The organism is Candidatus Thiodiazotropha sp. AKAK3, from assembly GCF_058244645.1.
Window position 1 is genome coordinate 1 of sequence record NZ_JBSYOQ010000052.1, and the last position, 57,671, is coordinate 57,671.

Annotated in this window: 46 protein-coding genes and 1 tRNA gene (1 of these 47 running past the window's edge); 38 read left to right on the forward strand and 9 right to left on the reverse strand. The window is 49.9% G+C overall.

The window, feature by feature from the left end:
* Positions 1–701: 701 nt before the first annotated feature.
* The 7 genes from AC4IE7_RS11910 to dnaE all read left to right on the forward strand — a co-directional run bounded on the left by AC4IE7_RS11910 (position 702) and on the right by dnaE (position 17,333).
* Positions 702–1,871 carry a phosphate/phosphite/phosphonate ABC transporter substrate-binding protein gene (locus tag AC4IE7_RS11910; RefSeq protein WP_490777069.1) on the forward strand — a complete coding sequence of 390 codons (1,170 nt, stop codon included), beginning with the start codon at positions 702–704 and terminating at the stop codon, positions 1,869–1,871.
* Positions 1,868–4,117 carry an ATP-binding protein gene (locus tag AC4IE7_RS11915; protein WP_490777070.1) on the forward strand — a complete coding sequence of 750 codons (2,250 nt, stop codon included), beginning with the start codon at positions 1,868–1,870 and terminating at the stop codon, positions 4,115–4,117. Before AC4IE7_RS11910 ends, AC4IE7_RS11915 begins: the two co-directional genes overlap by 4 nt.
* Entirely contained in the window at positions 4,107–7,340 is a 3,234-nt protein-coding gene (locus AC4IE7_RS11920; protein WP_490777071.1) for a response regulator, read from the forward strand. Before AC4IE7_RS11915 ends, AC4IE7_RS11920 begins: the two co-directional genes overlap by 11 nt.
* 671 nt (positions 7,341–8,011) lie before the next feature.
* Positions 8,012–9,631, forward strand: a complete 1,620-nt coding sequence (locus AC4IE7_RS11925) for a glutamate synthase-related protein (protein WP_490777072.1) — start codon at positions 8,012–8,014, stop codon at positions 9,629–9,631.
* 251 nt (positions 9,632–9,882) lie between these two features.
* Positions 9,883–11,535 carry a diguanylate cyclase gene (locus tag AC4IE7_RS11930; protein WP_490777073.1) on the forward strand — a complete coding sequence of 551 codons (1,653 nt, stop codon included), beginning with the start codon at positions 9,883–9,885 and terminating at the stop codon, positions 11,533–11,535.
* Positions 11,536–12,347: 812 nt separating this feature from the next.
* On the forward strand, positions 12,348–13,502 hold the full coding sequence (locus AC4IE7_RS11935) for a GGDEF domain-containing protein (protein ID WP_490777074.1): 1,155 nt from the start codon (positions 12,348–12,350) through the stop codon (positions 13,500–13,502).
* Positions 13,503–13,778: 276 nt separating this feature from the next.
* Entirely contained in the window at positions 13,779–17,333 is a 3,555-nt protein-coding gene (gene dnaE, locus AC4IE7_RS11940; RefSeq protein ID WP_490777075.1) for a DNA polymerase III subunit alpha, read from the forward strand.
* Positions 17,334–17,841: 508 nt separating this feature from the next.
* Here dnaE and AC4IE7_RS11945 read toward each other — a convergent pair.
* Both AC4IE7_RS11945 and AC4IE7_RS11950 read right to left on the reverse strand, forming a co-directional pair.
* Positions 17,842–18,447, reverse strand: coding sequence for a DUF8082 domain-containing protein (locus AC4IE7_RS11945; RefSeq protein ID WP_490777076.1), 606 nt, complete (start codon positions 18,445–18,447; stop codon positions 17,842–17,844).
* A gap of 30 nt (positions 18,448–18,477) precedes the next feature.
* Positions 18,478–19,554 carry a cache domain-containing protein gene (locus tag AC4IE7_RS11950; protein ID WP_490777077.1) on the reverse strand — a complete coding sequence of 359 codons (1,077 nt, stop codon included), beginning with the start codon at positions 19,552–19,554 and terminating at the stop codon, positions 18,478–18,480.
* A gap of 659 nt (positions 19,555–20,213) precedes the next feature.
* Here AC4IE7_RS11950 and AC4IE7_RS11955 point away from each other — a divergent pair.
* Complete coding sequence (locus AC4IE7_RS11955) at positions 20,214–20,951, forward strand: carbonic anhydrase (protein ID WP_490777078.1); 738 nt, start codon at positions 20,214–20,216, stop codon at positions 20,949–20,951.
* A gap of 89 nt (positions 20,952–21,040) precedes the next feature.
* Here AC4IE7_RS11955 and AC4IE7_RS11960 read toward each other — a convergent pair whose 3' ends face one another.
* The 5 genes from AC4IE7_RS11960 to dctP all read right to left on the reverse strand — a co-directional run bounded on the left by AC4IE7_RS11960 (position 21,041) and on the right by dctP (position 26,438).
* Positions 21,041–21,829: a sulfite exporter TauE/SafE family protein gene (locus AC4IE7_RS11960; RefSeq protein WP_490777079.1), complete on the reverse strand. Its 789-nt coding sequence runs from the start codon at positions 21,827–21,829 to the stop codon at positions 21,041–21,043.
* Positions 21,830–22,098: 269 nt separating this feature from the next.
* Positions 22,099–23,493, reverse strand: coding sequence for a malonyl-CoA decarboxylase domain-containing protein (locus AC4IE7_RS11965; RefSeq protein ID WP_490777080.1), 1,395 nt, complete (start codon positions 23,491–23,493; stop codon positions 22,099–22,101).
* Positions 23,490–24,806, reverse strand: coding sequence for a TRAP transporter large permease (locus AC4IE7_RS11970; protein ID WP_490777081.1), 1,317 nt, complete (start codon positions 24,804–24,806; stop codon positions 23,490–23,492). The genes AC4IE7_RS11965 and AC4IE7_RS11970 overlap by 4 nt, the downstream gene beginning before the upstream one ends.
* The gene (locus AC4IE7_RS11975; RefSeq protein WP_490777082.1) at positions 24,806–25,333 is read right to left on the reverse strand and encodes a TRAP transporter small permease; all 528 of its coding nucleotides are present in this window, start codon (positions 25,331–25,333) and stop codon (positions 24,806–24,808) included. The genes AC4IE7_RS11970 and AC4IE7_RS11975 overlap by 1 nt, the downstream gene beginning before the upstream one ends.
* A 106-nt stretch (positions 25,334–25,439) precedes the next feature.
* Complete coding sequence (gene dctP, locus AC4IE7_RS11980) at positions 25,440–26,438, reverse strand: TRAP transporter substrate-binding protein DctP (RefSeq protein ID WP_490777083.1); 999 nt, start codon at positions 26,436–26,438, stop codon at positions 25,440–25,442.
* A 298-nt stretch (positions 26,439–26,736) separates the two neighbouring features.
* Between dctP and AC4IE7_RS11985 the strand changes: the two genes are divergently transcribed.
* From AC4IE7_RS11985 to tilS, 5 genes are all read left to right on the forward strand, one after another.
* Entirely contained in the window at positions 26,737–28,266 is a 1,530-nt protein-coding gene (locus AC4IE7_RS11985; protein WP_490777084.1) for a malonate--CoA ligase, read from the forward strand.
* Positions 28,263–28,697 (forward strand): YiiD C-terminal domain-containing protein, encoded by a 435-nt coding sequence (locus AC4IE7_RS11990; protein WP_490777085.1) that lies wholly within the window; start codon positions 28,263–28,265, stop codon positions 28,695–28,697. The genes AC4IE7_RS11985 and AC4IE7_RS11990 overlap by 4 nt, the downstream gene beginning before the upstream one ends.
* A gap of 83 nt (positions 28,698–28,780) precedes the next feature.
* Positions 28,781–29,032: a zinc ribbon domain-containing protein gene (locus AC4IE7_RS11995; protein ID WP_490777086.1), complete on the forward strand. Its 252-nt coding sequence runs from the start codon at positions 28,781–28,783 to the stop codon at positions 29,030–29,032.
* A gap of 85 nt (positions 29,033–29,117) precedes the next feature.
* Positions 29,118–30,077 carry an acetyl-CoA carboxylase carboxyl transferase subunit alpha gene (gene accA, locus AC4IE7_RS12000; RefSeq protein WP_490777087.1) on the forward strand — a complete coding sequence of 320 codons (960 nt, stop codon included), beginning with the start codon at positions 29,118–29,120 and terminating at the stop codon, positions 30,075–30,077.
* Positions 30,078–30,093: 16 nt separating this feature from the next.
* The gene (gene tilS, locus AC4IE7_RS12005) at positions 30,094–31,431 is read left to right on the forward strand and encodes a tRNA lysidine(34) synthetase TilS (RefSeq protein ID WP_490777088.1); all 1,338 of its coding nucleotides are present in this window, start codon (positions 30,094–30,096) and stop codon (positions 31,429–31,431) included.
* Positions 31,432–31,465: 34 nt separating this feature from the next.
* On the opposite strand, the gene trxA is transcribed toward tilS, so the two are convergent.
* On the reverse strand, positions 31,466–32,329 hold the full coding sequence (gene trxA, locus AC4IE7_RS12010) for a thioredoxin (RefSeq protein WP_490777089.1): 864 nt from the start codon (positions 32,327–32,329) through the stop codon (positions 31,466–31,468).
* Between the two features lie 209 nt (positions 32,330–32,538).
* Between trxA and trxC the strand changes: the two genes are divergently transcribed.
* The 4 genes from trxC to greA all read left to right on the forward strand — a co-directional run bounded on the left by trxC (position 32,539) and on the right by greA (position 38,380).
* Positions 32,539–32,982, forward strand: a complete 444-nt coding sequence (gene trxC / locus AC4IE7_RS12015) for a thioredoxin TrxC (RefSeq protein WP_490777090.1) — start codon at positions 32,539–32,541, stop codon at positions 32,980–32,982.
* Positions 32,983–33,201: 219 nt separating this feature from the next.
* Positions 33,202–34,344, forward strand: a complete 1,143-nt coding sequence (gene carA, locus AC4IE7_RS12020; RefSeq protein ID WP_490777091.1) for a glutamine-hydrolyzing carbamoyl-phosphate synthase small subunit — start codon at positions 33,202–33,204, stop codon at positions 34,342–34,344.
* Positions 34,345–34,665: 321 nt separating this feature from the next.
* Positions 34,666–37,872: a carbamoyl-phosphate synthase large subunit gene (gene carB, locus AC4IE7_RS12025; RefSeq protein ID WP_490777092.1), complete on the forward strand. Its 3,207-nt coding sequence runs from the start codon at positions 34,666–34,668 to the stop codon at positions 37,870–37,872.
* Between the two features lie 31 nt (positions 37,873–37,903).
* Complete coding sequence (gene greA / locus AC4IE7_RS12030; protein WP_490777093.1) at positions 37,904–38,380, forward strand: transcription elongation factor GreA; 477 nt, start codon at positions 37,904–37,906, stop codon at positions 38,378–38,380.
* Positions 38,381–38,461: 81 nt separating this feature from the next.
* Here greA and yhbY read toward each other — a convergent pair whose 3' ends face one another.
* Complete coding sequence (gene yhbY, locus AC4IE7_RS12035; RefSeq protein WP_490777094.1) at positions 38,462–38,761, reverse strand: ribosome assembly RNA-binding protein YhbY; 300 nt, start codon at positions 38,759–38,761, stop codon at positions 38,462–38,464.
* Between the two features lie 148 nt (positions 38,762–38,909).
* Between yhbY and rlmE the strand changes: the two genes are divergently transcribed.
* The 21 genes from rlmE to nuoL all read left to right on the forward strand — a co-directional run.
* On the forward strand, positions 38,910–39,530 hold the full coding sequence (gene rlmE / locus AC4IE7_RS12040) for a 23S rRNA (uridine(2552)-2'-O)-methyltransferase RlmE (RefSeq protein WP_490777095.1): 621 nt from the start codon (positions 38,910–38,912) through the stop codon (positions 39,528–39,530).
* Positions 39,531–39,722: 192 nt separating this feature from the next.
* Positions 39,723–41,645: an ATP-dependent zinc metalloprotease FtsH gene (ftsH, locus tag AC4IE7_RS12045; protein ID WP_490777096.1), complete on the forward strand. Its 1,923-nt coding sequence runs from the start codon at positions 39,723–39,725 to the stop codon at positions 41,643–41,645.
* Positions 41,646–41,843: 198 nt separating this feature from the next.
* Positions 41,844–41,975 (forward strand): hypothetical protein, encoded by a 132-nt coding sequence (locus AC4IE7_RS12050; RefSeq protein ID WP_490777097.1) that lies wholly within the window; start codon positions 41,844–41,846, stop codon positions 41,973–41,975.
* A gap of 47 nt (positions 41,976–42,022) precedes the next feature.
* Positions 42,023–42,391, forward strand: coding sequence for a hypothetical protein (locus AC4IE7_RS12055; protein ID WP_490777098.1), 369 nt, complete (start codon positions 42,023–42,025; stop codon positions 42,389–42,391).
* A gap of 129 nt (positions 42,392–42,520) precedes the next feature.
* Positions 42,521–43,366, forward strand: a complete 846-nt coding sequence (gene folP, locus AC4IE7_RS12060; RefSeq protein WP_490777099.1) for a dihydropteroate synthase — start codon at positions 42,521–42,523, stop codon at positions 43,364–43,366.
* Between the two features lie 17 nt (positions 43,367–43,383).
* Positions 43,384–44,727, forward strand: a complete 1,344-nt coding sequence (gene glmM, locus AC4IE7_RS12065) for a phosphoglucosamine mutase (protein WP_490777100.1) — start codon at positions 43,384–43,386, stop codon at positions 44,725–44,727.
* Between the two features lie 184 nt (positions 44,728–44,911).
* Positions 44,912–45,664, forward strand: a complete 753-nt coding sequence (tpiA, locus tag AC4IE7_RS12070) for a triose-phosphate isomerase (RefSeq protein WP_490777101.1) — start codon at positions 44,912–44,914, stop codon at positions 45,662–45,664.
* A 64-nt stretch (positions 45,665–45,728) separates the two neighbouring features.
* Positions 45,729–46,244, forward strand: coding sequence for a preprotein translocase subunit SecG (secG, locus tag AC4IE7_RS12075; RefSeq protein ID WP_490777102.1), 516 nt, complete (start codon positions 45,729–45,731; stop codon positions 46,242–46,244).
* Between the two features lie 14 nt (positions 46,245–46,258).
* Positions 46,259–46,343, forward strand: a tRNA-Leu gene (locus AC4IE7_RS12080).
* 200 nt (positions 46,344–46,543) lie between these two features.
* Complete coding sequence (locus AC4IE7_RS12085) at positions 46,544–46,900, forward strand: NADH-quinone oxidoreductase subunit A (protein WP_490777103.1); 357 nt, start codon at positions 46,544–46,546, stop codon at positions 46,898–46,900.
* A gap of 30 nt (positions 46,901–46,930) precedes the next feature.
* Positions 46,931–47,407: a NuoB/complex I 20 kDa subunit family protein gene (locus AC4IE7_RS12090; RefSeq protein ID WP_490777104.1), complete on the forward strand. Its 477-nt coding sequence runs from the start codon at positions 46,931–46,933 to the stop codon at positions 47,405–47,407.
* A gap of 39 nt (positions 47,408–47,446) precedes the next feature.
* A complete protein-coding gene (locus AC4IE7_RS12095) occupies positions 47,447–48,142 on the forward strand; it encodes an NADH-quinone oxidoreductase subunit C (RefSeq protein ID WP_490777146.1) in 696 nt (231 codons plus the stop codon).
* The gene (locus AC4IE7_RS12100) at positions 48,135–49,388 is read left to right on the forward strand and encodes an NADH-quinone oxidoreductase subunit D (protein ID WP_490777105.1); all 1,254 of its coding nucleotides are present in this window, start codon (positions 48,135–48,137) and stop codon (positions 49,386–49,388) included. The genes AC4IE7_RS12095 and AC4IE7_RS12100 overlap by 8 nt, the downstream gene beginning before the upstream one ends.
* 12 nt (positions 49,389–49,400) lie before the next feature.
* Complete coding sequence (gene nuoE, locus AC4IE7_RS12105) at positions 49,401–49,904, forward strand: NADH-quinone oxidoreductase subunit NuoE (protein WP_490777106.1); 504 nt, start codon at positions 49,401–49,403, stop codon at positions 49,902–49,904.
* A gap of 5 nt (positions 49,905–49,909) precedes the next feature.
* The gene (nuoF, locus tag AC4IE7_RS12110; protein ID WP_490777107.1) at positions 49,910–51,184 is read left to right on the forward strand and encodes an NADH-quinone oxidoreductase subunit NuoF; all 1,275 of its coding nucleotides are present in this window, start codon (positions 49,910–49,912) and stop codon (positions 51,182–51,184) included.
* 16 nt (positions 51,185–51,200) lie between these two features.
* The gene (gene nuoG / locus AC4IE7_RS12115) at positions 51,201–53,549 is read left to right on the forward strand and encodes an NADH-quinone oxidoreductase subunit NuoG (protein ID WP_490777108.1); all 2,349 of its coding nucleotides are present in this window, start codon (positions 51,201–51,203) and stop codon (positions 53,547–53,549) included.
* A gap of 3 nt (positions 53,550–53,552) precedes the next feature.
* A complete protein-coding gene (gene nuoH, locus AC4IE7_RS12120; protein WP_490777109.1) occupies positions 53,553–54,608 on the forward strand; it encodes an NADH-quinone oxidoreductase subunit NuoH in 1,056 nt (351 codons plus the stop codon).
* 8 nt (positions 54,609–54,616) lie between these two features.
* Positions 54,617–55,105 (forward strand): NADH-quinone oxidoreductase subunit NuoI, encoded by a 489-nt coding sequence (gene nuoI / locus AC4IE7_RS12125; RefSeq protein ID WP_490777110.1) that lies wholly within the window; start codon positions 54,617–54,619, stop codon positions 55,103–55,105.
* 36 nt (positions 55,106–55,141) lie between these two features.
* Complete coding sequence (locus AC4IE7_RS12130) at positions 55,142–55,744, forward strand: NADH-quinone oxidoreductase subunit J (protein ID WP_490777111.1); 603 nt, start codon at positions 55,142–55,144, stop codon at positions 55,742–55,744.
* 4 nt (positions 55,745–55,748) lie between these two features.
* Positions 55,749–56,054 carry an NADH-quinone oxidoreductase subunit NuoK gene (gene nuoK / locus AC4IE7_RS12135; RefSeq protein ID WP_490777112.1) on the forward strand — a complete coding sequence of 102 codons (306 nt, stop codon included), beginning with the start codon at positions 55,749–55,751 and terminating at the stop codon, positions 56,052–56,054.
* A 185-nt stretch (positions 56,055–56,239) separates the two neighbouring features.
* Positions 56,240–57,671, forward strand: partial view of an NADH-quinone oxidoreductase subunit L gene (nuoL, locus tag AC4IE7_RS12140; protein WP_490777113.1) — the 5' portion only. It continues 557 nt past the right edge of the window; the window shows 1,432 of its 1,989 coding nt (coding positions 1–1,432); the start codon lies at positions 56,240–56,242; its stop codon lies off the right edge, out of view.

Consider the following 57,671-nt stretch of genomic DNA (forward strand, 5'->3'; position numbering starts at 1 on the left):
ACTATGGCAAAAACTACAACACAGTGATAGGAACAAGGGAAGGGATTAAGCAGTTCACACAAGCCATAGGTAGAGGAAGAAAGTGGTTCTGTGCGAGTGGGTTTTCGTTGCAGATCTATCAGACATCACCCACCTGATATCTTTTAAACCCAACCTGGGTCATTTATGCCAATCAAAGCGCATTGGTAGGATGCTTCTCGATCCTTATTCGGGAAATTCAAATCTAGATCACTCAATTAGAAGATGATAAACGGCTGAACCTCCTGGTTCAGTCGATTGTGGTGATAATTTTATACCAATAGAAACAAATGGAAGCTGGGGATTCTGTTTTCTTCCTTCAAATGATGCCTGTCCTGATTAAACTGATGCCTGTCCTGATTAAACTGATTTGTCTAGGTTGGCAGCAAGGTGATGAGCTGGGAAAACAGGCTATAATTTAGTTAACTCGTCGGCACAAAATGATGAGCTGAAACGGCGGCAGTTCTTTTTTCCGTTTAAGGGGAGTCATCAGCGCGCCGCTCAATGCCAACAAAGCAGCCTGATGGGGCTGGGATGGGTATCTTCCTTCCCTTCGCCCATGACCTTCCAAAAAGCGGAAGGGGTTAGATCAAGGCGCTTTGCCATTGGTGATAACATCCCTGGAATCAGCAAGTAAGGATACTCACCTGACGTTGCCATGCGCAGCGTAAAGGAGCAATCCTATGAGGCTTTTAACAGGAGCAAAACCTGCAAAGCAGCTCCCATGGAGGGGACGATTCACCGGGGCAGACCTCGAGCGGGGTGTCCTGCATCCGTGTATTGATGGGCATGGAAATATCGACCTGGAAACTGGCCTGCATCCATTCGAGGGGATTTGTGCGCAAAGAGATAAAAACGAAACCCTCACTTCCCAACATCTCTGGCGACTTGGATATTTCCTCACACACCGGACACCATCAATTGGTTCGAGGTCAGGCATGAGAGTTCTATATTTAATTACGGCCCTACTGCTGGTGATGCTGACGGCTGTCGCATGTGACACTTCTGCACCACCTCCCTCCAGTCCGGAATATGGCGCTGGTCCTACTGATAACGCCAAACCTCTCTATCACCTCGCTATCCACCCACTGCACAACCCGAAGAAGTTGGCCGAGGCCTACCACCCTCTCATAGAATATCTGAATGCTGAGATTCCTGAAGCCGGTTTTGTTCTCGAGGCATCGCGTGATTACCAGGCCTATGAGCGGAAATTTCGTGCCCGTACCCCTGAGTTCCTCCTGCCCAATCCGTGGCAAACACTGGAGGCCATCAAGAAGGGGTATAAAGTGATCGCCATGGCAGGAGATGCCAATGACTTCAAGGGTATCTTCATCGTACGCAAGGATAGCGGCATCCAGTCTCCCTCCGAACTCAAGGGTAAAGTGGTCAGCTATCCCTCCCACACGGCGTTGGCGGCCTGCATCATGCCCCAATATTTTCTCTACCAGCAGGGGCTCGATATCAATCAGGAGATCACAAACGTCTACGTGGGCTCCCAGGAGTCGTCGATTATGAACGCCTACCTGGGGAAATCCGCCGCCGGCGCCACTTGGCCACCGCCGTGGCGCCTGTTCCAGAAAGACCACCCCGCTGAGGCCGCACAGCTTAAATTGATCTGGGAGACCCCCCCTCTGATGAACAATTCGATCATGGTGAGGGACGATATTCCCGCAGCACTGAGGGATAGGGTACAAGCCCTGTTGCTTGGTCTCGATGAAACCCCAGATGGAAGGGATATCCTCAATGCCATGGAGACTGCCCGCTTTCACGCAGCTGACGACGCCAGTTACAACAAGGTACGAGACTATGTTGCCGTTTTCGAGGAGAAGGTGCGTCCTGTGGAACAAAAATGAATCTGATCAAGCACTCCCTGGCGCAGGTTTTCAGCACTCTGCGCGGACAGCTTATCCTTGGCGTGGCGCTGTTCATATCGATCACTATGGCGCTGTTCGTCATCTATCTCACCGATCGGGAACAGCAGATGTTGCTCGATCGCCATACAGAGCACGCTACCGCCCTGGCCAATAATATTGCTACCACCTCCTCCGGTTGGCTGGCGGCGCGAGACTATTCGGGTCTGCAGGAGATCATCGACGCCCAGAGCCGCTATCCCGATCTCATGTTTGCCATGATCCTGGCTCCCCAGAGGCAAGTGCTGGCTCACAGCGACACCTCGCTGGTGGGTAAGTACCTGCAGGACTTCCAGGAGACGGGTGATAGTCTGTCGGGTGCCCGCATAATCAGCCATACAACGGAGTTGGTGGATGTCATCACTCCGGTGGTGCTTGCAGGTCGTGAAATCGGCTGGGTACGGGTCGGTCTTAGCGGAGAGACCACCATGAGGCGCCTGCAGGAGATTACCCAGAGCAGCATCCTTCATGGTGCAGTGGCCGTTGTTATCGGATCCCTGGCGGTTGCAATCATGGGTTGGCGGGTGACACGCCGCCTCTATGCAATTCAGACAGTGGCCGATGCCATCCAGGGAGGCGAGCGTGAGGTGAGGGTTCGCCTTGAAGGAGAGGATGAGGCGGCCAAGCTCGGCAATGCCTTCGACTCCATGCTGAATACCCTGGCACAACGGGAGAGTGAGCTGCAACAACATCGAGATCACCTCTCCGAGCTGGTTGAGGAGCGTACATCGGAGCTTATCAAAGCCCGTGATGTCGCCGAGGCCGCGAACAAGGCCAAGAGCGTATTTCTGGCCAATATGAGCCATGAGCTGCGTACCCCCCTGAACGCGGTGCTGGGCTTCTCTCAACTGATGAAGAACGCCCCGGACGTCAGCAGCGAGCAGCTGAAGAATCTGGATATCATCATCCACAGCGGTGAGCACCTTCTGGATCTGATCAACAATGTGTTGGATATCTCCAAGATCGAGAGCGGTAGAACGGTACTGGAGGAGTCTCATCTCGATCTGCATCAACTCTTGCTGGAACTGAAATCGTTAATGTATGTACGTGCTGCTGAGAAGAGTCTCGATTTTATTTTGCAGCAGTCTGCCGACCTTCCGCGCAACATTTCCGTCGATGGGGCTAAGCTGAGGCAGGTTTTAATCAACCTGATCGGCAATGCGATCAAATACACCAGTCGCGGCAGCGTCTCACTCAATGCCTTGCTGGTTAGCCAGGAGAGTGCGGAACAGGCGTTGCTTCGATTCGAGGTGGAGGATTCCGGTACCGGTATCAGGCCAGATGATCAGGAGCGCATATTCTCACCTTTCGTTCAGTTGGGGGACAGGCCACCGGCAGAGGCAGGAACCGGCTTGGGGCTGGCCATATGCAAACAGTATGTCGATCTGATGAAGGGAGAGATTAATATCGAGAGCGAATTGGGTAAGGGAGCGCTGTTTCATTTCGAGATACCGGTGACTGTGATTCCTTCCGCGACGACTCCAGCAGCAACGGCGCGTGGCCGGGTCCTGGGAGTTGCCGACGGGCAGCCTGTCTATCGCATCCTTATTGTCGAGGACCAGATGGAGAACCGATTACTGCTACGCCAATTGCTTGATCCTCTGGGTTTCGATTTGAGGGAAGCCGTTAATGGTCAGGAAGCGATTGAGTTGTTTCAGGAGTGGCATCCTCATCTAATCTTCATGGATATCCGTATGCCGGTGATGGATGGATTGCAAGCTACCCGAAATATCAAGGCAAGCGATAGCAGCGAGCAAACTTATATTGTTGCCCTCACGGCCCATGCGCTGGAGGAGGAGCGTAAGGAGATTCTTGCGGCAGGCTGTGATGATTTCATCCGCAAGCCTTATACCATTGCCGATATTCTTGACACCCTGAGCCATAACCTGGGCGTTAGATTCATCTATGCTGATGATAAAGCGCCCACAGCTGGTTTGCGATTGGATGCGAAACAGTTATCTACCTTGCCCAATGAACTGCTGAGCAGTTTTGAGCTGGGACTTTCAAGGATCGATCTGGATGCGGTAGACCGCTCGATTGAAGAGATACGCACGCTTAAGCCATCCCTCGCAGACGCTTTATCTCCAGTCGTCAAGGAACTTCAATTCAGCAGAATTTTACAGCTGATCCGCTCACTCAAGACAGAGCCACAGACGAAGAACAAGACAGGGAAAACCAATGAACCCTGATAAATTCAACAAGATATTAGCTGTTGATGACAGCAGTGCAAATCTTCGATTATTGATGAACCTGCTCGTCGAACATGGCTATGCGGTTTATCCTGCCTCCGACGGTGAGCTGGCTTTGGAGTTCGTCCAGTCGACGCTGCCCGATCTTATTTTGCTGGATATCAAGATGCCGGGGCTGGATGGTTACGAAGTCTGTCGTCGGCTCAAGGCCGATCAAAGAACCGCTTCTATACCCATAGTTTTCCTCAGCGCCCTGGAAGATCAGCGTGACAAAGTAAAAGGGTTTAAAGCAGGTGGGGTGGATTTCATCACCAAGCCATTTCAGCCAGAAGAGATGTTGGCCCGGGTCAGTATCCACCTGCGCGTGAAACAGCTGACTGAAGGTTTAGAGCAGGAGGTCAACGCGCGGACCGAAGAGCTGATGATGGCCAACAGGCAGCTACAGATGGAGGTGACCCAACGGGAACTGACAGAGGAAGCTCTAAAAAAAGAGCGTGAGTTATTCATCGCCGGACCAAACATGGCCTATCTGCTAAGTGCCGAAGAGGGATGGCCTCTGGAGTATGTCTCGCCAAACATACAGGATCAGCTGGGTTATGATCCTGTGAAAATAATGCGCGAGCGAGCGCTTGCCGTTGAGCTCATACATCCGGACGATATCGAGAAGGTCAAGCAGGAGGTTGAAGCTCACAGCAAAGCGGGTGAACCTCACTTCTCACTGGAGTTTAGAGTGCTTACCTCAAGCGGCGATAGCCGCTGGGTCTACGACTTTATTGTTGTGCGGCGTGATGCGCATGGAGAGGTCACGCACTACCAAGGCTATTTCAATGACATTACCGAACGTAAGTTGGCGGAAGTGGCCTTGCGCGAAAGCCAGCTGCGACTCGCAAATATCCTCGACAACAGTCCCGGCGCCATCTACCGATGCGCCAACGATCCTGACTGGACCATGGAGTTTATCAGTGCAGGAATCGAACGGATCACCGGCTATCCCGCCGATGATTTTCTGAATAATCGGGTTCGCACCTTCGCCAGCATCATTCATCCAGATGACCTCCAGCGTGTTGCAGATAGAATAACTCGTCGCCTGACTAAGCAGGGTCGCTACGAATTGGACTATCGCCTGATCGCACAGGACGGCGGCCTGCGATGGGTGCATGAACAGGGACGAGGTATTTTTTCCGATGATGGAAATTTACTCTACCTCGACGGTACCCTTTTCGATATCACCATACAGCGGGAGGCAGAGGAGACACTCAAGCTCAACGCAGAGCGGATGCAGGCACTACTTCACTTAAATCAGATGACCGATGCGAGTGAGGATGAGCTGATGCGATTTACCTACGAGGCGGCGATCCGTCTGACCCGCAGTAAGTTGGGTTATCTGGGTTTGATGAATGAAAATGAAACCATTCTTAACGTACAGTTCTGGTCTCAGGAGGCGATGGATGAGTGCAGTATACCGGACATGCCGATGATCTTTCCTGTAGAAACCTCCGGCTTATGGGGCGAAGCTGTACGCCAGCATCGCCCTATTATCACTAATGACTACGGCGGGCCAAATCCATGGAAGAGGGGTACGCCTGAAGGTCACATAAAACTGATTCGTCACATGAATCTGCCGGTGATCGTCGGCGATAAAATCGTTTTACTGGCTGGTGTCGGTAACAAGGATGAGGACTATAGCGCAAGTGATGAGCAACAGCTAAGTCTGCTGATGGAGGGTATGTGGCGACAGATCGAACGTCTGCGGGCAGAGGATGAGCTCAGGCGCTACCACGCTCAGCTGGAAGATACCGTCAAACAGCGCACAGAGGAGTTAAGTATTTCACGCGATGCAGCTGAGGCTGCAAACAAGGCTAAAAGCGCATTTCTGGCCAATATGAGTCATGAACTGCGCACGCCACTCAATGCCATACTTGGATTCTCCAGCATTATTCGTGAAGATCCCCAGCTGCCGGAGGGGCAGAGGAACAACGTCAATATCATCAATCGCAGTGGTGAGCATCTTCTGACACTGATAAATGATGTTCTGGAAATGGCCAAGATCGAGGCTGGTGGTATAAAGCTTGGCAATGCTCCTTTTGATCTGGGTGGCATGGTGCTCGATGTCATAGAACTTATGCAGATGCGCGCCAGGGATAAAGGACTGGAACTGGTTATCGATCAATCTTCTCAGTTTCCACGTTACATCGTCGGCGACGAGTCTCGACTGCGTCAAGTACTTATCAACTTGATAGGAAACGCTATCAAGTATACCGATCAAGGTGGTGTGAACTTAATACTTGGATCCAGGCAGAACAAACACTCACATCTGATAATCGTGGTTGAGGACTCGGGTCCAGGCATTGCAGTGGAGGATCAAAAACGTATCTTCGACCCCTTTGTGCAGATAGGTGAAAAAGGGGATCGTAAGGGGACAGGGCTGGGACTGACAATATCACGCCAATTTGTGCAGATGATGAATGGCAGCATCGAACTTCAGAGTACGCCAGGCAAAGGCTCGGTATTTACAATCGACCTGCCCCTGACCGATGCCATGGAGACAGATATCACCCAAGCTGAGCAACAAGTTGCTAATAGAGTTGTGGGTATTGCTCCCGGACAACCAGAATATCGTATCCTTATTGTCGAGGATCAGATTGATAACCAGCTACTGTTAAGTAGCCTGTTACATCACGCGGGGCTCCAGGACAAGGTCGCTGAAAACGGCAAACAGGCCGTGGAGCTATACCAAAGTTGGCAACCACACCTGATTTTTATGGACAGGCGCATGCCTGTGATGGATGGAGAGCAAGCAACTCGACAAATCCGCAGTCTGCCCAACGGTGATGAGGTTAAGATCATTGCTGTGACGGCTTCGGCTTTCAAGGAGCAGCGCGAACAGATGCTCGAAGCCGGCGTTGACGACTTTATCGGCAAACCTTACCATCCCGATGAAATTTACGCTCAACTGTCGAAGCATCTGGAGATACGCTTCCTGCATGATGAACTGGTCGAAGCCAAACAGCAGCGGCGTGCTTTAACTCCGGAGATGTTATCAAAACTGCCGGATGAGCTTCGCTTTGATTTACAAGAGGCAGTTGAGAGCCTGGAGATTCAACGTATCTACTATGTCATCAAACAGGTGGATGAATATGATCATGATCTCAATAAGAATCTGACTCAGTGCGTCGAAGATTATGATTATCCTGCCATCCTGCATGCGTTGAAAAAAGTCTAAGCGATAACCCCGCGAGAGACGATTCAATAAAGGTGCAGACAATTCATACGCCTTATGTTTAACAAATAGGCAGTATTCAACTCCTCCGCTAAAGAGCGAAAACCATCACCAGGCCATGAACTGGGAGCAGTGCTTGAAGCGTGTGTTCAACATCGACCGCTACTGAGCATCCATGCGCTCGCAGCATTAGTGAATCCCTTCACGTCAAGTATCTATCTGTCTGAAGTGTGGTGCGTCATATAAACCCTATATTTAGACAAGGCCAATCTCAGTTTGCGTTTAAATCACCTGCCTCGCGCTGCGGGAAGCCACTCAAGCCGCGATTGCGGCGTTGCACCCCTTGGTAAAGGAACAACCATTACCTGCGGGCTGCGCCTTGCACTCACGGCTTGAGCGGCTTTCTAAATACAGGGTTTATATGACGCACCACACTAGTCTATACACCACCAAGGAAGAGGGGCATTAGAGCTACTTCTGAAGCAAAGGAGGGTTAACCTGACAGCACCGGCATATCCATATTTGCTGAAGTGAACTGACTGATCTGATTTAAGCTAGTCTTTACATAATCTGCACTCAAAAAAAGATGTCCAAAATAACGACATAATGATCTTGTCGATGGTGGTGCATGCAATTTTTTCAACAACGGCAAAAAAAGAACTGAGGAAGACTCAATGAAAAAAAACGCCATTCTTTCCTGGTCAGAACTTGAACCGCATAAACCGACTTATGCACTTGTCGCAGATGTGGATCTGGTTGTTATTCGTTGGCCCGACCAGGAGCAGGTATCTGTTCTATATGGTCGTTGTGCTCATCGCGGGGCTCTGATGGCTGATGGTCGAATTCAGGGTGAGGATATTATCTGTGGCCTGCACGATTGGGATTATGGTTATAAAACTGGAGTCAGTTCCTACAATCCTGCAGAGAAGCTGCATCGCTTTCACGCCTGGGTTGAAGCAGGCCAGGTCTGGGTAGACGAAGATGAAATAAAGGCTTGGTCTGAACAAAACCCACAACCCTATAATCGATCCAAGTATCAGGGATTGTATAAGGATCTCCATGGTGGTGCAGAAGAGCCACACTATAAGTATATCCAGCATCTGGCTGAGCATGGCCTGTCAAAGGTGGGACACCACGGACGCGTCGGCGCCATGGGTGTACCTCGGGATGAGTTGCCGAAATGGGAGCAGATACAACTGCTGACTGGGCAGTTACATCGGCTGCCACTGCTAGACGATCATCCGGTAGGTACAGAGGTTGTGATCGGTCCAAAAGCTAAAAAACCGCTGCAATTGGATTGTCCCCTGTTTGTTTCTGATATGAGTTTCGGAGCGCTTTCAGAAGAGGCCAAGGTGGCCCTGGCCAAGGGAGCCGAGCTGGCTGGTACCGGCATCTGTTCAGGGGAAGGCGGGATGTTAGCTGATGAGCAGGCGGCCAACAGTCGTTATCTCTACGAATTGGCATCGGCCCGATTTGGCTTTTCCATGGACAAGGTGCAACGGAGTCAGGCCTTCCACTTTAAGTGTGGTCAGGGTGCTAAGACCGGTACCGGAGGACATCTGCCGGGTGATAAGGTTAATGGGCGTATTGCAGAGGTACGAGGGCTTGAGGAGGGGGAGTCGGCCATTTCACCCTCCAGGTTTCCCGATTGGGAACAGATCGATGATTTCAGACGTTTTGCAGATGCCGTGCGTGAAGCAACAGAGGGTATACCGATTGGGGTCAAACTCTCAGCACAGCACATTGAAAGGGATATCGAAGCCGCTTTGAGCATAGGTGTCGATTACATCATATTGGATGGGCGAGGTGGAGGCACCGGTGCTGCACCATTAATCTTTCGGGATAATATTTCTGTGCCTACTATTCCGGCATTGGCTCGTGCTCGCCGCTATCTGGATAGCAAAGAGAGAGATGATGTCTCTCTGATAATCACTGGCGGTCTAAGATTACCTGCAGACTTTATCAAGGCACTTGCCTTAGGTGCCGATGCTATTGCACTCTCCAATTCAGCGCTTCAGGCGATAGGTTGTCTGGGCATGCGAGCCTGCCACACCAACAATTGTCCGGTGGGTATCGCTACCCAGAAAGCGGAATTGAGACAACGTCTGAAAATTGAGAAGGGCGCTGAACAGTTAAATAACTTTTTTCGTGCTTCAACTGAGTTGATGCAGGTGATGGCCCGTGCTTGTGGTCATGATCATCTCAGTGGATTCTGTTTAGATGATCTCACTACTTTCGATCGCGAAATGGCACATTTGGCAGGAATTGCCTATGCAGGGGTAACATTGGAGTGATCAATGATCCTTTGTGCCAGGGTCTGTTAACGTTAATAGAGAAGGGTATTTTATCTTCAGTGGTTGAGCTATTTATACGGTGTTTGATATCGGTCAGTTAATGGACGGTTAAACCTGGATCAGTTGTTTAAGGTGTGTGTAAACTGATTCCAATCTATCGCCACAAGATCTCTGCATAAGTGGGGGTCCTGCTGAAACAGGCAGTTGAGGTGCAGTGGCTCTGGATGTAGGGCGGATAGTTGGAATAGCGGATGAAGAGTCGGCAACTTTTCCAGTTTTTGACACTACTGATTTTTATCAGTGATTTGATATTTGTCGGTATCAACTACTATGCCAGTCAACGCGCGCTCAACCTCAGTCTGAGCCGCAATGGCGAAAATCTCAAACACTCCTACGATCTAACTCTCGATTTGGTCTATGAGAGTATGTTGCAGCTCGCAACCTATGTCTCAAATCAGAAACAGATCCAGCAGCTGTTTCTGGCAGGCAAAGAGGCTGTCTCCGAAGAGGGGGGCGGTGCGGGTGGGCTGCGAGCTGCGGAGGTCAGGGGTGAACTCTACCGGGTTATCTCTCCCAGCTGGTTACCAATGATGGAGCAGTATGATGCCAGGCAACTTCAATTCCATCTGGGACCGGGATCTCTGAGTTTTCTACGTGTTCACCAACCACAGAAATTTGGTGATCGAATGGATGAGATACGACATATCATTGTTGACAGTTACCGTGACCAGGAAACCAAAATTGGCTTTGAAGTGGGCAGAGTCTACGCGGGATTGCGTGGGGTAACGCCGGTTTGGTCAGAACAAAAAGGTGAGGAGAAAAATCTGATTGGTGTGTTGGAGGTTGGTACTTCCTATCAAACTGTTTTGGAGAAGATTAACCGACAGACCGGCGTGGAAACGATGGTGTTGCTGAATGAACCATTGGTTCACTCAGCAATGTGGCCTGAGTCGATTAAAAAACGTATCGTTAAATTGTCGAACGAGTCTTCCTGCTATGTCGAAGCTATCTCGAATCCTATTGTTGCAGCGATAGTTGAAAACTGTGAAGAGTTGATGCCCTACAAGTCAGAACTTCGCACTTTTAATATCAGTCACAAAGGACGGGTGTATGCCATAACACACTTTCCGCTCTATGATTACCAAGCCAACGCTAGCATAAACAGGAAGCAAGGTGGCATGGTGGTGATGTTGATGGATGTTTCAGATGAGTTCATTGCGTTTAAACGGCAGCTACAGCTGAACCTTATCTATGGAGTAGTCGGATTCGTTGTGATAGAGATACTTCTCTACCTGGGGATCATCTATGGATCACGAAGGTTGCACAGGCTGGTTGATCAGCAAACCCTGGAGATTCATCAGCTGAAAGAGTTTTACAAGGCACGTTCTGAACGGGATGGTCTGACAGCCCTCTACAATCACCGTTTTTTTAATGAGCGTTTGCAACCGGAGATGCAACGAGCCCAACGTGCAGGTTCAAACCTCAGTTTAATGATGTGTGATCTCGATGACTTCAAAGCGATAAATGACAAGTTTGGTCATCTGGCAGGTGATGAGGTACTTCAGGGAGTTGCTTCAATAATCCGCGAGTTAGTGCGTAGCAGTGATTTCGCGGGTCGATATGGGGGAGAGGAGTTCATTGTTGCTTTACCGGAAACCCATATTGATGATGCTGTGAAAATTGCTCAACGTCTGATTGAATCTATCGCTTCATTTGAGAGTAGTAAAGTGCCCGAGTATCAGGTCACTGCAAGCATTGGCGTGGCCATTTGGGATGGTCAACAGAACCTCTCCGGCTTCATTCATAGTGCTGATCAAGCACTCTATCAAGCGAAACTGAAGGGGAAGAATCGGGTTGAACGGGAAGCGAATGCAGAGGGTGCCCAGGTAACTGGCAAAAAGTAACTGGAGAGACTAGCGAAAGCGCAAAAAAAAATGATACGACTACCTCAACTTTTTTAAACTAATTTTTTCAGATTAGAGATATTTAAATTGTTCAAATTTCTCCTGAGATTCTATCGTTTTATGTAAGTATTATTGTTCTGAAATAAATAAAGATCCAGCGGACAGATTTATTTCCGTTGCTTCAATAATTAATAGAGGTGCCCTTAATAATGCCGGTTGGTAATTGCTGCTAGAAAACTTCTTGAAAGCGATTTAGTGGGTACCCTTTGGTTGTTCGTTAAAAAGCTTTTTAATAGTGGACTATTTAGTGCACTTTGTATCTTGAACCAGAGCCATTTATCTCAACAAACACTCGATCTGGAATTGATTATAGGCTCTTTAAGAGGTTATTCATTGCATCACTATAACATCTCAATTGACTGATTCGCTATAAGTGACAGTTATGATTGTCTATTGATTGCCCTTGGGATCTGGATAAGTGTTAACAGGCCCTGGTAGTAGCTGTTGTATTCGCATAAGTGAAAATTTGCACAGCTCTATAAATAGTCCATACTTGAGGAAACACTGAAAAAGTTGTGAACCGAAATCTTGCTGCCAGAATGTGCCATTTCGGCGTTAAAGAACCTCGCAGTAGCGGGCTATTACCATCGGCCTGCACCTCGAATCGGACCATTTTGGTCGACACTCTGTTCGGTCTGGACTTATTCAGATGTTCCTTAATACCATATGAGATGCAAACTCATACGAACCCTGCAATCGATCTATAGTGCCGCGATTGCGATTAGTTTGCTGAAACGCTCCAGTAAAAGTGCATGGAGGAGCGAAGCGCCTACCATCCTCAGGGTTTCGACTATATGCAGGATCCTACCAGTTTACAGCTACAGGCATACAAAGACCTGACCCTTCGTGCCCGTGGCGGCATAGTTATCTACCTGGGGGTTTGGGTGATCTCTGCATTATGGGTTGGGATCGACGAGGGCACCCCACTGTTCTTCTACGCAAACACCCTTCTGTTTGGCGCAACCGCTGTAGCCCGCGGTATTCACTACATACTTTTCAGAGCAGACCCTTCAGCTAACCCCAGGCAAAGGTACCGCATACTTGTTGGGATGATTCTATTCAGCGCCCTCCACTGGGGGGTGATGTCTGCTTGGGTCATTTATGGCAGTCTATACAAAGAGTTACATTACCCTTATATGGTTATCCTTGCAGCGTTTGCTCTTGGTGGTACGGCAATTCTCAGCATCTCTTTTTTCACCAGCACTATCTACCCATTATTGATCTACGTTCCTACCATAACCATCGGGCTGTTCTTTTTTGGAGAGGAAGATCATTTACTTGCCGTGTTGGCCTTCTTTTCTACGATCTATGTGATTGAGGCTGCGCGTGTTTCAAGAAGAGACTATTGGGCTGCAATCAGGAGTAAAAAAGAAGCTGAAGATCGTGCGCTAGAGTTGGAAAAACTCAGTATCACTGACCCACTCACCGGGCTTTACAATCGTATGTACTTTAATGGACACTTTATTGAAGAGTGGTCGCGATGCAGTCGCCTGCAGATACCCTTGAGTCTGCTGATGATCGATCTCGATCATTTCAAATCAATCAATGACAAGTATGGACATTTGTCAGGTGATATTTGTCTGAAGGAGAGCTCTTCAGTGCTTAGACAAAAAGTGCAACGGGTCACCGATACTGTTGTGAGGTTTGGCGGGGAAGAGTTCCTGATCCTGCTGCCGGACACGGATGAGAAAACGTCATCGGCCATTGCACAATCTCTGCTACAGGCCATCTCAGAGATTTCACCCAGCTGGGGAGAAGGAAGTTCTCCAATCAGTTGTTCTATCGGAATCGCCTGCACTGTTCCAAATCACAGAATTGCAGGTAAAGTTCTTCTCAAAGCAGCAGACGAGGCTCTATACGAGGCGAAACGCCAGGGACGAAATAGATTCTGTGCTGTAAAAATTTGATTAGATGAGACTCCTGTTATCACTGTGTTCGTCGTGCTTTTCTGTGTGGTGAAGATAAGTTATTGAACCTATGGGGAATGATATCCAGGTATTTTGAGCCACTACATCCTGCGCACTATGTAGTGGCTCAAATTTGAAATTGAAAATCTGTCAATACAGACTCATATTTTGAGTCCGATTCAGGTTAGAATAGCGAGTCCGAATCCAGGTGATAAATCGCTGCTGATTGTGATAATCGCAGCAGCATCTGTGTCATCGACAAATCTTTGGTGAGACATGTCAGCGAGTTTCGTACATCTTCGCGTTCATTCTGAATATTCGCTGGTCGACGGCCTGGTGAGGGTTAAACCACTTGTCAAGCAGGTGGCAGACGCTGGTATGCCTGCGGTGGCACTTACTGATCAATCCAATCTCTTTGCTCTGGTTCGTTTCTACCAGGCGGCGCTGGCTGCCGGGATAAAGCCGATTGCAGGTGTGGATGCCTGGATTCGCAATCCTGAGGATGTTAATGCTCCCCATCGACTGGTGTTGCTGGTGCAGAACCAGGCGGGCTACAAGAATCTGACCCGGCTGGTCTCCCGCAGTTATCGGGAGGGGCAGCATCTGGGACGTCCACTGATGGAAAAAGAGTGGTTGACCGGTAGTGCTGAAGGGTTGATTGCACTCTCTGCAGGACGTTATGGGGACGTAGGTCGAGCGCTGTTGGCTGACAACCGGGCTTTGGCAGAGACGCTGCTTAAAGAGTGGCTGGAACTGTTTGGAGATCGCTACTATCTGGAGTTGCACCGTACCGGCCGGCCTGATGAGGAGCGTTGTCTGCATGAGAGTGTGGCGCTTGCTACAGACTTTGGTGTGCCTGTGGTCGCCACCAACGATACCCACTTTATCAGACAGGGTGACTTCGATGCCCATGAGGTACGGGTCTGTATCCATGAGGGACGGACCATTGACGATCCGAGACGGCCGAAGAACTATAGCGACCAGCAGTATCTACGAACCCCGCAAGAGATGCAGGCGCTGTTTTCAGATATCCCTGAAGCACTGCAAAATAGCGTGGAGATCGCTAAGCGTTGCACCATCGAGTTGACCTTGGGTAAGAACTTTCTACCCGATTTCCCTATTCCTGAGGGCATGACAATTGCTGCCTTTCTGGAGGAGGAGTCCCGCAAAGGGCTCGACTGGCGCCTGAAGCATATATTCGATATTGAATCCTCTGATTTTTCAGAGCAGCGCAAGGTTTATGATGAGCGCTTACAGATAGAGCTGGATGTCATCAATAGCATGGGTTTTCCCGGCTACTTTTTGATCGTTGCCGACTTCATCCAGTGGGCAAAGGATAATGATATCCCTGTCGGCCCCGGACGTGGTTCCGGTGCCGGATCACTGGTTGCCTATGCTCTGAAGATTACCGATCTTGACCCCATTGAACACGAATTGCTATTTGAGAGATTTCTCAATCCAGAGCGTGTCTCCATGCCTGACTTCGATGTGGATTTCTGCATGGATAAGCGGGATCAGGTTATCGACTATGTGGCGCGGCGCTATGGAAGGGACTCGGTTTCCCAGATCATTACCTATGGCTCCATGGCGGCCAAGGCTGTAGTACGGGATGTGGGACGTGTGCTGGGTCACCCCTATGGTTTTACCGATCGAGTGGCGAAGATGATTCCCTTTGAGATCGGAATGACCCTTGATAAGGCGCTGAAAGAGAGCGATGACCTAAAGCAGTCCTATGCGTCTGATGAGGAGGTGGGTGAGCTCATCGATATGGCGAAAAAGCTTGAGGGTTGCGCACGCAATGCCGGCAAGCATGCTGGTGGCGTGGTGATATCTCCCGGACTGCTGACCGATTTCACGCCACTCTATTGTGAAGCAAATGGGGAGGGACTGGTTACCCAGTTCGATAAGGATGATGTGGAGAAGGTGGGGCTGGTCAAATTCGACTTTCTTGGCCTGCGTACCCTGACCATCGTTGATTGGGCACTGAAGGCGGTAAATGCCGTACGGGACAAGCAAGATCTTGAAGCGGTGGATATCAACCTTATCCCAATGGATGACAGTGCTTCATTCAAGCTTTTAAAAAGTGCAGAGACAACAGCGGTTTTCCAGTTGGAATCCCGAGGCATGAAGGAGTTGATTAAAAAGCTTCAACCCGACTGCTTTGATGATATCACTGCTTTGGTTGCACTGTTCCGGCCGGGGCCATTGCAGTCAGGCATGGTGGATGACTTTATCGATCGTAAACATGGTCGCGCTGCAGTCGCCTATCCCCACCCTGATCTGGAACCGATTCTCAAGCCCACTTACGGCGTGATTCTCTACCAGGAGCAGGTCATGCAGATCGCTCAGGTGCTTGCCGGATACTCACTTGGTGGCGCAGATCTGTTGCGACGTGCAATGGGTAAAAAGAAACCGGAGGAGATGGCCAAACAGGGGGAGATTTTCAGAAAGGGTGCAGTGGAGCGCGGTGTTGAAGAGGAGACCGCAACCTATATCTTCGACCTGATGGAAAAGTTTGCCGGTTACGGTTTCAATAAATCTCACTCGGCAGCCTATGCCCTGGTCTCCTATCAGACCATGTGGCTCAAGGCTCACTACCCAGCCGCCTTTATGGCTGCGGTCTGCTCCGCTGATATGGACAACACCGACAAAGTGGTGCCATTGATCGAAGAGTGCCGTCGTATGAAGTTGAAGGTGGAGGCGCCACAAGTCAATCTCTCCCAATACAAATTCACCGCGATTGATGATCAAACCGTGGTCTACGGTTTGGGGGCAATCAAAGGTGTTGGAGAGTCTGCAATCGAGTCAGTGATCCTGGAACGGGAACAAAACGGATCGTTTGACGATATCTTTGGATTCTGTCGACGTATCGATCTGCGTAAGGTCAACCGCCGGGTATTGGAATCGCTGATTCGTGCCGGTGCGCTTGATGGCTTGGGGGCGAACCGGGCAACCCTGATGTTACAACTGCCACTGGCGCTGAAATTGGCTGAGCAGCACCACGCCATGGAGGCGGTAGGTCAAAATGATCTGTTTGGTATAGGGGATCCACAACCGGCAGAAGCGAGTCACACACAGGTTATTCCAAAAGATATAGATGAGTGGGAGGAGGAGCAGCGTCTTCAGGGGGAGAAAGAGACGCTTGGACTCTATCTCACCGGCCATCCGATCGACCGATACATTGATGAGTTGGGTCATATCTGCAGTAATCGCATTGGAAATCTGAGCCTCGATGATGCGCCAGCAGGTGGGCATCGACGCAGAGGGGTTCCGGTAGTGGTGAGTGGTCTGGTGGTTACCGCTAGCCATCGTCAGACCCAGCGTGGTCGTATGGGTACCCTGGTGCTGGATGATCGTAGCGGCCGTATCGAATGCACTCTGTTCAATGAAGCCTACGAACAACACAGGGAATTGGTCTCGGCAGACAAAATTCTTGTAGTCTCCGGTATGCTCAATTATGACGAATTTCGCGGGGGACTAAGCATCCGTGCCGATAATCTGCTTACTTTCGAGCAGGCCCGCTCCCACTATGCACGGGTGTTGAACGTCAATATGCAGGCCAATCAGGATGAACCTGCTGAGATATGTACAAAACTTCATCAGGTTCTTGCGCCATTTCAGGGAGGAACCACAGGGGTGAGGCTCAGATATCAGAACCTACTCGCCTCAGCTGATATACAGTTGGGGCAGGAGTGGCGGGTCAATCCCACCGATGAGTTGCTGCGACGTCTCGAGCAGCTTTTCGGTCCAGGGTCGGTAACGGTCGGATATCGGCAATCAGTAGCTCAGCGGCCGCTGTCCAATGGTCAATCGGCGGCGACCAGTCGATGATGGCTTATCAGTCGTCACAGCCATCATTCTCTACAATCAACTCTCCGGTAATGGCGTCCACTTTAGGTTTTCCCGTGTTGTCAGTGATGACAATGCTGACTAGTGGCAGAGAATATGTTTGCCGGTAGCTCAGTATATAAAGTCATACTCTGAATGTAAGCCAACGGTAGGTAATCAGCTTTAGATCCTCTGTTCCTGGGATAGTCTAGAACAGGGAGAGGTAGAGTATTTGTTACTATTACCTGAGAGGAAGTGACATATTCACAAACCCTGTGTGCAGCTCATTATGAATTGGTCTTACTGAGGAGAAAGGGGGGGAGGGGATAGCACCTATTTGGCATACTGCAGCATTATCTACTCAGGTAATGAATAAAAGCTTGATCGAAAGTGAGTTAGAGAAGGCCTGTTATTTTAGCGATTTTCATCCCTTAAAGGCTTATCTATCTATAAATCTACCAGAGATGTTGTTGATGGTTCATTAGTGAAAGTGATGAATGGACAGATGGTCTCACTCTATCTTCAGTATTTCTCTGATACGATTCTTGAATACTCTTCCTTTAACCTCATCGTTGATATCCATAGCCATGGAATCAATCAACTTACGGATATTTCTTACATCGATTTGAGCGGGCATGGATTTCATATAATCGGCACAGAGTACCTTGGCGATTGGTCCGATAAACTCTATAGATTCCTCTACAACAACTTTACATATATCTTCTTTGCTGAAGGAGTTACCCGTTGTAACTCCACTGTTTTCAGGTGTGGAAGCAGCTGTTTTTTGGGAATGGTCGATAGCTTCGCTGTTAAAGTCCCGGGTGTTGATCTCTCTGAGTATCTCAGGTGTTGTCGGGAGGCTCTGCTTACCGATTGTAAGTTTTAGTGATGGATTGAAGCTCATTCTGCCTCTATCGATTAAACGAATTGCATCTATCGCTTCTTCACCTCTAAGTTCACCACATGCCACCCAAGTGATCACACCTTGGTTTAAGACCATTCTCGCGGATATGCCACTATCTAGGTTGTAAAATACCGTACCACTGGATCTATCCCGGCATAGAGTGATTAATGCCTTGATGAATTTACGATGGTCCAGAATACCTCCGTCGACCATATTACTCTCCCAAAATGCGAATGCTATCTATCAACTAAACCTGTCCATTGCCACTCTGACACTGTTGCCAAGGCGTTCTACTGATCTTGCCAATGCACCCAGTTCATCAGTACGGGAAGTACCGTTGATAGTGAAACCAAAATCGCCACGACTTATAGCATCTGCTGCAGTGGTCAAATGACGTATTGGTTGTGTCAATTGACGTGAAATCAGGAAGGCAACCAAAAGGATCACAGCGAGGCTTATTGCCATCAGTAACTGTGTCTTTTTGTTGTATTGACTCAAAGCTGAAAATGCCTCGTCATAGTCCTGTTGCACCAATAGAATCCAGCCATGCCCCGTTTTTCTGATCTGGCAAAATACCTTTTCACCTTCATCATTGGTATAAACTATTGATTCTTTGTTGCTCAACATCAGAGCATTGTATCCAGGATGATCAGTCAGGCTTGTGCGTTTACTTGTAAACTCCTTGTTGATGTGGGAGATCACTTTACCTTCTTGATCCAGCAGAATAGCGTAACCGGTCTCACCAAAACGAGTCGTAGCAACTTTCTTTGAGATATCATCCAATGACATGCCGATGGCCAGCACGCCTTTAGTGCGCTTATCTTCGTCAGTAATGGCACTGGAGATGACCAGAGCAGGCTTACCATTGGTTTTGCTGATTAATACCTGCTGCCCCAGCTCCTTTCCACCCAGAACTTGGCGGACATAGTGACGATCACTGTAGTCTTTCAGGTTTTTATCGTCACTGCGGGAGATATTCTGACCATTGATGTCTGTCGTGAAAGCAAGGTATATCCACTGATAGGTGTCAACTATGGTTTCCAATCCCTTCTTTTGACGCATACCATCCATGCTGATCATATCGGGGAATTTAGAATTTTGTCCTATGATGCGAGCATTCATATCGACCCAGCTCTCTACAAAGCCTTGCAATTGATCTGCTGTGGATGCCAGACGATTATTAACATCAAGGCTGATCGCTTCTTCACTCGCAGAGTGACTGATATACCAAACCAGACCGAGAGGTAGTGCTGCTACGAGCACCATAACTAGGGACATTTTAAAAAATATACCGAAACGTACTTGACTGCTTTCTGCCATGCTGTTTCTCCTGCCTTGAAGAGGTTAATTGTTATTTTATATAGCTCAGGCCCTAAAAATCAGACTGCAGATGAGGGGGCGAGCCAGTGGAAATATTAAATGTAAAAAAATCAGAGTCGATGATCCCCAGGATAGAGAGAATAAAGAGTTCTGATAAAGTGGACGCTATCTTATGAGCGTCTCTCAATAATCTTGGAAGATGAGGGAACAGTGTGCGGTGAAGAGAAGATATGTATATAGCTATTAAATTTGCTATACGATGCAAGAGGAATCTCCAACTTTGTCTATACAAGATGTCCGTATAAGACATGTTGGTTAGTGAGGGGTTAATAAAATACAGCATACTCACTTGTCCATACAGAAGATCCCTCTTTCTCTCCGTAATGTTTAGCAGCTTCCGTACATGCAATGTTTAAGGCTACCTTGAAAATAATAATCTAAGATCTGATTAAGAAATCTTAAGCGTTTATGCATAACCAAATAACTGCTAAACGTTAGACTATATCTGCAAGTGTGCGCCATTTCACTATTCAAACTACCCATATGTCAATTTTTATTTAACAATATTAATAAAACAACGTTGAATTTAATTTGCTTTGATCCGATAAAAATATTACGGGAGAATGCCAATCAAATTATATAAAAAGGAGATGCATACTATGGATCGATATCGAATTTTCTTTGTTGCCGGACTGCTATGTTCTACTCATCTCATCGCATCTGAGCAGGCGCATTGGAGTTATGCGGGCCATGATGGCCCTGACCATTGGGGAGCTATCTCTTCTGACTATATCTCCTGTTCTCAAGGGCTTAATCAATCACCAATTGACCTGACCGGCATGGTTGAGGGTGAATTGCCCGAATTGAGTATCAAATATGCAAGCCTTGGCGATAGTGTTGTCAATAATGGTCATACCATTAAAGTCAATTATCAACCAGGTAGCAAAATCGAGATTGGTGGCAAGACTTTTGAGCTTAAGCAGTTTCACTTTCATGCCCCGAGTGAAAATAGAATCATGGGCAGGTCTTTCCCTATGGAGGCTCATTTTGTTCACTCAGGCAAGGAGGGGAACCTGGCAGTTATCGCTATCATGTATAGCGTAGGGGAACAGCACCAGGAACTGGAAAAAGCATGGGCTTTCATGCCAGAAGAAGCGGGTAAGAAAAATCAACTATCTGTACCAGTCGATGCAGCTCGTTTAATGTCAACCAATAGAGATTACTATCGCTTCAATGGTTCTCTCACAACCCCTCCCTGTACCGAAGGTGTTGAATGGTATGTGATGAAATCGATTCAATCAGTCTCAAAGCAACAATTGGATAAGTTTGTCGAAATCATGGCGCATGATAATAACCGTCCGATACAGCCGCTTAATGCCCGCATCGTTGTTGAGTGATCCTTCTCACTGGCAGCCGATTATAAAGAAGGCAACTCTAAATAGCTTTGCTTCGAAATTTCTTCGACCGTGACCTATGCAGAGGTGACTTAAAGCATTTTAAAGGCCATTCTCAGGGCCAGTACAAATAGAAACAGTGCGAACAGACGCTTGATCAATTGCTCTGGCAGTTGATGCGCCAGACGGGCACCTAGGGGGGCAAACAGGAAGCTAGCGGCAACCACACCTGAAAATGCAGGTAGATTGATGTAGCCAATGCTGTGCAGTGGTAGCTCTGTTTCATCCAGTCCTGTGACTATAAACCCAGCTGTAGAAGCCAGTGCCAAAGGGAATCCAATCGCTGCGGCTGTGGCGATTGCCTGTTTAAGCGCCACGCCACGCCAGCTCAGATAGGGGACATGCAGCGCACCTCCACCGATACCCATCAATGCAGATATGCAACCAACAGTTGCTGAAACACCCTGTAAGGCACGGGGCCCTGGTAGATCTCTGCCAGCTGAGACCGGGCCGATCGCCATTTGTAGTGAGACCAGTGTAAGGAATGCAATGAAACCCAGTGTCAGCCAGTATCCAGGGATGATGTCAGCCAACCAAGCTCCAAACAGTGAACCGATAACAACCCCTGGTGTCATGGTTCTGACCAGGCTCCAGCGTACTGCGCCACGTCGGTGGTGAGCCCAAATTGATGAAATGGCCGTTACTGCAATGGTTGCCAGGGATGTACCCACAGCAACTTTGATAATGATCTCTGGCGCTACCCCTTTGGCTTCGAATACCAGAGATAGAACCGGCACGATAATAACTCCCCCGCCGATGCCGAGCAGTCCTGCCGCAGTACCAGCCAGGGCACCCGCCACGAGCAGCGCCACTAAGTCCATACTAGGGCCTGTTAACACTAATCGAATCGGCCCTGCTGAGACTGTTTTTTCCTCCAGCAAGGCAGAATAAGCGAAGTGTAGTTATTCTACATGAGCGAATGATAACGCCGCTGGGCGGAAAAATAGCCTCTGCCCTTCGGGTTACCCCTGAAAAAGCACCACTAGGCGTTGCTCGTCGTTCATTTGGAGTGACCAAACCTCTCTCCTCGCGCCTTGATTGGCGCTTTTTTCAGGGGCAACAGGGCCGATTCGATTAGTGTTAACAGGCCCTAGTCTCTCTGTAGTACTGTTTTCAGATGTTTCAGGCGTTGATCCAACTCTGATGACAACGCAATATCTCCACTACAGAGGTAGGATTCATGATTGGCGACCAGATCAGACTCTTCATACCGATAGTTGACCATGCAACCCCATGACTCCCGTATTCCTTGCTCGGAGGGATTGGCGACTATATTGATTCTCTCCAGCCTTGCCCCATTGGATAAGTGAAAATGGGCGACAGGTTCGTAAGCATGATCGCCTTTTTTTAGGAAAACGAGATAGAACAGAACCAGATCGTTCAGAGTCTCAGCAAGCCATCTGTTTTCTGCTTTCTGGATCTGCTCAGTGGTTAATTTATCGAGTGCCTCAAAGGGGGTGTCACTCTCAGTTAACGCCAGAAGTTGTTGCTTTCGGCTACCCAGTACCAGTTCAAGATCTTCAAGCGAAATGTTACTGATATTTGAGGTTTGTAATTTTAGCAGGCTGTTGCGCAGTCTTGGTATTGGCGATAGGGTGACAAATCGTTCCAGGCCGGGAAACTCTTCCTTGAGTTCACTGACAACCTGTTTGATCAGGAAATTACCAAAGCTGATGCCACGCAAACCCTTTAAGGCATTATTGATCGAGTAGAATACTGCCGTGTCAACAGATCCAGTCTCTGTCAGAGGCTCTTCCGGATCGACTAGGCTGGTTACTGAATCACTGATCTCCCGGGTTAATGCCACCTCGACAAAGATTAGTGGGTCTTGAGGTAGTGCCGGGTGAAAGAAGGCAAAACAACGCCTGTCCTCGGCCAGGCGGCGGCGTAAGTCCTCCCATCCTTGCATGGGGTGGACGACTTCATAGCAAATCAACTTCTCAAGAATTGATGCTGAGGTATTCCAATCGATACGTTCCAGATGAAGAAAGCCTCGATTGAACCAGGAAGACAATAAGTGGCGCATGTCATAGTCGACCCCCTTCAGCTCAGGCTGCTGACGCAGAATTTGAAGCAGTTCGGCTCGCATGGTGACTAATATTGCGGTGGCGCCTGGGGCCATGTTGAGACGCCTGAATAGCTCCTGTCGTGGTGGTTCACTTATATCCAACAGGCGCTTCAGGCTGTCAGGATCACGGGATTGATAGGCTTGGGCTGCCTGCTGGATCTCCACCGGATCAGGATCGAACTCAACAGCTATCATTTGCAGGAAAGTCAAGCGCTGCTCACTGTCCATCTCTTGCCATCGCTGCAGGATCTCTCTTGCCAGAGCAATATTTGATGCTTCACCCATGCCGTCAACCAGACGGTGGCATAATTCAGAATCCGACGGGTCATGATTGCCGCGTTCCTTCAGGCCGATCAGCTCCATGCCATGATCGGCGACGCTGTTGAGCATACGCTCTAGCCAGCCAAGTGCACTCACTGAGCTACTCCCATCAACACTTCTGGTAGCCAAAGTGCAATTTCAGGAAACAGAATCAACAATCCAATACCAATCATAATGCACAGCATGAAGGGGAGGGCGCCGATCAAAACGGTTTTCAGGTCAACGTCCGGTACGATACCGTTGATGACATACAGATTCAGGCCAACAGGTGGTGTGATCAGTCCCACTTCCATATTGAGTGTTAACATCACACCAAACCAGATTGGATCGAAACCTGCCTGTATGACAATCGGAACCAAAGTGGGGGATGTCATCAGTATCACGGCGACTGGAGGCAGAAAGAAACCGGCGACCAGCAGGAATATATTGACATACAACATCAACATCCAGGGAGAGAGATCCTGAGCAGCAATATATTCGGTGATGCCTTGAGCAATATAGAGGTTTGACATCATGAAGCTGAATAGACCCGCCATACCGATGATCATCATCAGCATTACTGATTCTCGGGTAGCAGAGCCAACGATCTCCCAAAGATTTCTGGGACGCCAGACCTTATAAATAATCATTACCAGCAGGATACAGATCAGTGCGCCTACACCAGATGCTTCTGATGGTGTTGCAACGCCACCATACAGTGCCCAGAGAACCAGCACGATAATGATCAGAAAGGGGATTACCTTAGGCAGTACGATCAACTTTTCGCGCAAGCTGAAGTGTTTGTCCTTTTCAGTAAATCTATAACCCTTTAAGTTGGTGTAAAACAGCGACCAGCCGATAAACAGACCAATCAGCATCAGGCCGGGTAGCAAACCGGCTGCGAACAGTCGACCGATGGAGGTTTCGGTTGAGATGCCATATACGATCATGGTTATTGAGGGCGGGATCAGAATGCCCAGGGTACCGCCGGCAGCAATAGAGCCTGTCGCAAGGCTTGCGGGATAACCCCGCTTGCGCATTTCAGGTATACCCATTTTACCAATCGCGGCACAGGTCGCAGGTGATGATCCTGTCAGTGCGGCAAAGATACCGCATGCACCAATATTTGAAATCAGTAATCCACCGGGTACTTTGTAGAGCCAGCGATCAAGTGCTTCATAGAGATCCGCACCGGCACGGGAGGCGGCGATTGCTGCTCCCATCAAAAGAAACATTGGAATCGAGAGCAGGGCAAATTCGTCCAGGGACGCAAACAGGGTATCAGCAACCACATCAAAGGCACCGATACCATCGTAAATCAGCAGAAACAGGATTGCAGTGAAACCGAGTGCAAATGCTACAGGCATACCGCTAAGCAATAGCACGATCAAACAGAGAGCAGATAGACCTCCTAATGTTAACGGATCCATTATGAGGCCTCTGGAGGTGTTGTTGGCTCAATGCCAAAGGGGTGCTCTTCTCCATTGATCAGGCAGATCAGGTCGGCCAGGTATTGCAGGCTGATGGCAAAGAAACCTATCGGCATTGCCAGGTAGGCTTTCCAGAGCTTTGGTCCCCAAATAGTATCTGATGACCATCCTGCTTCCCAGGCTTCATGCCAGAACTTGAAGCTGTACCAGGTCAAAACAATACAGAGAATGGTTGAAAGGCTATATGCGAAGAAAGCAAGGAACACTCTTCCGCGATGACCCAGCATCAAAGGGATCAGCTCGACATTGACATGGCCGCGGGTTAACAAAACCCAGGGTGCGCCAAGAAATGTTGATGCCAACAAGGCATAAGTGACGAACTCGGTCTGCCAGGAGGTTGGAAGATTCAATACGAAGCGATTGAAGACCATTTGGCAAACAACCAGAACAGCTATGACAAGTAATATTGCGGCGAAATAACCCAACAGCTTGGATAAGCCTTCAACGAATCTGAGAAATATCACCATTGTGATTATTACCAGTTAGTGATTATGCAATCATCAATTGCGAATCATGCAGATTACAGGAAACAGTAGACCTTCCCTTCAGTCAGGGAAGGTCTATACAACTCGACTATTCGACAGACAGAGCCATGTCCAACAAGCCTCTTCCACCTTCTACATTGTCAGCAAATGCTTTGTAGCTGGAGGTGTCGGCGATATCACGCCAAAGGGCTGCTTGTTCTGCACTCATTTCAACAACCTTTACGCCAGCTTTCTTATAGGCATCGATCAGTTTTTGATCTGCGCCTTTAGCTGCGTCGGAAGCAAACTTCTCTGCTTCATCCGCAGCTTTCTGCAACTCTTTCTGTTGCTCAGGTGTTAACTTGTCGAAACTCTTCTTGGCCATAAGAATAGGTTCATACATGAACCACAATGCGTTTGCACCTGGCGCGGTAAGACACTTCACCTGCTCATAGATTCGATAGGAGACAAGTGAGGATGATGAAGTATTGGCGCCATCTAAAACACCTGTCTGCAGACCTGAGTAGATCTCTGAAGAGGGCATTGAGGTGATGGTCGCACCAGCAGCTTCCAGCATCTGGTTGAAGGCCTTGCCTGCTGCACGGAACTTCATGCCTTTAACATCTTTAGGTTCGAGGATACACTCGCCTTTAGAGACAAAGCCGCCAGCGAGCCAGGTATCAGCCAGAACCATAACGCCAGCTTGATCCATGACCTTCTTGATCTCTTGCATAAAAGGAGAGTCATTTAAACGTAATGCATGATCATGATTTTTAACCAGTCCAGGCATCAACGTCAGATTGAATTCAGGATGTCGGCCACCAGCATAGGCCAACGGAAAAGCGGTGATATCGAGCCTTCCTTTGGTCATGGCACCCCACTGCTCTTTAGGTTTGTAAAGGCTCTTGCCTGGATAGACTTTGATCTTAACGCCGGTATCATTGTCATTCATATGACGGGCTATGATCTGAACCATTTCATCGCGGATGTCACCTTTGCCACCAGGCCATTGGTGAGAAGCCTTAAAGTCCACAGCGGATGCGCTGCCGCCAGCCATAGTGAGGCCTGCTGCCAGAGTTGCAGCGGTCAGTAGCTTTGATACGTACATGGGGTATACTCCTTGCTGTTTTAGATTTGTGATTATTGAAATTTACCAGTTGAACTTAAGAGATGTTGTGCAGATACTTAAGATCTTCCTTTTTTGTGTGCGGATCGCACCGGGTTGCGCAATGTCACGATGATCGTTTTACCTATATAGTACGAGAACGTGAAGAGAGCAAAATCCTCCATGGCCTTATAGTTATGACCGTGTTCCTTTGTTTTTTTAATTCAACAGCCTAGAGCAATGGCCCATAATCTATAGTCCGTTATCATACCAGTCAAGCCGCTTTCAGTTATTTAATGATATGAAAAACCAAAATCTATATCTTCGACTCGTTGGTGATCGTTTTCTCGATGCGGGTGATCGTCCCTTTCTATTAACGCCAGGCAGACCCCCTCTGTTGTACTCGGAATTGGATGAGTTCGCAGGAAAATATGCCACGCGACTGTTGCAACTCGGCGTCACACCAGGCGACCGGGTTATGGTTCAAGTGGATAAATCCCCTGAATCAGTACTGCTCTATCTTGCCTGCTTGAGAGTTGGTGCAATATACATCCCTCTCAATACAGCTTATACGTCAGCTGAAATCAGCTACTTTATTAGCGATGCAAAACCACAGCTTTTTGTCTGCCAGCCTGAATCACAAAAAACACTTTTAGGTTTAGCTCAAGAGTGTGACGTACCTCACATACGCACAATGGATAGTGAGGGTGCTGGTGATCTTTTAGAGGGCCTTGAAGAGTTAGATGCCTCGGCAGAAGTTGTAGTGAGAGAAGCTGATGAATTAGCCGCCATACTTTACACCTCAGGTACGACAGGTCGATCCAAGGGAGCTATGCTGTCCCATGATAACCTTCGGGCGAATGCAGAGGTGCTACATGACTATTGGCATTGGCATGACGAAAAAGATGTTTTGTTGCACGCCTTGCCTGTGTTTCATGTGCATGGTCTATTTGTCGCCCTGCACTGCGCACTTCTTGGTGGTTCCACTGTACACTTTTTAGCGAAGTTCGATCTGCAACAAGTGGTAGAGCGTCTTCCGGATTGTTCCGTAATGATGGGGGTACCAACCTTTTACACTCGCCTGCTGAGTGATCCCAGATTAACTCCTGAATTATGTAACAGGATGCGGCTGTTTATTTCTGGTTCAGCGCCGTTGCTTGCTGAAACGCATCGTGAATTTGAAGCGCGAACCGGGTTTCGCATTCTGGAACGCTACGGTATGACTGAGGCTGGAATGATCACCTCCAATCCTTACGACGGCGAACGTTTGGCCGGTACAGTCGGCTTTCCGCTTCCAGGGGTCTCAGTGCGTATTGCCGACAATGAAGGCGGTGAATTAGCTCGTGGTGAAACAGGCGTGTTGGAGTTAAAAGGGCCAAATGTTTTTAAAGGTTATTGGCAAATGCCGGAGAAAACAGCAGCAGAGTTTCGTCAGGATGGGTGGTTTATTTCCGGTGATAACGCCATCATGGATAGAGAAGGTCGCATCAGTATAGTTGGACGAGCAAAGGACCTGATTATTTCCGGTGGCTATAATATCTATCCAAAAGAGATTGAGTCTGAGATTGATGAGATCCCCGGTGTCGATGAATCTGCTGTTGTCGGTGTACCTCATCCTGATTTTGGTGAAAGTGTGGCTGCTATAGTGGTGGCTGATGGGAGTCGTGATCTGAGTGAGCAGGATATCATTGAGCCATTGCAGGGACGGTTAGCTCGTTTCAAACAACCCAAGCTTGTTTTTTTTGTTGATGAGTTACCCCGTAATACTATGGGGAAAGTTCAAAAGGCGCAGTTGCGTGATACTTATAAAAGCAGTTTTTCAAATTCATGAATAAATCAGAGCTTGAAGGGAAAATCAGAGAAGGTATTCCTCTATCGGAACACATGGATTTTCGTGTGCTTTCCCTGTCAAAAAACCGCATCACGGTTTTTGGAAGGAGTGAGCAAAACCAGAATATTCATGGAACAGCTTTTGCCGGATCACTCTACGCCATTGCCACCCTGGCAGCCTGGGGATTGGTGCAATCACGGCTACCTGCTAATAGCGATTTGGTTATGGCGACAGGTGAGATCAACTATCTCAAGCCAGTGGTTGGGGATATTGTTGCCGATTGCCAAATTGACAAAGATGAGTTTGAAACATTCCTTTCAGGTTTGAAAGAGAAGGGTAAGGCTCGTCTTACGGCAATATCCACGATACCTTGTGAAGAAGGTAATGGTGCTGAATTCAAAGGACATCTTTACGCGAGATTGGTGGATTAAATGATCCTGATGGTGTTTGTTGCATGAGGTTGCATGATCTATTAACCCGGCAAAAAATATTTTGACCACAACTGGAGAATCCTATGCCTACTTATGACTATAGATGTGAAGCCAACAGCCGGGTGGTTGAGGTCAGCCATCGAATGAGTGAAGAGATTCTCAATTGGGGTGAGCTCTGTACTAAGGCTGGTATCGAACCGGGTGATACACCCTCTGAGAGTCCGGTTAAACGACTTGCTACCGGAGGAAATGTAATTATTGGCGGAGTGAGTAGTGATGCAGTGCCGCCATGCGCCACTGGTGGCTGTCCAAGTGGGGGTTGCGGGATAGGTTGAGATTGGCTTGCTCCAATCAGTGATGATTCCGTAATACCATCCACTAGACTGTTCTAAAGAGATTGTTTCCGGTATATTTCGCCCCATGGATCTTAACTTTCTAGAATTTGAACAACCTATCGCAGAACTTGAGGCGAAGATCGAAGAGCTTCGTCTGGTGGGCAGCGATAATGAAATTAACATTCAGGATGAGATCACGCGACTGGAGAAGAAGTGCCAGTCCCTCACTGAGACGATCTTTTCCAACCTCAAGCCATGGGATATTTCCCAGCTCTCCCGACATCCCCAGAGGCCTTACGTCCTCGATTACATCGACCGTATCTTCGATGAGTTCCATGAACTGCATGGTGACCGGACATTTGCTGATGATCACGCCATTGTCGGGGGAATGGCCCGTCTTGAAGGCCGTCCAGTAATGGTGATTGGCCATCAGAAGGGGCGCGATACCAAAGATAAGCTCTATCGCAATTTTGGTATGCCACGTCCAGAGGGCTATCGCAAGGCATTGCGTCTGATGGAGCTGGCGGAACGGTTCAAACTGCCGATTCTTACCTTCATAGATACACCCGGAGCCTATCCTGGTGTCGGTGCGGAAGAGCGTGGCCAGAGTGAGGCAATAGCGCGTAATCTCAAGATTATGTCTGGTTTGCGCACGCCAATCATCTGTACGGTGATCGGAGAGGGTGGTTCAGGTGGTGCTTTGGCTGTTGGTGTGGGTGACCGCGTCATGATGTTGCAGTACAGCACCTATTCAGTTATCTCCCCAGAGGGTTGTGCTTCAATCCTATGGAAGAGTGCGGAAAAGGCACCATTGGCTGCAGAGGCCATGGCCATCACCTCTGATCGACTGAAAGAGCTGGGATTGGTGGATGAGATCGTCTCTGAGCCCTTGGGTGGTGCTCACCGGGATATAGAAACGATGGCAAAGAGTCTCAAGCATGCCCTGCTGGAAGGTATTGATAATATCACCAGTATGGCAATTGATAAGCTGCTTGATACCCGCTATCAACGCCTGATGCAATACGGTCAGTTCTCCGGGGAATAACCCTTCGGGATCCCCTGTGTCCCTCTCTGTCGATCATCTGAAAGATACCCTAACCAACCTGCCTCAGGCAGGTTGTTGCCATCTGGCATTCAGTGGTGGAGTTGATTCCTGCGTTCTGCTTCATCTGTTATCTGAGTTAAGATCCCAGCTACCTTATCCGCTGCGCGCCATTCATGTGCACCATGGGCTGCAGCCGGGGGCGGATACCTGGCAGAAACATTGCGAACAGGTATGCGCAGAATATGATATCCCTCTGGATACGCTGACCCTGGAATTGACGCCACAAAAAGGTCAAAGCCTGGAGGCCCTGGCTCGGGAAGCTCGCTATCAAGCTCTTTCTCAGCAGCTGAATCCAGGGGATCTGCTGCTCACCGCCCAGCATCAGGATGACCAGGCAGAGACACTCTTGTTGCAACTTCTCAGAGGCAGTGGTCCAGCTGGCTTGGCAGCTATGCCGATGATTGCCGAATTTGGAAGTGGCTGGTTGGCAAGGCCGTTGTTGCAAGAGTCAAGGGAGTCAATTGAGTGTTACGCAATGGCCGCAGGATTGCGCTGGCAGGAGGATCCCTCTAATCAGGATCAGCGCTTTGATCGCAACTTTATCAGGCATCAAGTAATGCCTCTATTGCAGACACGTTGGCCAGCGGCAGCGGTAACACTGGCACGGGCCGCACGTTTCAGTGGTGAGATGTTGAGCCTGGCTCAGGAAGAGATGGAACTGGAGTTGGCCCGGGTTCGTTGTGCAGAGACAGGGAGGCTCTCCATCAGTGAATTGAAAGCGATGTCATCGATCCGGGTGAGGCATCTGCTACGTCACTGGATTGCATCCAGCGGGGCGCCTCTGCCTAATTCGAAAAAGTTGATGCGAATCGAGCATGAGTCGATACATGGGCGCAGTGACTCAACACCATTGGTGGCCTGGAGAGGCTGGGAAGTGCGTCGATACCGGGATGATTTGATCCTGGCTCCAAGCCGTTTAGCGCAGCCTCTGCCCACCCATATTCCCTGGCTGGAGAAGCAACAACTGCAATTGCCTGATGGCATGGGGTCTCTGATCGCTTCATCAGCTGAAGGTGGGTTGGCAAATCACCACTGGCAAAGCGCAGATATTGAAGTCAGGTTTCGTAGAGGTGGGGAGCGCTGTCGGCCCGTTGGGCAGGAGCACCATCGGCCTTTAAAGAAACTGTTCCAGGAGTGGGGCGTTCCACCCTGGGATCGGGATCGCATCCCCCTGGTCTACCTGAATGGCGATCTTGCCACGATACCGGGACGCATTGTCTGCCACCAGTTTGCCGCTGCCAAAGGGGAAGAGGGTATTCATGTTCATTGGCAACGAGCCGAGGATAGTGAGTAGGCCAGGTGACTACCCTGGCCTGGCCAAACTTTTTTTAATGTAGAAAATTGAACATCCGATTGCGGTAGCGCTTTACCAACGGCCCCTGTCCACCAAGCATTTCAAAAACTTTAAGCATCTCTTTTTGGGCGATATTGTCGCCATAGCTGCGATCTTTCTGTAAAAGCGTCATCAACAGCTCCAAGGCCGCCTCATGGTCGTTCTCCATGATTTTATGAGAAGCCAGCATATGAAGCGCTTCACTGTCTGCGGGATTCTCCTGCAGGCGTTTCTCCAGCTCCTCTATTGGCGGGCTATCTGCAGCGGAGCGGTCAAACTGGATTTTGGTGAGCATGGCGACCACCTCCGGTTTCTCCCTCTCTTCATCTGGCAGAGCCATGAGTATGTTCTCAGCTTCTTGCAGCTTTCCAATAGTAGCCAGGTAGCGGGAGAAAGCGAGCCGGATTCTTGGGTTTTCAGGATCGTTGTCACTGGCTTGCTTGAGTAGTGTGCCAGCACCATCCGCATCTCCTTGAAGCAGTAGGGCTTCAGCCTGCTCTACCAGTCCATCAGACTCTCTGGGGATATATTTGTCGAGAAAGTTGCGAATCTCAGTTTCAGGCAGAGCCCCCATAAACTCATCCACCTCCTGACCTTGGAAAAAGAGTTTTGCAGTAGGGATGCTGCGAATCTGGAAGTGCCCGGCAAGGGGTTGCTGCTGTTCAGTGTTAACCTTGGCCAGCAGGAACTTGCCTTGGTACTCATCAGCCAGCTTGGCAAGTATCGGCATCAAGGTTTTGCAGGGATTGCACCATTCTGCCCAAAAGTCGACCAACACTGGTCTCTCCATCGAGGCAGCCAAGACCTGTTGCTGAAAGTTTTCAGCAGTAGCATCGAAGATGTATGGTGAATCCGCCATGTTCAGCTCCCGTATCGGTTATCGCGAGGTAGTTCAAAGGAGCGCCATTATACTGAAATCTCGTTTCGATATGAGTCTTGAAATTCTCATCGACAGCCCCATTTCCTAAGAGGCCCTGATTGGTCGCCTGCTGCCGGAGCGTTCAATCAGTCGAAGTATCTGAATTAAGGGCACCTCTTAACCTCTGATGAAGATCTGGATGAAGTGAAATGAGTGATGCAAAACATGTTGTCTGTCCCCACTGTGATGGGATTAATCGTCTACCGCTCAGCAGGGCAGGAGAGGATGCTAAATGCGGGAAATGCCACCAGCCGATCTTCTCCGGGCAGCCGCTATCTTTGAATGAAAGCCGTTTCACTCGCTATGTCCAGAAGAACGATCTGCCTCTGCTGATCGATTTCTGGGCGCCATGGTGTGGGCCCTGTAAAATGATGGCCCCAGCTTTCGAGGCGGCGGCAAAGCAGTTGGAGCCAGATATTCGTTTAATCAAAGTGAATACCGAAGAGGCCCAGCAACTGGGAATGCAATATGGCATACGCAGTATCCCGACTTTGATGTTGATCGATCGTGGGCAGGAGATCGCAAGGCAGGCGGGTGCGATGGATCAGAATGGCATAGTGCGCTGGGTGAAGGGTGTACTGGCCGGAAGGTGATCCAGTAGCTGCTCACTAAAACCGGATCAATTAAATGCTCAATTTGTGGGATTTCATGAATCAAGCGGATAGACAGCTTTGCCCTCGATAACGTACAATATCCGACCATCATTTCAGGGTCGAATTGGTAAGATTCGGTTCTGAAGAATACTTTTGCTAATTCTCGGGGCAGGCACTTTGTGGTCTGCCCCTTTTTGCACGCCTGTAACGGAGAGATTCTTGAGAAAACCAGCAGTTCTGGTCCTGGAAGATGGCAGCCAATTCAGGGGTGAGGCCATCGGTGCTGAAGGACATACCGTCGGAGAGGTTGTTTTTAATACATCCATGACCGGCTATCAGGAGATACTGACCGACCCCTCTTATCGTAAACAGATAGTCACACTGACCTATCCTCATATAGGTAATACCGGTGTTAATCAGGAGGATGAAGAGTCTGATCAGATTCATGCAGCCGGCCTGGTGATCCGTGATCTGCCACTGATTACGAGTAATTGGCGCTCTGAAGAGTCTTTGGAGGCCTATTTGCAACGCAGTGGTGTGATCGCCATTGCCGATATCGATACCCGTCGCCTGACCCGAATTCTGCGGGAAAAGGGTGCCCAAAATGGCTGCATTATTGCCGGCGACAATCCTGATCTCTCCACTGCTTTGAAATTAGCGCAGGAGTTCCCTGGATTGAAGGGGATGGATCTGGCGAAAGAGGTAACCACTGAAACAGGCTATGACTGGTCTCAAGGGACCTGGTCGCTGGAGGAGGGGTTGCCTGAAGCTGTGTCAATGGATTCGGAAAAACTCCCATACCATGTGGTTGCCTACGACTATGGTGTCAAACGCAATATTCTGAGAATGCTGACTGACCGGGGTTGCCGCATTACAGTTGTTCCAGCGAGCACACCAGCCGAGGATGTGCTGGCGATGGAGCCTGATGGTGTATTCCTGTCAAATGGTCCAGGAGATCCTGAGCCCTGTGGCTATGCCATTGAGGCGATCACTAAAATCGTTGACACCAGCCTGCCGGTATTTGGAATCTGCTTGGGACACCAGCTGCTGGCCCTCGCCTCAGGTGCAAAAACCGTGAAGATGAAATTTGGCCACCATGGAGCCAACCACCCGGTACAGGATCTGAAAAAAGGGAATGTGATGATCAGCAGCCAGAATCATGGCTTCGCTGTTGATGAGGAGAGTTTGCCATCGTGCCTGACTCCGATCCATCGCTCCCTGTTCGATGGTACCTTGCAAGGCATACACCGTACCGATAAACCTGCATTCAGCTTTCAGGGCCACCCGGAAGCCAGCCCAGGGCCGCATGATGTGGCGCCTGTGTTTGATCACTTCATCGAATTGATGGAAGAGAGCAGATAGACACGCGGTCTATTCAAGGAGAGGCGGGAAAAGCTATCTCCTCAGGCAGATTTGAAGTGAGTTGAGAAGTAGTGACGAGTTGTGGGAACTGAACAGATCGATGCGGAAAACAGAGCGCTGTTGGAACCTGAAATTTGTCAGCATACGCGTAATATCGTTATGCCCAGGTGATGAAATTTCTTCGATTAACAGGGCTGAACATTGCTTTACCGCTGAATATTAGTACCCCGTTTTCTGTTGTATACGGGGCTGTGTAGCGAAATGACAATGTATCGGTAATCTAAATATCTATTTGCGTTTTATTTGCGGACTGATGAATTAATGCCAAAACGTACAGACATAAAAAGCATCATGATCATAGGCGCTGGCCCGATTGTTATCGGTCAGGCTTGTGAGTTCGATTACTCTGGCGCTCAGGCCTGTAAGGCTCTGAAAGAGGAGGGATATCGGGTAATTCTGGTGAACTCCAATCCGGCCACGATCATGACCGATCCGGATATGGCTGATGCCATCTATATCGAGCCCATCACCTGGCGCACCCTTGAGCGAATTATCGACAAGGAGCGGCCCGATGCCCTGCTGCCGACCATGGGTGGACAGACTGCACTCAACTCTGCCCTTGACCTGGTGCGTGAAGGGGTTTTGGAGAAGTACAGTGTTGAGATGGTTGGTGCTTCCCGGGAAGCGATCGACAAGGCAGAGGATCGTGATCTGTTCCGCAAGGCGATGCGCAAAATCGGCCTGGATATGCCCCGCTCTGTGATTGCTCACAGCCTGGAAGAGGCTAAGCAGGTTCAGGTGCAGATTGGTTATCCCGCGATTATCCGACCCTCATTCACGATGGGGGGCAGCGGAGGTGGTATCGCTTACAATCCCGAAGAGTTTGTGGAGATCTGCGAGCGTGGTCTCGACCTCTCCCCTACCAGTGAATTGCTTATCGAAGAGTCGATTCTTGGTTGGAAAGAGTATGAGATGGAGGTTGTTCGGGATAGAAATGACAACTGCATTATCATCTGCTCAATAGAAAATCTGGATCCCATGGGCGTGCATACCGGTGACTCCATCACCGTGGCACCAGCACAAACTCTGACCGATAAAGAGTATCAGATCATGCGCGACGCCTCTTTGGCGGTGTTACGCGAGATCGGAGTTGAGACTGGTGGTTCGAATGTACAGTTCGCCATCAATCCTGAAAACGGTCGCATGATCATCATTGAGATGAATCCACGGGTCTCTCGTTCCTCGGCCCTGGCATCCAAAGCCACAGGTTTCCCGATAGCCAAAGTGGCTGCAAAACTGGCAGTAGGTTATACCCTGGATGAGTTGCAGAATGAAATTACCGGTGGGGCAACACCGGCATCATTCGAGCCGAGCATCGACTATGTCGTGACCAAGGTACCCCGGTTTGCATTTGAAAAATTTCCCCAGGCCGATGATCGCCTCACCACCCAGATGAAGTCAGTGGGTGAAGTGATGGCAATAGGTCGTACCTTTCAGGAATCGATGCAGAAGGCATTGCGTGGGCTTGAGATTGGTAAGTACGGCCTGGATGAGGTGCTTGACCTCAGTGAAGAGCATGTCAAAGACACCCTGGTGCGTGAAATACGATTGCCTGGGCCTGAACGTCTCTGGTATGTGGCAGAGTGTTTTCGCTTTGGCATGAGCCTGGAAGAGATCTTCGATATCTGTGCCATTGATCCCTGGTTTCTGGTGCAGATTGAGGAGTTGATCAATCTTGAGCGTGAGATCTCCGGGCAGGGGATCGAAGGTCTGGATGAGTTGCGGCTGCGTTTTCTAAAGCGCAAAGGCTTCGCTGATCGGCGTATCGCAGAACTTGTGGGTGGCAGTGAGTCGGAGATTCGCCAGCTTCGTCATGACGCCGGGATACGACCGGTCTATAAACGTGTTGATACCTGTGCTGCAGAGTTTGCCACCAGCACTGCCTATATGTACTCCACCTACGAGGAAGAGTGCGAGGCGCGGCCAAGTGATCGGAAAAAGATCATGGTACTGGGTGGAGGTCCAAACCGTATTGGTCAGGGAATAGAATTCGATTACTGTTGTGTACACGCAGCATTTGCAATGCGTGAAGATGGTTATGAGACCATTATGGTCAACTGTAATCCCGAGACTGTATCTACCGATTACGATACCTCAGATAGACTCTATTTTGAGCCTCTGACCCTTGAGGATGTTCTTGAAGTCATTCATAAAGAGCAGCCTGCCGGTGTGATCGTGCAATATGGAGGCCAGACGCCATTGAAGCTGGCAAACGATCTGGAAGCTGCTGGCGCGCCGATTATCGGTACAAGCCCTGATTCCATTGATCTTGCAGAGGATCGTGAACGATTCCAGCAGCTGGTGGAAAAGCTCAATCTGAAACAGCCGCCAAACCGCACCGCCCGGGATTCGGAGAGTGCCGTTCAACTGGCGGAAGAGATCGGTTATCCCTTAGTGGTACGTCCCTCCTATGTTCTCGGAGGACGGGCCATGGAGATTGTCTATCGTGAAAATGAGCTGCGTCGCTATATGCGCGAAGCAGTGAGTGTTTCCAATGACTCTCCGGTATTGCTTGACCGCTTTTTAGATGACGCTATTGAAGTTGATGTCGATGCCATCTGTGACGGCAAAGATGTACTGATAGGCGGCATAATGGAACATATAGAGCAGGCTGGTGTTCACTCTGGTGATTCTGCCTGCTCCCTTCCTCCCTATACCCTTTCCGCTGCTATCCAGGACAGGATGCGTGAGCAGATGCGGAAAATGGCTCTGGAGTTGAAAGTGGTCGGGTTGATGAACGCCCAGTTCGCGATCAAGGATGAGCAGATCTATCTGTTGGAAGTCAATCCAAGGGCTTCCCGTACAGTTCCATTTGTCTCTAAAGCCACTGGATTGCAATTGGCGAAAATTGCTGCCCGTTGTATGGCAGGTACCAGCCTCAAAGATCAGGGCATCACCAAAGAGGTCATACCCGAACACTATTTTGTTAAAGAGGCGGTCTTTCCTTTCGTCAAATTCCCAGGTGTCGATACCGTACTCGGGCCGGAGATGAAATCAACCGGTGAAGTGATGGGAGTTGGTGCTACCTTCGGTGAGGCGTACAATAAGTCGATCATGGGTGCGGGTTATCAATTGCCTCAAGGCGGTAAAGCACTACTCAGCGTTCGCAATGCGGATAAAGCCAGGGCAGTTCAGGTTGCTCAGGATCTGGTGGAATTGGGATTTTCCCTGAGCGCCACCGGTGGCACCTGTCAGGCATTGCTGGATGCCGGGCTTGAGTGCACACGAGTGAACAAGGTGATGGAAGGCCGGCCGCATATTGTCGATTCCATCAAAAATAAAGAAGTCAGCTTTATTATCAATACTACTGAAGGCGTGCAAGCGATTGCAGATTCGTCAGAGATAAGACGTACGGCACTTCAGCACAAGGTTAACTATACCACTACTATTTCAGGTGCTGAGGCGACCTGTCTGGCCTTGAAGCAGTTGGATGAGCTGAATGTCAACCGGCTTCAAGACCTCCACTAGTAGTGATCAGTTGTAGAGAGGAAAGAGTTCTATGAACAAGGTACCGTTGACAGCTCAGGGCGCCACCAAGTTGCAAGATGAATTGAAGCAGCTGAAAACAGTTGAGCGACCAAAGGTGATCAAGGCGATCGCTGAAGCGAGAGAGCATGGTGATCTTAAGGAGAATGCTGAATATCATGCAGCTCGTGAGCAGCAGAGTTTCATCGAAGGTCGGATCAAGGATATAGAAGGTAAACTCTCCAATGCACAGATCATCGATGTCACAACACTGAATGCCGGAGGCAAGGTGGTTTTTGGCGCGACAGTAATGGTTCTGGAATTGGATAATGATGAAGAGTTTACCTACCAGATCGTGGGTGAGGATGAGGCGGATATTAAACAGGGTCTGATTTCAGTCAGTTCACCAATTGCCAGGGCTTTGATCGGTAAACAGGAGGGGGATGATGTATTTCTCAATACCCCAGGTGGAGCGAGAGAGTTTGAAATTCTTGAAGTGCGTTACGAATAAGAAACGGCACTATAATCTGCGCCCTGTTGTGTATAGCCACAACCAGATGGATGGCTGAACACAATATCCCCGAGCCACTGATTAGTTGAGGATGATTCGGTTCTTCTTTTTCTTCGGGTTAGCCCGATAAAAAATCGCTACCCGTCCAATGATTTGTACCAACTCAGCAGATAAGCGCTCTACAATACTGGCGCTCAAAGTCTCACGATCACTCTTATCAGCACCCGCAAGTTTAACCTTGATCAATTCGTGATGATCGAGGCTGATCTCGATTTCGTTGATGACGCCATCGCTGAGACCGTGTTGGCCAATGATGACCACAGGTTTCAAGTTATGTGCGAGCTTCTTTAGTGATTTGGTCTGATCTGAGGTAAGGGGCATGATATTGATCGTGTCTCATTGGGGAGGCGGATTCTATCCCGATTTCTCGCTGGTAGGAAGGCCTCATTGGGTTGGCAGTTGGATAGTCACTGTTGATTTGGCAATTTTAAGCCATTATTAGGGTTGTAGTTACAGGTAAGAAGGCGATATGAAACGCAGTAAAAGCAGTCGAAAGTGGCTCGACCGTCATTTTAACGATGCCTATGTCAAACAGGCGCAAAAGGCTGGGTATCGCTCCAGAGCTGCATTTAAGCTCCTGGAAATTCAGGAAAAAGATAGAATTATCAAACCGGGTATGAGGGTGGTTGACCTGGGCGCGGCCCCTGGGGGTTGGAGTCAAATTGCACGGGACCTGGTTGGTGAAAAAGGAGAAGTGGTGGCTCTGGATATCCTGGAGATGGATCCCATTGCCGGTGTCCACATCATTCAAGGCGATTTTCGGGAACCGCAACCCCTTGAGTCATTGAGAAATCATCTGGACGGAGAACCAGTCGATCTTGTAATTTCCGATATGGCACCCAATGTTACGGGTATAAACAGCGTTGACCAGCCGCGGGGGATCTATCTTTGCGAACTGGCTCTTGAATTTGCTCGGGAAACCCTGAAGCCAGGCGGCAGTTTTGTGGTTAAAGTATTCCAGGGCACTGGTTTTGATGACTATTTAAAAGAGATGCGAAGCGCATTCTCGCGGGTTGTCAGTAGAAAACCCGATTCTTCCCGGGCGAAGAGCCGGGAGATCTATTTAGTAGCAGGGAACTTTAAGATGTAGTACCGTACCAACCAGTAAGCCCTAAAAATCAGTTGTTTGCACAATTTTATTCGGGTTTTTGACAGAGTTTAGATGGTGTTACCTGTCAACGAATAGAGAGGTCATAGACCATCCTCCACACGGATGCCAGTGTGGCTAGAGATAACCGGCTCTGCCGGAGTGAGATCAAGAGGTTCTTACGTTTTGAACGACATGGCAAAAAATTTAATTCTCTGGGTAGTGATCGCCATCGTACTGATGACGGTCTTCAATAATTTTTCAGCTACCCAACCCAAGGCTCAGCCGATGAGCTATTCAGAATTCATCTCCAATGTGAAAACAGGGCAGGTGAAGGAAGTTGAGTTCAGTGGCAGTGGCCGTGATATCAGCGGAACGCTCACCTCAGGGCAAAGGTTTTCAACCTACAGTCCTGGGGACGATATGCTGGTGAGTGACCTGCTCAACAGCAATGTTGAGATCGTTGCCACGCCTCCTGAGAAACCATCATTGTTGATGAATATTCTCATTAACTGGTTCCCTCTTTTCGTGTTGATCGGTTTGTGGATCTTCTTCATGCGACAGATGCAGGGTGGTGGAGCTGGACGAGGGGCGATGTCCTTCGGTAAGAGCAAAGCCCGCATGCTCAGCGAGGATCAGGTAAAAATTACATTCGGTGATGTGGCTGGTGTGGAAGAGGCCAAGGAGGAGGTTACCGAGGTGGTCGACTTTCTGCGTGATCCTTCCAAGTTCCAGAAGCTTGGCGGCAAGATTCCAAAAGGTGTGTTGATGGTAGGCTCACCGGGTACGGGTAAGACGCTGCTGGCGAAAGCCATCGCCGGTGAGGCCAAGGTACCTTTCTTCACTATTTCCGGTTCAGATTTTGTTGAGATGTTTGTCGGTGTCGGTGCCTCCCGTGTACGTGACATGTTCGAACAGGCGAAGAAGCATGCGCCCTGCATCATCTTTATCGATGAGATAGACGCTGTAGGACGTCACCGTGGCGCTGGTCTCGGAGGCGGACACGACGAACGTGAGCAGACCCTGAATCAACTGCTGGTTGAAATGGATGGTTTTGAAGGCAATGAGGGCGTCATCGTGATTGCCGCAACCAATAGGCCTGACGTTCTCGATCCTGCGCTACTTCGACCGGGACGTTTTGACCGCCAGGTGGTTGTTCCCCTGCCTGATGTGCGTGGACGTGAGCAGATTCTTAAGGTGCATCTGCGTAAAGTCGCAGCTGCAGACGATGTCAAACCGGCGATTATCGCCCGTGGTACACCAGGATTTTCTGGCGCTGATCTGGCCAATCTGGTGAATGAAGCTGCACTGTTTGCTGCTCGTGCCAATAAAGCACTGGTGGAAATGATTGAGTTGGAGAAAGCTAAAGACAAGATCATGATGGGTACTGAGCGTCGTACCATGGTGATGAGCGAAGATGAGAAAAAACTCACTGCTTACCATGAGTCCGGTCATGCCATAGTTGGTCGTCTGGTGCCCTCTCACGATCCTGTCTACAAAGTAAGTATCATTCCCAGAGGACGCGCTTTGGGTGTAACCATGTTTCTGCCTGAAGGCGATCGATACAGCTACAGCAAACAGCATTTGGAGAGTCAGATCTCCAGCCTGTTTGGTGGACGTATTGCTGAAGAGTTGATCTTCGGAATTGACAAGGTGACTACAGGTGCCTCCAATGACATCAAACGCGCCACAGATCTGGCACGTAGCATGGTCACCAAGTGGGGACTGTCTGAGCGTCTTGGTCCGTTGATGTATAGCGAGGAAGAGGAAGAGGTTTTTCTTGGACGTTCGGTAACACAACACAAGAATGTATCTGACGACACTGCCCATACCATTGACGAAGAGATCAGAAGTTTTATCGATCGCAACTATGAAAGAGCAGAGAAGCTCCTCAATGATAATCTTGAGAAGTTGCACATGATGGCTGATGCGTTGATGAAATATGAGACCATCGATACGCAACAGATCAACGATATCATGGATGGCAAGCCACCCCGTCCACCTAAGGATTGGGTAGATGATGACTTGGATTCTGATGATGATGTCAGACCGTCAGGTGAGTCCCCATCCTCCGATGATGTATCGGGAACGATTGGTGGTCCAGCAGGACAGCATTGATAAAATGAGTAGCCTGGAAGAAGTGGAGCGTAATCCGGGGTAAAAAGTGCAGGCCAGACAACCCCGGATTCCGTTGCACTTCATCCAGGCTACAGACAAAGTAGCCTGGATGGAGCGAAGCGTAATCCGGGAAAAAAAGCAGACCAGTTAACCCGCACTCCGTTACACCTCACCCAGATCACAGACCATGTAGCCTGGATGCAGCGAAGCGTAATCCGGGAAAAAAAGCAGACCAGTCTAACCCAGACTCTGTTACGCCCCACCCTGACCACAGACCATGTAGCCTGGATGCAGCGAAGCGTAATCCGGGAAAAAAGCAGACCAGTCTAACCCAGACTCCGTTACACCCCACCCTGACCACAGACCATGTAGCCTGGATGCAGCGAAGCGTAATCCGGGAAAAAAAGCCGACCAGTCTAACCCAGACTCCAATACACCCCACCCAGACCACAGATCATGTAGCCTGGATGCAGCGAAGCGTAATCCGGGAAAAAAAGCAGACCAGTCTAACCCGGACTCCATTACACCCCACCCAGACCACAGACCATGTAGCCTGGATGGAGCGAAGCGTAATCCGGGAAAAAAAGCAGACCAGTCTAACCCGGACTCCGTTACACCCCACCCAGACCACAGACCATGTAGCCTGGATGAAGCGAAGCGTAATCCGGGTAAAAGGCAGGCAGGCTCTCCTGGATTCCGTTGCACTCCATCCAGGCTACGTCCCTACGCCCACCAGTCAGTTTTAGAGGCTATTCAGTCGCAACCAATTCAAACACTAATCCTATAATTGTGAATATTTACTGGTAGATCTAGTGGGTCATGCCTGAAAATGTGACAATTCGCCACTGAAAATTCATATAGACAGAAGGAATAACATGCCTGCTCCCCAGATTCTTGACTGTGCGGGAAAACTTTTGGACCTGAGTCAACCTCGGGTGATGGGAATACTCAATCTGACGCCCGACTCATTTTCTGATGGTGGACGTTTTGTCGCCAGGGATGTTGCGTTGGCCCACGCCAGGCAAATGGTTGATGATGGCGCGGCTATAATCGATGTGGGTGGAGAGTCTACCCGTCCCGGTGCTCAGTCTGTTTCAGTCGATGAAGAGATGGATCGAGTGATTCCTCTGATTGAGGCGTTGGCAGGAGAGGTCTCTGTGCCCATCTCAGTAGATACCAGCAAACCCCAGGTGATGGGAGAAGCGGTATCTGCCGGGGCAGGCATGATCAATGACGTCATGGCATTAAGAGAGCCTGGTGCATTGTCTGCTGCTGCGGAATGTGGTGTTCCGGTATGCCTGATGCATATGCAGGGCGAACCACGGACGATGCAACAGAGTCCAGAATATGGTGATGTGGTCGCTGAAGTAAGAGAGTTTTTAAAAAAGCGAATAGATGCCTGTGAAGCGGCCGGCATCGCCCATGATAATTTAGTTATCGATCCTGGATTTGGATTCGGTAAGACGCTGTCACACAACCTTGAGCTGCTGAATAAATTGGAGCAACTTGAAGATTTGGAACTGCCGTTGTTGGTCGGAATTTCGAGAAAGTCTATGATAGGCGCGATACTCGGCAACCGTCCAATAGAAGAGCGCTTGTATGGCAGCCTGGGAGCTGCTGTGGTGGCAGCATTAAAGGGTGGCGCAATATTACGTGTACATGATGTGCGGGCCACTGTGGATGCTTTAGCAGTAGTCTCAGCAATAAGCGCTTCTGCATAATAAAAGAGGAAAAATCTGTGAGTCGAAAGTATTTTGGAACAGATGGTGTGCGTGGCCGTTTTGGAGAGGGCGCAATAACGCCAGAGTTCGTGCTGAAGCTGGGATGGGCGGTCGGACGGATTTTGGGGACTGAGTCGAAGAGCCGGGTGCTGATCGGAAAGGATACCCGGATATCAGGCTATGTTCTGGAATCGGCATTGGAAGCGGGACTCACGGCTGCGGGGGTCAACATCACCCTGCTTGGGCCAATGCCAACCCCAAGTGTGGCTTATCTGACCCGTACCCTGCATGCGCAGGCAGGTATAGTCATCAGCGCTTCGCACAATCCTTATATGGATAATGGCATCAAATTCTTCTCTGCTGATGGGCAGAAACTGCCGGATCATGTGGAGCGTGCTATTGAAGCGGAAACGGAAAAACCATTGGAAACCGTTGACTCAGCCAATCTTGGGCGGGCGGAGAAAATGGATTCCGAAGGCCGCTACATCGAATTCTGTAAAAGTACCATTCCGCTTAAAACGCGATTCAACGGCATGAAGATTGTTGTGGATTGTGCCAATGGTGCAACCTATAACATCGCCCCATATGTGTTCGATGAGATGGGTGCCGATGTGATTGCCATCGGTAACCAGCCGAATGGATTCAACATCAACGACGGTGTCGGATCAACCCATCCTGAGTACCTTAAAGCTGCTGTGCTGGAACATGGCGCCGATCTGGGTATTGCCCTGGATGGTGATGGTGATCGTCTGATAATGGTTGACGATCAAGGTAACGAAGTGGATGGGGATGAGATACTCTACATCATCGCCTGCTCACGTATGCGGGAAGGTGAACTCAAAGGTGCGGTAGTAGGTACCTTGATGAGTAACCTGGGACTTGAACATGCACTGCGTGAGCACGGTGTGGTGTTTGAACGCACCAATGTTGGGGATAGATATATCATGGAACGCCTCTTCAGCAAGGGGTGGGTATTGGGCGGAGAACAATCGGGACACATCATCTGTCTCGATCGTACAACAACCGGTGATGGTATCGTCTCTGCGCTCCAGGTTCTGGCTGAGGTTCATGCCACAGGCCGCTCGTTGAGAGAACTGGCATCGGGTATGAGTAAATATCCGCAAAAGCTCATCAATATCAATCTGGGAAGTAGTACGCCACAGGAGATCATGGCGTCAGATGTGGTGAAAAGATCGGTGCGCGAGGCTGAAGTTGAGATGGGCAGCTCCGGTCGAGTCTTACTGCGACCTTCGGGTACAGAGCCATTGATACGGGTGATGGTCGAGGGTAGTGATGGCTCACAGGTGGAGACGCTTTCAGCCCAGATTGCTGAGTCTGTCAAAGAGGTAGTGGCCGATTAGTCGTTATCTGATCTGAGGTTATTGATTCTCTTAGCACGATTATTTCGCCCCCTATTCAGAGACTGTTGCGACATAATCCGGGTTGTCGGGATTAGAAATTTGTCATACTTGATACAATGGTGATTGATTTCAGGCGCGTTGGCCGTTAAGCTACCGCGCTTTCTTTTATCTCAGGAGTGATTGCATGCGCAGACCACTTGTCGCCGGAAATTGGAAAATGAACGGTTCACTAGAGAGTGTCCGTGGCTTGTTGGATGGTATCAAGGAAGGTATTGGGGCGGTTACAAATGCCGAAGTGGCTGTCTGTCCTACTGCTGTTTTTATTCCTGAGACACAACAAAAGCTGAATGGCAGTGACATTGCGTGGGGGGGACAGGATCTCTCTACAGAGGCGTCAGGGGCCTATACCGGTGAAGTTGCAGCATCGATGCTGAATGACTTCGGTTGTAAATATGTGATTGTCGGTCACTCCGAGCGTCGCACTTATCACAATGAGAGTGACGAGCTGGTGGCGAAGAAGTTTGCTGTTGCACGGGCTGCTGGATTAATTCCCATCCTCTGTATCGGTGAGACCCTGGAAGAGCGTGAATCTGGCATCACGAATGAGGTGGTTGCACGGCAACTCAACGCAGTGATTGAGCTGGAAGGTGTGGATGCGCTGGCTGATGGCGTCATCGCCTATGAGCCGGTTTGGGCAATTGGCACCGGTAAAACTGCCTCACCTGAGCAGGCTCAGGATGTACATGCATTTATCCGCGCGCAAATCGCGCAGAAGAGTGAACAGGTCGCTGATGTTGTGCGTGTTCTCTACGGCGGTTCCATGAAACCGGGTAATGCAAAAGAGTTAATCGGCAAGCCCGATATTGATGGCGGTCTGATTGGTGGGGCTGCACTTAAGCCAGAAGATTTCCTGGGAATCTGTACGGCAGCAAATTAATTTATAAGGTTGCATTGGGTCGTAAACGATACCGATCCAGCGACTTTCTACAGGTAACGCAGACATGCAGACAATATTGACCGTGTTTCATATCTTTCTGGCCATCGGGCTGGTTGGATTGATCCTTATTCAACACGGTAAGGGTGCTGATATGGGCGCAGCCTTTGGCAGTGGCGCCTCAGGTACCGTATTTGGTTCAAAGGGTTCCGGCTCTTTTCTGACCAGAGCTACAGCCATTCTTGCCACCCTGTTTTTTGTCACCAGTATGGTGATGGCCTATTTCGCAGTACAGACCAATGAGCCAGAAGGCTTGATGGAGCGCATTGATGCGCCACCTGCCATTGAGGCGCCAGCTCCGGAGAGTGATCTGCCTGCTGTGCCATCAACAGGAGGTAGCGATCTACCAGCAGTACCTGCAGCTGCAGAAGAGACTCAATCCAATGATCTTCCTGCAGTGCCAGTTTCTGAGTCGGATGCATCAACAACTGATGTGATTGATGCGGCGCCGGTTGCAGCGCCATCTGAGGAGAGTGTAACTCCTGCGGATACTCAGACTGATCCAGCTACGGAGAAGCAGTAGAACTATAGTTTTTAGCCGATGTGGTGGAATTGGTAGACACGCTATCTTGAGGGGGTAGTGGCGTAAGCCGTGCCGGTTCAAATCCGGCCATCGGCACCATACATAAGAACGGTACTATGCTTTTTCGGCGTAATACCGTTTTTTTATGTCCATAGAAGTATTATAACTAATTGAATTATAAGAAATTATTACTTTTACTCCTACTTGACATTGTTGCGGGCCAGAGGATAGACTGCCTGCCTTCCCTGAAGATTCGCCTAATAACATAATGATTGAACGACATAGGGGGCTTCACGCTGATGCTTGAAAATTATTTACCCATCATGATTTTCCTAATCGTGGCTTTTGTGGTGGGTGGCGTTGTCATCGGAATAGGTTTTCTACTGGGCACGCGTAAACCTGACGACGAAAAGATCTCCCCCTATGAGTGCGGATTCGAGGCCTTCGAGGACTCCCGCATGAAGTTCGACGTTCGGTACTATCTCGTTGCCATCCTGTTCATCATCTTTGATCTTGAAATTGCATTCCTCTTCCCTTGGGCAGTAGTCCTTAGTGAGATCGGTATGGTCGGCTTTCTCGCCATGATGGTGTTTCTCGGTATCCTGGTGATCGGTTTTATCTACGAATGGAAGAAAGGGGCGCTGGAGTGGGAATAGATATGATATTAACCTTTCGGGAGGCAGACAGTGGGTATTGAGGGCATTCTCGAAAAAGGTGTAATCACCACTTCCGCTGATAAATTGATCAACTGGGCAAGAACAGGTTCGATGTGGCCTATGACCTTCGGTCTGGCCTGCTGTGCGGTTGAGATGATGCAGGCAGCGGCATCACGTTACGATATGGACCGCTTCGGTATCGTCTTTCGCCCAAGTCCCCGCCAATCAGATGTGATGATTGTGGCGGGTACCCTGGTGAACAAAATGGCACCGGCTCTACGCAAAGTTTATGACCAGATGGCCGAGCCTCGCTGGGTAATCTCGATGGGTTCCTGTGCTAATGGGGGTGGTTACTACCACTACTCCTATGCAGTGGTCAGGGGCTGCGATCGGGTGGTTCCTGTGGATATTTACGTCCCGGGTTGTCCTCCGACGGCGGAAGCGTTGCTGTATGGCGTGCTTCAGCTTCAGGATAAGATTCGTCGGACCAGTACGATAGCTCGTTGAGGTGGTGTGTAGATCATGAGTAGTGGTTCGCAGAACAGTATGCAAGAGCGATTGGATCAGTTGGCCTCAGCGCTTGATGAGCGCTTTTCCGGGTTAGATTGCCAGCTGCAACGGAGCTGTGGAGAGGTGACTCTGGTAGTCCCTTCGGCCAGGTTAATCGAAGTCGCTGGTATTTTGCGCGATGATGCAGCTTTCGATTTTAAAGAGTTGATTGATGTCTGTGGCGTCGACTACGCTGACTACGGCCAGTCCGAGTGGCAGACAGAAGGGGCGCCCAATACCGGTTTTGGCAGAGGCGTGACCGAAAAGGGTGCGAGTGAAACTGCGGAAAACAGTCGATTTGCTGCGGTCTATCATCTGCTCTCAATAAGCAACAATGTAAGGCTTAGAGTACGGGTTTTTGTAGATACCACCCATCCCATCGTTGCTTCTATGGTACCTGTTTGGGAGGCTGCCAACTGGTTTGAGCGTGAAGCGTTCGATCTCTATGGCATTCTCTTTGATGGCCACCCCGATCTGCGCCGAATATTGACTGACTACGGTTTTATCGGCCATCCGTTCCGCAAGGATTTTCCTTTGATCGGACAGGTCGAGATGCGCTACGACCCGCAACAGGCACGTGTAATCTACGAGCCGGTCTCTATCGATCCACGCACTTTGGTACCCAAGGTCACCCGAGAAGATAACCGTTATCTGAATGAAGATGACGCAACGCAGGATGCTGCCGATGCCTGAAATTCGTAACTACACACTTAATTTCGGCCCCCAGCACCCAGCAGCTCATGGTGTTCTTCGCCTGGTTCTGGAGATGGATGGCGAGGTTATAGAACGGGCGGATCCCCATATAGGTCTGCTGCATCGGGCGACTGAAAAACTAGCCGAGAGCAAACCCTATAACCAGAGCATTCCCTACATGGATCGTCTCGACTACGTGTCGATGATGTGTAATGAACATGGCTATGTACGGGCGATAGAAAAACTGCTCGGTATAGAGGCACCCATTCGGGCTCAGTATGTCCGAACCATGTTCGATGAGATCACCCGTATCCTCAACCACCTGATGTGGCTGGGAACACACGCGCTGGATGTGGGCGCCATGACCGTCTTTCTCTACGCCTTTCGGGAGCGGGAGGATTTGATGGACTGCTACGAAGCGGTTTCTGGCGCGCGGATGCATGCAGCCTACTACCGTCCTGGTGGTGTCTATCGTGATCTGCCGGATAAGATGCCTCAATACCAGGCGAGTCAATGGGTGACAGGAAGGGATGTCTCTGCACGTAACGAGACACGTCAAGGTTCTCTACTCGATTTTATTGAAGATTTCGTAAACCGTTTTCCTGGCCTTGTGGACGAGTACGAGACACTGCTCACCGACAACAGAATCTGGAAACAGCGAACCGTTGGCATCGGTGTGGTCTCGCCAGAACGTGCCCTGCAGCTTGGCTTTACCGGCCCTATGATCAGGGGTTCAGGGATCGCCTGGGATCTGCGTAAGAAGCAGTCCTATGCAGCATACGACAAGGTCGATTTCGATATTCCGATTGGTAAAAACGGCGATTGTTACGATCGATATCTGGTTCGTATCTGTGAACTGCGTGAATCGACTCGCATCATCAAGCAGTGTATTGATTGGTTGAGAGCCAATCCGGGGCCGGTGATGCTTGATGATCATAAGATTTCAGCGCCAAGCCGGGATGAGATGAAGGATGATATGGAAGGATTGATCCATCACTTCAAGCTCTTCACGGAAGGCTATTGCGCCCCTGAGGGAGAGGTCTATGCAGCGGTTGAAGCACCTAAAGGTGAGTTCGGCTGCTACATCGTTTCTGATGGCGCCAACAAACCTTACAGATTAAAGATCAGAGCCCCGGGCTTCTCTCACCTGGCCGCCATGGACGAGATGGTAAAAGGCCATATGCTGGCCGACGTGGTGGCAGTAATTGGCACCATGGACGTGGTATTTGGTGAGATAGACCGTTAGAGCAAAATAGAAATGACAGTAACAGTTAAAGACAAAACGGAACTTTTCTCCCCGGAGATCTGTGCGGAGATTGATCACTGGATCGCCAAGTATCCACCAGAGTGGAAACAGTCTGCGGTAATGGGTGCGTTGATGGTGGTGCAGGACAACAGCGGTGGTTGGTTAACCACTGAACTTATGGATCGGGTTGCCAGTTATCTGGAGATGCCATCTATCGCTGTCTATGAAGTGGCGACTTTCTACTCCATGTACGAATTGAAGCCGGTGGGCAAACACAAGATCTGTGTCTGCACCAACGTCTCATGCATGACCAATAAGTCCGACATGATTGTCGAGCATCTGGAGAAGAAACTGGGGATCACCTTTGGTGAAATCACAGAAGATGGTCGCTACTCCATGAAAGAGGTGGAGTGTCTGGGAGCCTGCGGTGGTGCACCTATGATGCAGATCGGTAAACAGTATTATGAAAACCTCACCCCGGAAATCGTTGATGCGATCCTGGATGGTCTGGAGTAATCGCTATGGTAAATGAAGTCTGTCTGCGAACCCTGGATCTGGAACGCCCATGGCTTATGGAGCAGTATCAAAGTCGCGGTGGCTATGAGGTTCTGAAGAAGGTGCTGAGTACGAAACAGCCACCTGAAGAGATAATCGAAGAGGTTAAAAAGTCCGGGCTGCGAGGTCGCGGCGGGGCTGGTTTCCCGACCGGTCTGAAGTGGAGTTTTATCTCGCGCAATGCGCCGGGTCAGAAATTTGTGGTGTGTAACTCAGATGAAGGAGAGCCAGGCACATTCAAAGACCGGGATATTCTCCGTTATAACCCCCATCAACTGATAGAAGGGATGATTCTTGCGGGTTACGCGATTGGAGCGACCCGGGGCTACAATTACATACGTGGTGAGTTCTGGGAACCCTACGAGCGTTTCGAGCAGGCACTGCAAGAGGCCCGCGAGGCAGGTTTCCTGGGAGAGAATCTACTGGGTTCCGGTTTTGATTTTGAGCTCCATACCCATCTTGGCGGTGGTGCATACATTTGTGGTGAAGAGACCGCCTTGCTTGAATCCATTGAGGGCAAGAAGGGACAGCCTCGCTATAAACCCCCGTTTCCAGCTCATTTCGGTCTCTATGGCAGACCGACCATTATCAACAACACCGAGAGCCTTGCCTCGATACCGATGATTCTGGAGAAGGGCGGTGAATGGTTTGCAGATATCGGTGTGAAAAACAGTGGTGGTTCCAAACTGTTTTCAATTTCAGGCAATATCAATAACCCAGGTGTCTTCGAGATTCCCATGGGTACACCATTCTCCCAACTGCTGGAGATGGCTGGTGGTATGAAGGATGGGCGCAAGATAAAAGCGGTGATACCTGGAGGATCATCGGCTCCAGTCATACCTGGGGATCAGATGATGGATCTCAATATGGATTACGACTCCATTGCTGGTGCCGGCTCCATGCTGGGCTCCGGGGCCGTGATCGTGTTGGATGATACCAATTGCATGGTCAAGACCCTTGAACGTATGTCCTATTTCTATCACGAAGAGTCCTGCGGTCAGTGTACGCCCTGCCGTGAGGGTACAGGTTGGCTCTATCGGATAGTACATCGCATCGAAACAGGGCAGGGGCGCCAGGAAGACCTGGATCTGCTGGATGATGTCGCCGATAAGATCAGCGGTAAAACCATCTGTGCCTTGGGAGATGCCGCCGCGATGCCGGTAATGGGCATGTTGCGTCACTATCGGGATGAATTCCAATATCACATCGACCATAAGCGCTGTATGGTCGGGGTTGGCTGAGGTCGCAGAAACCACGATGACAGATACGTTAGTCACCATCGAAGTAAACGGGCAGGAGCTGCAGGCACAAGCCGGCGCCATGCTCATCGAAGTCACGGATGCGGCAGGTATCAATATTCCCCGCTTCTGTTATCACAAGAAACTTTCAGTCGCAGCGAACTGCCGCATGTGTCTGGTTGAAGTGGAGAAGGTGCCGAAACCTTTGCCTGCCTGTGCTACACCGGTGTCGGATGGCATGAAGGTCTACACCCGCTCGCCCAAGGCACTGGCTGCACAGAAGGGAACAATGGAGTTTCTGCTGATCAACCATCCACTGGATTGTCCGATCTGCGATCAGGGCGGTGAGTGTGAACTGCAGGATGTTGCCATCGGTTATGGTCGAGATGTTTCCCGTTACAGTGAAGGTAAGCGGGTGGTGGCGGATAAGAATATCGGACCGCTGATCGCTACCGATATGACCCGTTGCATACACTGTACCCGTTGTGTGCGTTTTGGCGAAGAGATTGCCGGAATACGTGAAATGGGCGCTACCGGTCGTGGCGAACATATGGTGATCGGTACCTACATAGAAAAGAGCGTTGATTCCGAACTATCAGCAAACATTATCGATCTCTGTCCAGTGGGCGCACTGACTTCCAAGCCCTTCCGTTTCAACGCCCGTGCCTGGGAACTGACACAGGTAGAGGCGGTGGCAACACATGACAGTCTTGGTTCCAATCTCAATCTGCATCTCCGTGGCAACAAGGTGATGCGTGTACATCCCAAGGATAATGAGTCGATCAACGAGACCTGGATCTCCGATCGAGACCGTTTCAGTTATCAGGGGCTCTATAGCGACGACCGTCTAACCTCACCGATGGTAAAGAAGGGTGGGGTTTGGAAAGAGGTCAGCTGGGAAATGGCCCTGGAGATGGCAGCGGCGAATCTCAATGAGATCAATGAGGGTGACCAGGTCGGTGCGATTGTGTCACCCAGTTCCACCCTCGAAGAGCTCTATTTGGCTCAGAAGCTGATGAGTGGCATGGGCAGCAACAATATTGACAGCCGCTTGCGTCAGGGTGATTTCAGACTTGATGAGACCCAGCAGAATGTACATTGGCTGGGCACCTCACTCAGTGAAGTGGACAATTTACAGGCAGTGCTTGTGGTGGGTGGGAATTTACGTAAAGAACAGCCCATTCTGGCGCATCGTTTACGTAAAGCAGCTTTGGCTGGAGCCAGCCTCCACTACCTCAATCCGATACAACTGGATCTCAGCCATAGTGGAGCGCAGTCAGTTTGCAGCCCAAGTGAAATGGTCAGCTATCTGGCTGCTGTAGCGAAGGCAGCAGGGGTTAAGTCCAAAGGCGCAGTTGCGGATGGTTCAAAAGTAGATGATTTTGCCAAACAGGCGGCAGCTCAACTCAAATCGGCGGATAGTGCGCTGATTATGTTGGGCGCTCTTGCTCAGTCCCATCCCGACTATGCACTGCTCTATTCGATTGCCGCAGATCTGGCCAAAGCAACAGACTCAAAGCTCTCAATTCTACCCGCTGCAGCAAACTCCGTTGGTGCACAACTTGCAGGCGCCGTTCCTCATCTTCAGACTGGCGGCAAAGCATCGGATAGCAAAGGCCTGGATGCATTAAGCATGCTCAAGTCACCACGCAAAGGCTATCTACTGATGGGTGTGGAACCCGCTCGGGATTTCTGGAATGGGGCGCTCTCCATGAGTGCCTTGCAGAGTGCCGATATGGTTGTTGCTATCAGCGCCTTCCGCAGCCCTGAATTGGAAGAGTGTGCTGATATTCTGCTGCCTATGGCGATCTTTAGTGAGACCTCTGGCACTTATGTCAATGCTGAGGGGCGTTGGCAACGGAACCGGGGTGCAGTCAGACCCCATGGGGAGAGCCGTCCAGGTTGGAAGATTTTGCGGGTATTGGGCAATCTGATGGATCAATCAGGTTTTGAATACACCGATTCTCAACAGATTCATGATGAAATCCACGACATGTGCGAAGCGGCACAACTCGATAATCATCAACAACAACCAAAAAAACTGGAACAGCAATTAAGTGCCAGCACGTTGTTACGAGGAGGGGATACACCGCTATACGCCTGTGATCCTCTGGTTCGTCGCGCCACAGCTCTACAACAGACCCAGGATGCGGGATCTGATGCGATTCGTCTGCATCCAGATGAAGCGGTTCGTCTCGGTCTCGAAGGTGCGGATAAGGCAATGGTAAAACAGAACGGCAACCAGGTTGATCTGCCCCTGCAGTTGGATGAGCGCATTCCAAAGGGATGTGTCTGGATATCTACCGGCTTGGCACTTTCATCGACGCTGGGACAACCGTTTGGCGAAGTGACCGTGGAGAAGGCATAACCGATGGAATTCCTTATCAGCCTCTGGGAAGCGCTTCCCTCTGAACTTCAATATCTGATCTGGACCATGATCAAGATCGTCACAATCATGTTGCCGTTGATGCTGCTGGTGGCTTACTACACCTACGCAGAGCGTAAGATCATCGGTTATATGCAGGTGCGCGTCGGACCCAACCGGGTTGGGCCCAAGGGGTGGTTACAGCCTATCGCGGATGCGCTGAAGTTGATGTTCAAAGAGATTATTATCCCTGCGAACGCCAACAAATTTCTGTTTCTGATGGCCCCTGCGCTGACCCTTGGTCCGGCACTGGCTGCATGGGCGGTTTTTCCTTTCGATGAGACCCTGGTGCTGGCGGATATCAATGCCGGTCTGCTCTATATTCTGGCCCTCACCTCAGTCGGCGTCTATGGTGTGATCATCGGCGGCTGGGCCTCGAATTCAAAATACGCCTTTCTTGGGGCAATGCGATCTGCAGCTCAGATCGTTGCCTACGAAATCGCCATGGGATTTGCTTTGGTCGGTGTTCTGGTTGCTGCTGGCAGTCTCAATCTGGGAGAGATCATCAAGGCTCAGGAAGGGGGGCTCTTCTCCTGGTTCTGGTTACCGCTACTGCCGCTGTTCGGTGTCTACTTGATCTCCGGTGTGGCAGAGACCAATCGTGCCCCGTTTGATGTGGCTGAGGGTGAGTCGGAGATCGTAGCCGGTTTCCATGTCGATTACTCCGGCATGGCCTTCGCGGTCTACTTCCTGGCTGAGTATGCCAACATGATTCTGATTGCGGCTTTGACCGCAGTGATGTTTTTCGGTGGCTGGCTCTCCCCATTTCAGGGTTGGCCGGTGCTCGGGCCTCTGTTTGATTGGGTGCCAGGTTTCTTCTGGCTGGTGATCAAGACCGGCTTCTTTATGTTTCTGTTTCTCTGGCTGCGCGCCACCTTTCCTCGTTACCGCTATGACCAGATCATGCGGCTTGGTTGGAAGGTCTTCATTCCAATTACCATAGTCTGGATTGTGGTAGTCGGTCTGGCTGTGGTCTATCAACTACCCTGGTGGTTTGACTGAGGTCTTCTATGAAAGCGTTTACAAACTATTTCAAGAGCCTTTTCCTGCTGGAGCTGTTTCGTGGGCTGAGTGTGACGGGACGTTATCTGTTCCGCAAAAAGTTCACGGTGATGTACCCGGAAGAGAAGGCCCCGGTGTCGCCCCGGTTCAGAGGATTGCATGCCCTGCGTCGCTACCCTAACGGAGAAGAGCGCTGCATTGCCTGCAAGCTTTGTGAGGCAACCTGTCCCGCTTTGGCGATTACCATCGAAGCGGAACCACGGGATGATGGCTCACGCCGGACCACCCGTTACGACATCGACCTGTTCAAGTGCATCTATTGCGGATATTGCCAGGAGGCTTGCCCGGTGGATGCCATTGTAGAGACGCGAATCTACGAATATCACTTTGAAAATCGCGGTGAAAATATCATGACCAAGGAGAAGCTGCTGGCAGTAGGCGATAAGTGTGAAACGCAACTGGCTGCAGATATTCAAGCTCAGGCGAATGTTCGCTGATGCTGGGGAAACCTTGGAAATAACTGGAATCCGTATATGACACTCGAAAAGCTGATTTTTTATGTACTGGCCGCAGTGGTATTGACTGCAGCAGTCATGGTGGTGACCCGGCGTAATCCGGTACATTCTGCGCTGTTCCTGATTCTCGCCTTTTTCGCCAGTAGTGGTATCTGGATGTTGGCTGAAGCGGAGTTCCTCGCCATCGTTCTGGTACTGGTCTATGTCGGTGCAGTCATGGTGCTGTTCCTGTTTGTATTGATGATGCTGGATATCGATATTGCTGTGCTACGGGCCGGATTTATAAAAATGTTACCCCTGGGATTGATCATGGCGATTGCCATGGCAGCAGAGCTGATACTGATCGTCGGGCCGGGCAACTTTGGTCTTGAAAAATATGCAGCGCCAGTGAGACATGCAGCGGATTACAATAATACAGAAGAGCTGGGTAACGTGCTCTACACCGTATATATGTACCCCTTCGAGATCGCAGCAGTAATCTTGCTGGTGGCAATTATTGCAGCGATCGGGCTGACGATGCGCAGACGGCCGGATACCAAGTATCTCGATCCAGCGAGCCAGGTTCTGGTGAAGCGGGATGACCGGGTGCGTATGGTCTCGATGGACGCGGAAAAAGGATAACCAAATGATTGCACTTTCAGATTACCTGATCCTTGGCGCCATCCTGTTTGCAATCAGTGTGGCGGGGATTTTCATCAACCGCAAGAATGTCATTGTGCTGTTGATGTGTGTTGAATTAATGCTGCTGGCGGTGAATATCAACTTTGTCGCCTTTTCCCATTTTCTGGGGGATACAGCAGGGCAGGTTTTTGTATTTTTTATCCTTACAGTAGCAGCGGCAGAGGCGGCCATCGGTCTGGCCATACTGGTGGTGCTGTTCCGTAGTAAGCAGAGCATCAATGTCGAGGATATGGATGCACTGAAGGGTTAGTTTTCAGTTCGCGAATGTCCGCTGGCCAACACAATGGGTTTGTGCCTTCAGCGGATCGTTTCCGGAGTGGTTGAAGAACAAAATTGAACATTGGGTACAGTAAGTCGGTTACTGAGAGATCAGACGCAGAAATAGGTTTGCGTACTGCACTACTCATCAACAGACCAAACTAGAAGAAACGGTTTATGGAAAATATCTATCTGACAATCGTATTAGCACCTCTGGTAGGTGCGATATTAGCCGGTTTCTTTGGCAGCATGCTTGGGCGTAAAGGTGCGCACTGGGTCACTAGTACCGGGGTTGGAGTCTCGGCGTTGCTCTCCCTCTATGTGCTGAAGAGCTTCATTTACGACGACCTGGAAGTCTTCAATGGCACCGTCTATACCTGGATGGTGAGTGACGGCCTTAACATGGAGGTGGGTTTTCTGGTGGATCACCTCACTGCGGTGATGATCAGTGTGGTCACCTTTGTCTCTTTCTGTGTACATATCTACACCATCGGCTATATGGCGGATGATGAGCATAACTGGCCCAAGACCAGCCTGGCCGGACGTAACAGTTATCAGCGTTTCTTCAGTTATATCTCCCTGTTTACCTTTTCAATGTTGATGTTGGTCATGGCCAACAACTTCATGCAGCTCTTCTTCGGATGGGAAGCCGTGGGTCTGGTCTCCTATCTGCTGATCGGTTTCTGGTCGGTCAGGCCTACCGCAATCTTCGCCAACCTGAAGGCCTTCCTGGTCAACCGGGTAGGTGACTTTGGCTTTATCCTGGGTATTGCTGCGATTGCCATGTACACCAACAGCCTCGACTATGCCGAAGTGTTCGCCAAGGCTCCGGGACTTGCCGACACCCAGATTCAGATCTGGGGCGATAGCAGTTGGTCGCTGATGACCGTGATCGGTATTCTGCTGTTTATTGGCGCCATGGGTAAGTCGGCTCAGGTGCCGCTGCATGTCTGGCTGCCGGACTCGATGGAAGGCCCGACTCCAATCTCAGCCCTGATCCATGCAGCGACCATGGTAACCGCCGGTATCTTCATGGTGGCCCGTATGTCACCCCTCTATGAACTCTCTGAAACCGCACTCAGCTTTGTCTTGATCATCGGTGCAACGACAGCTTTCTTCACCGGCCTGATCGGCATCGTGCAGAACGATATCAAACGGGTGGTAGCCTATTCGACCCTCTCCCAACTTGGTTACATGATGGTCGCCCTGGGCGTTTCGGCTTATGCCGCTGGTATCTTCCATCTGATGACTCACGCCTTCTTCAAAGCGCTGCTGTTCCTCGCTGCTGGTTCTGTGATCATCGGTATGCACCATGATCAGGATATCCGTAACATGGGTGGACTGCGTAAATATATGCCCATTACTTACTGGACCTCACTAGTTGGCTCACTGGCGCTGATTGGATTCCCCTTCTTCTCCGGCTTCTTCTCCAAGGATGCGATAATCGAAGCGGTACACCACTCGTCGATTGCCGGTTCCGGTTATGCCTATGCCATGGTGGTTGGCGGAGTTTTTGTCACTGCCCTCTACAGTTTTCGTATGTTCTTCCTGGTCTTTCATGGCGAAGGCCCAAGGGATGAGCACGCCAAGGAGCATCTGCACGAATCAC

Bases quoted from the DNA above. Each gene is read 5' to 3' on its own strand.
- AC4IE7_RS11910 (WP_490777069.1), top strand. From the start codon at position 702: ATGAGGCTTTTAACAGGAGCAAAACCTGCAAAGCAGCTCCCATGGAGG.
- AC4IE7_RS11915 (WP_490777070.1), top strand. From the start codon at position 1,868: ATGAATCTGATCAAGCACTCCCTGGCGCAGGTTTTCAGCACTCTGCGC.
- AC4IE7_RS11920 (WP_490777071.1), top strand. From the start codon at position 4,107: ATGAACCCTGATAAATTCAACAAGATATTAGCTGTTGATGACAGCAGT.
- AC4IE7_RS11925 (WP_490777072.1), top strand. From the start codon at position 8,012: ATGAAAAAAAACGCCATTCTTTCCTGGTCAGAACTTGAACCGCATAAA.
- AC4IE7_RS11930 (WP_490777073.1), top strand. From the start codon at position 9,883: ATGAAGAGTCGGCAACTTTTCCAGTTTTTGACACTACTGATTTTTATC.
- AC4IE7_RS11935 (WP_490777074.1), top strand. From the start codon at position 12,348: ATGGAGGAGCGAAGCGCCTACCATCCTCAGGGTTTCGACTATATGCAG.
- dnaE (WP_490777075.1), top strand. From the start codon at position 13,779: ATGTCAGCGAGTTTCGTACATCTTCGCGTTCATTCTGAATATTCGCTG.
- AC4IE7_RS11945 (WP_490777076.1), bottom strand. From the start codon at position 18,447: ATGGTCGACGGAGGTATTCTGGACCATCGTAAATTCATCAAGGCATTA.
- AC4IE7_RS11950 (WP_490777077.1), bottom strand. From the start codon at position 19,554: ATGGCAGAAAGCAGTCAAGTACGTTTCGGTATATTTTTTAAAATGTCC.
- AC4IE7_RS11955 (WP_490777078.1), top strand. From the start codon at position 20,214: ATGGATCGATATCGAATTTTCTTTGTTGCCGGACTGCTATGTTCTACT.
- AC4IE7_RS11960 (WP_490777079.1), bottom strand. From the start codon at position 21,829: ATGGACTTAGTGGCGCTGCTCGTGGCGGGTGCCCTGGCTGGTACTGCG.
- AC4IE7_RS11970 (WP_490777081.1), bottom strand. From the start codon at position 24,806: ATGGATCCGTTAACATTAGGAGGTCTATCTGCTCTCTGTTTGATCGTG.
- AC4IE7_RS11975 (WP_490777082.1), bottom strand. From the start codon at position 25,333: ATGGTGATATTTCTCAGATTCGTTGAAGGCTTATCCAAGCTGTTGGGT.
- dctP (WP_490777083.1), bottom strand. From the start codon at position 26,438: ATGTACGTATCAAAGCTACTGACCGCTGCAACTCTGGCAGCAGGCCTC.
- AC4IE7_RS11985 (WP_490777084.1), top strand. From the start codon at position 26,737: ATGAAAAACCAAAATCTATATCTTCGACTCGTTGGTGATCGTTTTCTC.
- AC4IE7_RS11990 (WP_490777085.1), top strand. From the start codon at position 28,263: ATGAATAAATCAGAGCTTGAAGGGAAAATCAGAGAAGGTATTCCTCTA.
- AC4IE7_RS11995 (WP_490777086.1), top strand. From the start codon at position 28,781: ATGCCTACTTATGACTATAGATGTGAAGCCAACAGCCGGGTGGTTGAG.
- accA (WP_490777087.1), top strand. From the start codon at position 29,118: ATGGATCTTAACTTTCTAGAATTTGAACAACCTATCGCAGAACTTGAG.
- trxA (WP_490777089.1), bottom strand. From the start codon at position 32,329: ATGGCGGATTCACCATACATCTTCGATGCTACTGCTGAAAACTTTCAG.
- trxC (WP_490777090.1), top strand. From the start codon at position 32,539: ATGAGTGATGCAAAACATGTTGTCTGTCCCCACTGTGATGGGATTAAT.
- carB (WP_490777092.1), top strand. From the start codon at position 34,666: ATGCCAAAACGTACAGACATAAAAAGCATCATGATCATAGGCGCTGGC.
- greA (WP_490777093.1), top strand. From the start codon at position 37,904: ATGAACAAGGTACCGTTGACAGCTCAGGGCGCCACCAAGTTGCAAGAT.
- yhbY (WP_490777094.1), bottom strand. From the start codon at position 38,761: ATGCCCCTTACCTCAGATCAGACCAAATCACTAAAGAAGCTCGCACAT.
- rlmE (WP_490777095.1), top strand. From the start codon at position 38,910: ATGAAACGCAGTAAAAGCAGTCGAAAGTGGCTCGACCGTCATTTTAAC.
- ftsH (WP_490777096.1), top strand. From the start codon at position 39,723: ATGGCAAAAAATTTAATTCTCTGGGTAGTGATCGCCATCGTACTGATG.
- AC4IE7_RS12050 (WP_490777097.1), top strand. From the start codon at position 41,844: ATGCAGCGAAGCGTAATCCGGGAAAAAAAGCAGACCAGTCTAACCCAG.
- AC4IE7_RS12055 (WP_490777098.1), top strand. From the start codon at position 42,023: ATGCAGCGAAGCGTAATCCGGGAAAAAAAGCCGACCAGTCTAACCCAG.
- folP (WP_490777099.1), top strand. From the start codon at position 42,521: ATGCCTGCTCCCCAGATTCTTGACTGTGCGGGAAAACTTTTGGACCTG.
- tpiA (WP_490777101.1), top strand. From the start codon at position 44,912: ATGCGCAGACCACTTGTCGCCGGAAATTGGAAAATGAACGGTTCACTA.
- secG (WP_490777102.1), top strand. From the start codon at position 45,729: ATGCAGACAATATTGACCGTGTTTCATATCTTTCTGGCCATCGGGCTG.
- AC4IE7_RS12085 (WP_490777103.1), top strand. From the start codon at position 46,544: ATGCTTGAAAATTATTTACCCATCATGATTTTCCTAATCGTGGCTTTT.
- AC4IE7_RS12095 (WP_490777146.1), top strand. From the start codon at position 47,447: ATGCAAGAGCGATTGGATCAGTTGGCCTCAGCGCTTGATGAGCGCTTT.
- AC4IE7_RS12100 (WP_490777105.1), top strand. From the start codon at position 48,135: ATGCCTGAAATTCGTAACTACACACTTAATTTCGGCCCCCAGCACCCA.
- nuoE (WP_490777106.1), top strand. From the start codon at position 49,401: ATGACAGTAACAGTTAAAGACAAAACGGAACTTTTCTCCCCGGAGATC.
- nuoF (WP_490777107.1), top strand. From the start codon at position 49,910: ATGGTAAATGAAGTCTGTCTGCGAACCCTGGATCTGGAACGCCCATGG.
- nuoG (WP_490777108.1), top strand. From the start codon at position 51,201: ATGACAGATACGTTAGTCACCATCGAAGTAAACGGGCAGGAGCTGCAG.
- nuoH (WP_490777109.1), top strand. From the start codon at position 53,553: ATGGAATTCCTTATCAGCCTCTGGGAAGCGCTTCCCTCTGAACTTCAA.
- nuoI (WP_490777110.1), top strand. From the start codon at position 54,617: ATGAAAGCGTTTACAAACTATTTCAAGAGCCTTTTCCTGCTGGAGCTG.
- AC4IE7_RS12130 (WP_490777111.1), top strand. From the start codon at position 55,142: ATGACACTCGAAAAGCTGATTTTTTATGTACTGGCCGCAGTGGTATTG.
- nuoK (WP_490777112.1), top strand. From the start codon at position 55,749: ATGATTGCACTTTCAGATTACCTGATCCTTGGCGCCATCCTGTTTGCA.